The sequence below is a fragment of the Mycobacterium sp. BMJ-28 genome, from assembly GCF_054404835.1.
This window is the reverse complement of record NZ_CM136783.1, coordinates 5,603,808-5,660,292: the sequence shown is the minus strand read 5'-3', so window position 1 is coordinate 5,660,292 and position 56,485 is coordinate 5,603,808. Positions and strand designations below refer to the sequence as shown.

Genomic DNA, 56,485 nt, shown 5'->3' with positions numbered 1-56,485 from the left:
GCGGCCCAGCACGAGACCGCGGCCGCGGCCTACGGCACCGCCCTGGTCACCATGCCGACGCTGGCCGAACTGGCGGCCAACCATGTCACCCACGGGGTGCTGCTGGCCACCAACTTCTTCGGTATCAACACCATTCCGATCGCGGTGACCGAGGCCGACTACGTCCGGATGTGGATCCAGGCCGCCACGGTGATGAGCACCTACCAGGCGGTGGCGGCGGCGACGGTGGCCGCCACGCCGGTGCTGCCCCCTGCGCCGCCGCTGCTGATGCCCGGGGTCGGCGAGGCGGGCAATGCCACCGCGACGTCCACGCAATTGACGGCGCAGGCCCAAGCGCTGGATTCCGGTACGGCGCTGGACAGTTCGAACTCCATCCTGAGTTACCTCGAGGGGTACATCAAATCACTGCCCGGTGGTGACCTGATCTGGGATTTCCTGCAGAACCCGATCGGGATGACCCGGCAGATCCTCATCGATTTCCTCACCAACCCCGCCGGGGCGCTGGTGCAGTGGGGCCCGCTGCTGTCGGCGTTGCTCTATCAGGCGATCTTGCAGCCGGTGGGCTGGGGAACCTGGATCGGAGTGGCGATCGCACCCTTCCTGCTGCCGGTGCTGGCGGGCGTCGGGCTGGCCATGCTGGGGCTGCTCACCCTGCTTCCGCAACCCGACCTGCCCGCCGACGCCGTGCCCGAAGCACCGGTGGCACAACGGCCGGACCAGCCCAGCGTGTGGCCGGTGGCCAGCGTCGCCCCGACCGTCACCGCCCCCGCAGGTGCGCCGGCCGGGGCGCCCGCCGGAACGGCACCCGCGAGCGCGCCAGCGGCCGCCCCGGTCGCGGCCACCAGCGTCGCCTACGCGATCCCCGGCGGTGACCCCGACGAGGGTTTCACGCCCGTCCTCCGGGACCACTCCGCGGCCAAGGCGCCGGCCTCGGGATCGGCAGCGTCGGTGGCCTCGGCGGCCGCGCTGACCGCGGCGGAGAGGCGCAAGAGGCGCCGGAAGAAGGCGGCCGAGATCCAGGATTTCGCATACGCCGATGAATACATGGACTACGACGAGGACGACGACCGCCCGCCGGTCCCGCACCAGGCCGACCCCGCCGTGACGGCGTCCACGAGTGGCGCCGGGCCGATGGGCTTCACCGGTGCGGTATCCGGTGACTCGCGGGCCGCCGGTCTGACCGAGATGACCGGCGACCAGTTCGGCGGAGGACCGGTCAACCCGATGTTGCCGGGTACCTGGTCATCCGATGCGCCGACCGATCCACAAGGGGGACAGCGCAACTGAATGCACCCGTGGAACCTGACCGCTTCTGACCAACACATCCGGAAGGAAATGCCATGAGCATGCTCGACGCCCACATCCCACAGATCGTCGCCTCGGAGTCGGCCTTCGGCGCAAAAGCAGCATTGATGCGCAGCACCATCGCGCAGGCCGAACAGGCCGCCCAGGCTTCGCAGGCCTTCCACATGGGCGAGTCCTCGGCCGCGTTCCAGGCCGCCCACGCCCGCTTCATCGAGGTGGCCGCCCGCGTCAACGCGTTGCTGGACATCGCGCAGGCCAACCTGGGCGACGCCGCAGGCACGTACGTCGCTCAGGACGCGTCCGCCGCCACCACCTACACCTCCATCTGACCCACCAGCCGACCAGGAGAACAACATGTCGCAGATCATGTACAACTACCCGGCCATGCTGGGACTCGCCGGCGAGATGGCCGGATACGCGGGCGCTCTGAACGCGGTGGGCGCCGACATCGCCGCCGAGCAGGCCGCGCTCGGTGGCGCGTGGCAAGGCGACACCGGGATGACCTACCAGGCCTGGCAGGCGCAGTGGAACACCAGCATGACCGAGCTGGTCCGGGCCTACCAGGCGATGGCCAGCACGCACGAGACCAACACCGTCGCGATGAACGCGCGCGACCAGGCCGAAGGCGCCAAATGGGGATAGATGGCTGTTAATGCGGTCGAGCTGACCGTCGAACAGGCCTGGTACATCGCCGAACTGACCGGCTCCGGCTCGTTCCCGTGGGTGCTGGCGATCACGCCGCCCTATAGCGAGCCGTCCGCGGCGGGCGCCTTCGCCGCCGATCGCACCGCTGAACTCACCGCCCTCGGCGTGCTGTCGGGACTGACCGTGAACCCCGCGGTTGAGCGATGGATCACCGTGACGTGCCGGGCCCGGCAGTGGCTGGAGATGCGGGTGGTCGGCGCCGACGGCAACATGTTGCGCGGCGTTGTGGGCCGCGGCGGGGACGGCACGGTAGTCGCGCTGCGCAGCGGAGGCCTGGTGACGTTCACCGAGATGGACATCGCGCATCCGCACGACCTGGTGCCGGTGCTCACGGCAGGTCTGCCGGCGCGCCGGCCCGCGGACTTCGACGATTTCACCGTACCGATGCGGGCGGGTGCGCGCGCCGACGAGAAGCTGCGCGCCGGTGCCGAGCTGACCGAAATCGTGGAATACCTGGGTATTCCGGCATCGGCCCGGCCGGTGGTGGAGGCCGTCTTCACCGGCAGGCGTAGCTATGTCGAGATCGTCGCCGGTGAACACCGCGACGGTTACCGGGTGGGCACCGAGGTGGGGGTGAGCGTGGTCGATTGCACCGCGGGCCGCGTCCTGGTGTACCCGTCGAGAGCTTTCGACGGTGAATGGGTGTCCACCTTCACGCCGGGACACACCTCGGCCGTCGCCGCGGCCGTGCAGCGCCTGACCGCAACCCTGCCGGACGGATCGTGGTTCCCCGCACAGCTCAACATTGATTTCGACCAGAGAACGGAAAACCGATGCCCGACAACACTGTGATGCCGATCGTGCGAGTGGCCGTGCTGGCCGCCGCCGAGTCCGGTGGCACCGCCGGACGGCTCACCGAGCTGGCGCTGCCGGCCGAACTGCCACTGCGCGAGATCATCCCGGCCGTGCAGCGCACCGTGCTGCCGGCCACCGACGATCTCGACGGCACCCCGTCCCGGCTCAGCCTGGCCCCGATCGGCGGGGCGGCCTTCAGCCTGGACGCGACGTTGGACACCGTGGGTGTGGTCGACGGGGATCTGCTTGCCCTGCAAGAAGTCCCGGCCGGCCCGGCCGCCCCGCGCATCATCGAGGACATCGCCGACGCCGCGGTCATCTTCTCCGCCGCGCGGGACCGGGCCTGGGGTGCCACCCAGATTCAGCGTGCCGCCGCAGCCGCGGTGATCGCCTTCCTGCTGCTGGCCACCGCGCTGGCCGCGACCGTCCGGGTCAGCACCGGCCATGCCGCCGGTCTGTTCACCCTTGCCGGCGTCGCGCTCGTCACGGTCGTGGCCGCCCTGGTGGCCCGGGCGCGGTTCCCGCACCTGGGCACGGCGCTGGCGGTGACGGCCCAGGCCCCGGTGGCCGCGGCCTTCGCGCTGGCCGTCCCCGGCGAGTTCGGCGCGGCGCAGCTGCTTCTCGCCGCCGCGGGTGTGACCGCGTGGTCGATCATCAGCATCGTGGTCTTCGAGCGGGCTATCGCGACGTTCACCGCCTCGGCGGTCATCGGCTTCGGTGTGCTGCTGTTCGCGGCGCTGGCCAGTGTGTGGGATCTGAACGACACCCGGATCGGTTGCGGTCTCATCGTTTTCGCGCTTCTGGTGACCGTGCAGGCCGCCGCGCTGTCGGCGCTGTGGGCCCGGCTGCCCGTTCCCGCCCTGCCTGCTCCCGGCGACCCGACACCGTCGGCGCAACCGCTGCGGGTGCTGCAGGATCTGCCTCGCCGGATCCAGATCACCAACGCACATCAGACCGGATTCCTGGCCGGCGGGGTGCTGTTGGCGGTGGCCGGATCGGTGATCCTGGTCGGTGGCCCGGCCGTCTCCCCGTGGGCATGGGTACTGGTGGTGGCCGCTGCCGCGGGAGCGGCGATGCGCGCCCGGGTGTGGGATTCGGCCGCCTGCAAGGCCTGGCTGCTGAGCCACTCGTTCCTGGTGACCGCGGCGCTGCTGGTCGTCCTGCTGGTGACCGACCGCTACACCGGGGCCTGGTGGGCGTTGGGCGTGCTGGCCGTCCTGACCGCCGGGTGGGCGCTGGTCGCGCTGAACCCGCGGATCGGCGCACCCCAGACGTATTCGTTGCCCGCCCGGCGGCTGTTCGGCTTCGTCGCGTCCGCGGTGGATGCCTCGGTGATCCCGCTGGCCGCCCTGCTGCTCGGCCTGTTCGAATGGGTCCTGAATAGGTGACCGGATTGCGAAACCGATCGGCGGTGCTCGGTGCCGTCGGCGCCGTGGCGGTGCTGATCTGTCCCTCGGCGGGCGCGATCACCCCGCCGCAGGTCGATGGTCAGGTCGCCCCGCCGGCGGGCGCGGCAGGTCCGGTTCAGACGATGGCCCTGCGCACCCCGTGCGCGACCACCGGTGTGCTGTCCGGCAGTGATCCGGCCGCGGTGAATCCGAACCAGGTGACACTCAACCTGTCCGGGGCCTGGCGGTACGGCCGCGGAGAGGGACAGACGGTGGCCGTCATCGACACCGGCGTGCACCCCGGACCGCGGCTGCCCAACGTCGAGGCCGGCGGTGACTTCGTCGAATCGACCGACGGGCTGACCGACTGCGACGGGCACGGCACCCTGATCGCCGGCCTGATCGCAGGACAGCCCGGAGCCGACGGCTTCTCCGGTGTCGCCCCCGGCGCCCGGCTGCTCTCGATCCGCCAGACCTCGGCGCACTACTCGCCTGCACAGCAGGGCGAGGATCCGGCGCGCACCCGGGCCACCATCGACGTCGCCACGCTGGCCCGCGCGGTGGTGCGCGCCGCCGACCTGGGCGCCCGGGTCATCAACATCTCCGCGGTGACCTGCCTACCCGCCGACAGCACCGTCGACCAGTCCGCGCTGGGGGCCGCGTTGCGGTACGCGGCGGTGGACAAAGACGCCGTCATCATCGCGGCAGCCGGCAACAGCAGCTCGACCAACGGTGCCGGAACAGCATGTGCGACAAACCCATTGGCCGACCCGGCCCGTCCCGACGACCCGCGCAACTGGGGCGGTGTGCAGTCGGTGTCCATCCCGTCCTGGTGGCAGCCCTACGTGTTGTCGGTCGGCGCGCTCACCCGCCAGGGTGAGGCGGCGCCGTTCACCATGGCCGGGCCGTGGGTGGGCATCGCCGCGCCGGGGACGGACATCACCTCGGTGAGCAACGGCCCCGACGGCGGACTGGCCAACGGGCTGCCCAATACCAAGGGCGAACTGGCGCCGGCCAGCGGGACGAGTTACGCCGCGGCGTACGTGTCCGGGGTGGCCGCGCTGGTGCGGGCCCGGTTTCCCGAGCTGACCGCCGAGCAGGTGGTGCGCAGGCTGACCGTCACCGCGCACGGCGCCGACCGCTCACCGTCGAACCTGGTGGGGGCCGGCAGTGTCGATCCGGTCGCGGCGCTCACCTGGGATGTCCCCGGCCCGGGGACGCCGGCCGATACGGCGAAGACGGTTGCCGCGCCGCCGGCCGCCACCCCGAAAGACCTCACCCCGCGGACCGTCGCCTTCATCGGGACCGGCGCGCTCGCGCTGATCGTGCTGGCCGTTGCCGCGATCACCGCACATCGACGGAAGGACAAAGCCGCATGACGGCCCGACTCACCCTGGCCTTGCTGTTCATCGTCCCGGCCGGGCTGGCCTACCCGTGGCATACGGTCACCTCGCGCTGGATCCTGGGCGTGGCGATCGCCGTCGTCCTCCTCGTGTTCGTCTGGTGGCGAGGCGAATTCGTCACGACCCTGGTGGCTAGGCGGGTGGCGATCTGGACCCGCAACGCCCGCAGGCGCCAACCCGCGGTGGTTGCAGACCGGGCATCGGTGCTGCTGCGGATCGAACCGGCGGCAACCGATGAACTGCCCGTGCCGCTGATCGCCGGGTATGTCGACCGCTATGGTCTGCGCTGCGAGAAGGTGCGGATCACCAGCCGTGATCTCGCCGGGCAACGCGACACCTGGGTAGGGCTGACCCTGGCCGCGCGGGACAACCTCAGCGCCCTGCAGGCCCGGTCTGCGCGGATTCCGCTGCACGACACCGCCGATATCGTGGGCCGCCGATTGGCCGACCACCTCAGGGAGAACGGCTGGACGGTCACGACCGTCGAAGACGGCGAGCCGGACCCGGCGCCAGGTGACGCCAAGGAACGCTGGCGCGCGCTGACCGACGGTGCGGAGTTCTTCGCCGCCTACCGGATTCTGGTGCCGGCCCTGTCCGAGACGCTGTCAGCGGTGTGGGCGCACCCCGCCCGGGAAACCTGGACCGCCGTCGAATTCGGCCCGGGCACCGCCGCGGCGGTCTGCGCGCTACGCACCGCCGACGCACCCGGTACATCGGTTCCGGTACCCGGTCTGCTCCGCCTCGGCGGGCAGCAGCGGCCGGTGTTCGATGCGCTGAAACTGCGTGCCGCGCAACGCCTGGACGGCCACGCGCCTGCCGGCCACGAGCTCGCGACGCAACTCGGGTGGCGTGCGGGTGCGCCGGACCTGGCGGTCAGAACATGAACGGATGCAGGAACCGGGTCATCCGGCGCAGGTAATCGGGCTGGCTGACGTGCAGGATGTGGTTGCCCGGGAACCAGTGGAATGCGCAGTGATCCCAATGCCGCCACAGCAGTTCGGCTTGTTGCGGCGGTGCCATCCGGTCGCCGAGACCGGCGATGATCAGCCGCCGGTCTTTCGGCACCAGCGGCCGGTAGTTCAGCGGTGAATGGAATTGGGTGGCCGCATCGGACTTCGCCTTGTCGATGTGGGCGACCCGATTACCCAGCGAGACCAGCTTGTTGGCCGGGAACCAATCTTCGAAGGCGGATTCCGGGGTCACCACCGGGACGTTCGGGATGACGGCATCGATGCGGTCGTCGACGCTGGCGGCCAACGCGGCGGTGTAGCCGCCCAGCGACATCCCGGTCAGCGCAATACGATCGACCCCGGTGTACGCCAGATGGTCCAGCACGGACCGGAAATCGTGCACGGCCTGGGCCATCGCCTCGGCGAAACCGGGCATGCCGTCGGCGAAGTAGCCGTATCCGCTGTAGGGCGAGTTCTTCTCGGCCCGCGGGCCGTGAAACGGCAGGGTGTAGAGCAGCACGTCATACCCGGATCGGTAAAACCACGGCAACGCGAAGAACAGCCCGTTGAGCAGGTACGGCGATCCCATGAAACCGTGAATCACGCACAGCGTGGGGCGAGGACCGTCCTTGTGTACCCAGTGCTGGGCGTGCACGACGTTGTTGCGGGCGTAGGACAATCGCTGCTCACGCAGCGCCGGGTTGACCGCCTGGAAACTGCTCTGGAACCGGATGTTGCGGACCTCGCCGTGCGCCATCCAGGTGGCGACGGGGTTGGCCGGACGCGAGGACACCCGCGGCGCCGCGGTCGGTGCGGGGAAGGACAACTCCGGGTCGTGTTTGGCGGCGAGGTCGACGTAGAAATCCAGCGCCGCATCCTGGGCGGCCACCCGGGCCGGGTGCAGCGCCGCGTCGACCAACTTGGGCACCATGGCCGCGCCGACGATCGAGGCGACGGCGGTGCGCAACCCGAGATCGGCGATCGCCGAGGCGTCGACCAGCAACTTCTGCTGCCAGGTCAGGTCGATGCGGCGGGGCAGACCACGAGCGCCGGCGTCGGCGCCCGGCACATCAGGGACAGGAATGGGCGGGACCGGGGGAGCCTGCGATGGTTCGGTCACCAGCCGATGCTATCGGGAACCGGATCGGTCGAGGCCGAAGATCCGGGCGCCGTTGTCGTGGAACACCGCGCGCAACCAGGCGTCGTCGACACCCGGCAGCCGGGTCAGCGACGTCATCGCGTCGGCGTAACCGTACGGGATGTTCGGGAAGTCGCTGCCCCACAGGATCCGGTCGCCGAGCCGCAGCAGGCGCGGATAGTCGGCGGTGGGGAAGGGCATGGTCTCCTCGCTGAAACCGGTGAATGCCATGGTGGTGTCCAGGTGCACGCCGAAACGCTCGGAGAGGTCCAGGAATTCGCTGTACTCCGGCATGCCCATATGCGCCACGATGAGCCGCAGCCCGGGGTGGCGCTCCAGTACCGCCCGCACCGGGCCGGGACCGGTGTGCACGCCGGGTTGCGGGCCGGACCCGCAGTGGATGACGATCGGGATGCCAGCCTCGGCCAGCACACCCCACACGTCGTCGAGCAGCGGATCCGTCGGATCGTAGCCGCCCACCTGTACATGTGCTTTGAACAACCGGGCCCCGCCGGAGATGGCCGCCGCGACGTAGCGGTCCGCACCCGGCTCCGGGTAGAACGTGGCCGTCGACAGGCAGTCCGGCGTGTCGGCGGCGAACTGCGCCGCCCATTGGTTCAGCCAGGCCGCCATATCGGGTTTGTGCGGATAGACCAGCGACGGGAAGGCCAGGACGCCGAAGGAGCGCAGGGTCTGCAGGCGGGCGCGCTCATCGGTGCGGTAGGTGATCGGCCAGGCCCGCCCGACCAACGGCCCGGCCGCGTCGAAGTACTGCCAGACCTTGTCCATCACGTTCTTGGGCATGAAGTGCGTGTGTACGTCGACGATGCCGGGCAGCCCGAGGGATTCCCAGATCCGACGCACCGAAGTCGGCTCGTCCATCGCCACTGATGATGGCACCCGCACAGGGAAGGGGAGCAAGATGGGTCCGGTGTGGAATCCGGATGTGTACCTGGCCTTCGCCGATCACCGCGGCCGCCCGTTCTTCGAACTGCTGTCCAGGGTGACGGCGCAGCGTCCGCGCCGGGTGGTCGACCTGGGCTGTGGGCCCGGAAATTTGACCGAGACGCTGAGCCAGCGCTGGCCCGGCGCACAGATCGAGGCGTGGGATTCGTCGCCGGAGATGGTGCAGAAGGCACGCGAGCGCGGTCTGGACGCCGAGGTCGGCGGTATCGAGGAGTGGAGCCCACAACCCGACACCGATGTGGTGGTGTCCAACGCCGCGCTGCAGTGGGTGCCCGGGCACCGGGACATCGTGTTGCGCTGGACGCGTCAGCTGGCGCCCGGGTCGTGGATCGCCTTCCAGGTGCCCGGCAACTTCGACGCCCCCTCGCACGAGGCGGTACGTGCGGTGGCGCGCCGCGAGCCGTTCGCCGAGGCGCTGAGCGAGATGCCCTGGCGGGAGGCCGATGTGGTGGGTACTCCGGTCGAGTACGCCGGACTGCTCAGCGATGCCGGGTGTGCGGTGGATGTCTGGGAGACCACCTATATCCACGAATTACGCGGTGCGACACCGGTGTTGGACTGGATCACCGGCACGGCGCTGACCCAGGTCAGGGCCCGGCTGTCCGATGAGTTGTGGGAGCAGTACCGGCAGGCCATCATCCCGGTGCTCACGCAGGCCTACCCGGTGCGCGCCGACGGCAGCACGTTCTTCCCGTTCCGGCGGCTGTTCGTCGTCGCCCAAATCACTCGAGGTCGAGGAGCGCGATGACCCGCTCGACCAGTTCGTCGATATCGGCGTCGGTGGTGTCGACCACCAGGTCCGCCGATTCGGGCGCCTCATAGGGGGCGTCAACTCCGGTGAGGCCCTTGAGCTCTCCGGCGGTGGCTCGTGCGTACAGACCTTTGGGGTCGCGGCGCGCGCATTCCTCCACCGGGGTGGCGACATGGATTTCGATGAACCGGAGCTTGGCGGCGTCGTTGAGCGATCGGGCGATCTCCCGGTCGGAGCGCAGCGGTGACACCAGTGCGGCGAGCGCGACGACACCGGCATCGGCCAGCAACCGGGTCAGATGCCCGACGCGGCGGATGTTCTCGGTCCGATCACCCGCGGAGAAGCCGAGATCATCGGACAGCCCGTGCCGCAGGTTGTCCCCGTCCAGCAGGTAGGCCACCCGGCCGGATTCGACCAGCGCCCGTTCGACGGCCACGGCCAGCGTCGACTTGCCCGAGGCCGGCAGCCCGGTGAACCAGATGGTGGCGCCGCGCTGACCGGTCTTGCCCCACCGGTAGTCCCGATCCAGCGAGGACGGATGCCATTTGATGTCGGATCGGTTGTGGCCACTGGGCTTGACCTCGCGGGCCGCCAGAATGATGCCGGCGCCTACGGTGTCGTTGGACACCTCGTCGATCAGGATGAAGGCACCGCTGTCCCGGTTCTCGGCGTACGGGTCGGCCACCACGATGGAACTGGTGCGCAGGGTCACCGAGCCGATGTCGTTGAGCGCCAACTCGACCGGGCCGTCCACCTCGTCCAGCGTCTCGGGGTCGAGCTTGGTGTGCAGGTCCTGCACGGTGGCCCGGACGGTGCGGGTGCCCTGCTTGAGTGCCAGCCGGTCGCCGGCCCGCAGCGGGCTGTCCAGGAACCAGCACACCGTGGCGTCGATCTCGCGGGCCAGCACCGGCAGTGACGCGTCGTCGGCGGCGCTGACGAACACATCACCGCGGCCGACGTCGATATCGTCGGCCAGTTCGATCGACACCGACAGCGGTGCCACCGCGGTGGCCCGGTCGTCGTCGAGGGTGTCGACCACGGTGACGGTGGACCGGGTGCCCGACGGCAGGCTGACCACGGTGTCACCGACACTCAAGGTGCCCGCGGACAGCCGGCCGGTGTAGCGGCGGCGCTGCTCCGAGGTGGGCCGTGACACCCACTGCACCGGAAGCCGCAACTTCGACGATTCCGGCTGCGGGGCAGCCAGTTCCACCGTCTCCAGGTACTCCAGCAGAGTCGGGCCCTGGTACCACGGTGTCCGATCCGAGCGGTGCACGACGTTGTCGCCGAGCTTGGCGGCGATCGGGATGACGGCCAGGTCGGCGCCACCGAGCCGGTCGGCGACCAGCTGCAGCTCGGCGGCGACCTCGTGGTAGCGGACCTCGTCGAAGTCCACCAGATCGATCTTGTTGACTGCCGCGACGAAGTGCTTGATGCCAAGCAGTTTCGCGATCCGGGCGTGCCTGCGGGTCTGGCGCAGCACGCCGGCGCGGGCATCCACCAGCAGGATTGCCACGTGTGCGTTCGAGGCGCCGGTGAACATGTTGCGGGTGTACCGCTCGTGGCCGGGGGTGTCGGCCAGGATGTAACTGCGGGTCTGCGTGGAGAAGAACCGGTATGCGACATCGATGGTGATGCCCTGTTCCCGCTCGGCGCGCAGACCGTCGGACAACGCGGCCAGGTCGGCCACACCCTCCTCGTCGGTGACGGCCTCCAGGTGATCCAGCGGCAAGCTGTCGGTGTCGTGCATCAGCCGGCCGATCAAGGTGCTCTTGCCGTCGTCGACCGACCCGGCGGTGGTGATGCGAAGCAGCTGACGAGTGGTCCTCTCGCCGTCGCTCTGCTTCGCTGCGCTCGTCTCAATGGACATCAGAAGTAACCCTCTCGCTTGCGGTCTTCCATCGCGGCCACCGATGTGCGGTCATCGGCGCGGGTCTCGCCGCGCTCGGACACCGTGGCGGCGGAGATCTCGGTGATCACCTGATCGATCCGGGTGGCCCTGGACCGCACCGCGCCGGTGATGGTGAGGTCGCCGACGGTGCGGTAGCGCACCCACTCCAGGGCGGCCTTCTCGCCGCCGGTGGGCCGGGCGTACTCGGACACCGCGAGCAGAATGCCGTCGCGTTCGAAGACCTCGCGTTCGTGCGCGAAGTAGATCGACGGCAGCTCAAGGTTTTCCAGCTCGATGTAGCGCCAGATGTCCAACTCTGTCCAGTTCGACAGCGGGAAGACGCGGACCTGCTCGCCCTTACGGATCCGGCCGTTGTACAGCGACCACGGCTCGGGACGCTGGGCGCGGGGATCCCATTGGCCGAACTCGTCACGGAAGCTCAGGATGCGTTCCTTGGCGCGCGCCCGCTCCTCGTCACGACGCGCACCACCGAACGCGGCATCGAAACCGCCGGCCTCCAGTGCGTCGAGCAGCGTGCGGGTCTGCTGCCGGTTGCGTGAGGCGCCCGGCCCCGGGTCGGCGACCCGGCCGCTGTCGATGGTCTCCTGCACCGAACCGACGAGCAGTTTGTGCCCGACGCCGGTGGTACGCCGGTCGCGGAACTCGATGACCTCACCGAAGTTGTGCCCGGTGTCCACGTGCAACACCGGGAAAGGCAGCGGCCCGGGCCGGAAAGCCTTCTCCGCCAACCGCAGCAGGACGATCGAGTCCTTGCCCGCCGAGAACAGCAGTACCGGCCGCTGCAGCTCGGCCACCACCTCCCGGATGATGTGCACGGCTTCGGCTTCCAGCAGCCTCAGTTCGTCGACGTGGATGGTGTCGGTGGCGGTCATGTCGGCAGTCCCTCCCGGTGCGCGTCGGCGCGGTAGCGGTCAACCCAGTCGTCGGATCGTTGGTCGGCCTGGCGTTCCAGCACCGGCTCGGGCGCCAGCCCCGGGTCCAGGCCCAGCTGCTCCAGCACCGTGGCCACCACCGTGGTGAGGTTGCGCCACAGGTACGGGTAGGAGACGTCGATCGGCTCGACGCCCTCTTCGGCGAACCAGTTGCGCCAGCCCTCTTCCTGCTCGCGCAACAGCTTCACCACGTGTGCGATGGCACCGGCGTGATACTCGGCGCGCGCGTCACGTCCCGGGTCGGGCCGGCCGCGCCAGACCCGGGTCTGAACCGCGCGCCAGAACGACACCGCCTGCGACACCACATCCGGCCGGTAGACGTGCACCAGTACCGGATCGCTGCCGACCACATCGCGGATGGCCGCCAGCAGTCCGTCACCGGAGCGGTTCGGCAGGCCGTTCGCGCGGTCCAGCAGCAACGGCGTCTGGTTCCACATCAGCTTGCCGCCCCACACCCCGTTGGGGGTGCGCCCGACGGTCTGGATGTAGTCGCGCCAGATCTCGGCAGGCGCGATGTCGGGTTTGCCGTCGACGATCGGGTCGAGCAGGCGCAGGATCGACGGGTCCTCGACGTCGGCGAACCACTCCCGCGGCTGCGGCGACATGCTGGTGGTGGGCAGGTATTGGAAGAACTCCTGCGGCTCCCCGGCGACGCCGGTCGCACGCAGGGATTCCACCAGCAGAGTGCTGCCGCTGCGTTGCGAGGCGAGGACCAAGTACGCCGTGGGTGTCGTCGGTGAAGACATGCGCGAGAGCCTAACGGGTGCCGGTATGCACTGCTCAGAGGGACTTTTCGCTCAGCATGAGCATTAATCTTGCGCACTGCGTTCGCCGTCGATGCCGCGGTCGGCGGCGATAGCGGAACGGCTGGTGACCGGGCGTCCGTGAATGCTCAGGTAGGTCTGGGTGTACCGCTCTGAGATGCGGCTACCGGCGAAATCCGACGGGATGACGTCATTGGTCTTGTGCCGCCACTCATCGAGGCGCAGCGCCAGTTCACCGGCGATCGTCTCGGATTTGTCGCTAGGGCTCTCGGTGAGCAGATTGCGGCTCTCCGCCGGATCGGCGGTCAGGTCGTAGAGCTCGCGTTCCGGGCGTGGCGCGGTGACCAGCGGGCCGACGGCCTGGCCCGGCGCGCTGTCGGCGATGTCCCATGGGAGGTCCAGCAGCGGGCGCGCCGAGTAGTTCTCGATGTAGCTGTATTCCTTGGTCCGGATGGCGCGGATCGGGTCGAAGGAGTCGTGGAAGGTCTTGGTGGTGTACACCTCGGTGCGGACCTCGTCACCGCCCGGGTTGCGCAGCGCATCTGCGTGCGAAAGACCTTGTACCTCAGCGGGGATCGGCGCGCCGAGCAGATCCAGCAGGGTCGGGGTGAGATCGACGCCGCTGAACAGGTCGTCGTATACCCGCGCAGTGATGTGCGCGTCCCGGGGCGGCCGCACGATCAGTGCGATACCGGTGCCCGCGTCGTACAGCGTGGACTTGGCCCGTGGCAGTGCCGGCCCGTGATCGGTCAGGAACACCACCCAGGTGCTGCGGTCCAGCCCGGTTTCGGCCAGGGTGTCCAGGAGCTCGCCGACGGCGGCGTCGGCCACCGTGATGGATCCATAGAAGTCGGCGAGGTCCTGGCGGATGTCGGGGGTGTCGGGCAGATAGCCGGGCACGTCGACCTCGGCGGGGTCGGCCGGGTCGTAACGTTCGGCGGGGTAGGGCCGGTGTGTCTCGAAGAAACCGGTGGTGAGCAGGAACGGCTTCGGGTGGTCAGGACTTTCCCCCGTCGCTTCGCTCGCCCGGTCTCGCAACCAGGCGGTGGCCCGCTCGACCACGTACTCGCAGTACGAGTTCGACACGTCGTACTCGTCGAAGCCCAGCCGCGCCGGGTAGGACGTCTCGTGCTGCATGCCGAACAAGGCGGTGTGCCAACCGGATTGGGACAGCAGCGCGGGCAGTGTCTGCACGTCCGCGCGGTACTCCCAGCCGTGGTGGGCCAGGCCGAGCAAGCCGTTGCTCTGCGGGTAGCGGCCGGTGAACAGGGATCCGCGCGACGGGGAGCACAGCGGGGCGGTGGCATGTGCCCTGGTGAACAGGATGCCTTCGGCCGCCAGCTGGTCCAGGCGCGGACTGCTGACATCGGCATGGTGGTAGGCGCCGAGGTAGCGGCCGAGGTCATGCCAGTGCACGAACAGCACGTTGTCGGGGTGGGGGCCGGTCACAGGAAGTCCTTCATCGCAGATAAACGGAACATGGTGACGCGGGGTTGGGCAACCCTTTGGCGCACCGATTTCTCACTTCCAGGCGAACACCGGCTGCTCGAGTTCGTCCACGCGGTCCGAGTTGCCCTGCAGACATAGCCAGCGCACCTGCAACAACACCGCACCGGTAGGGGCGTGGATCAGGTCGTTGCCGAGCGGGATCTGCACCACCGGCCTGGGGCTTTCCGGGATGCTGATGAACCGCGGCGAATCCTCGCGGAGCAACTGGTGCAGACCGACCCGGTAGGCCGCCACCACCTCGTCGGGCGCCGGGCGCGGGTCCAGCCGGCCGCCGCCCCACAGCACCACGGGCGTGATGACATATCCCGAGCGGGTCGGGTAATCATCGAGCAGACCCATAACCGAGGAGCCGGGCAGGTCGACGCCGATCTCCTCGTGCGTTTCGCGCAGTGCCGCATCCACCGCCGTCTCGCCGGGGTCCAGGCGTCCACCGGGTAGCGCCCACTGCGCCGCATGCGAATTGAGCCGCGACGCACGGCGGCACAGCAGGAACGCCGCCCCGCCGGACACGTCGACCATCCGGCCGTCCAGGCCGGCCTCGGGCATCGGCCGGCCGGCGATCCAGTCGTCCACCGGCGCCGGGTCGACCCGATCTTCGCCGAGCTCGGAATCCACCAGCACGACGGCCACGGCGGCGTGCCGCTTGGCCGGATCGGTGACGCTGTGCCGGTGGTGACCGGCCAGGTTGCGCTGGATGCGCTGGCGCAGTACGTCGTCGTAGGGGATGGTCATGGGTGGTAGGGCACCCCGACGGCCCGGAACACCCACTCCGGTGGCACGTCGTAGGCCAAGTCGCGCCGGGGCAGCCGAGCCAGCACATCCGCCGGCAGTGGCTCCTTGTAGTGCAGCGACAGTTGACCGCTGCATCGCGGATCGACGCGGGCCACGTCGACGTTGAGATGCAGCCCGGTCTCGGAGAGAACTGCGGTCACGGCACCGGATTGTGTTGCGTCCCAACGCTGATCGATGGTCCGGCCGGCCAATTTGGGAACCGAGGACAGGGTGGCGAGCACTCGCTGGGAGGTGAGCACCAGTGATCCGGAGTAGCTGCTGACGCTGCCCGCGGAACGCTTGCCCGGCACCCGGCCCGAGAAATGCCGGGTGACAGCCACATACTCGGCCAGATGGATGATGCCCTCGGATTCCACGGCCGCGCGCAGATCGTCGGGCAACTTGCCGATGCCGAACAGCTTTCGGAGAAAGACCGCCATGGCCACACAGTACGACGACTTGTGCACGTTTCGTAACGCCGAGCGTCACGAAACGTGCACAAGTCGTACGCGGTACTACGCGGGCAGGACGTGCTCCCCGGTCTTGTCGGTGCTCAGGCACAGCGAGCAGATGAAACCGTTGCCGGTGGCCGACTTCAGCATGTCCGGCCGTTCGTAATCGTGATGGCAGACATGGCATTTGAGGTGGTCATCGGCGGGGTTGCCGTATTCGTCGAACATCGGCAGGTCGATGCCGTCGTCGGTGCGGCGCAGGTAGTACTTGCCCTTCGTCGCGATCGCGATGATCGGGGGCAGCACCAGGGCCAGGCCGATGGCGACCAGCGGCGAGTACGGCCGGATGGCCTCACCGAGACCGCCGAAGAACGCGATGACCGACAGGCCCGCTGCGATCAGCATGGAACCGAAGCCCACCGGGTTGAACCCGTAGAGCATGCCGCGGCGGAACTCGGGCACCATCGGTGACAACTTGAGCAGGTACTTGTTGAAGACGATGTCGCTGGCCACCACCACGACCCAGGCCATACCGCAGTTGGCGTAGAAGCCCAGGATGGTGTTGAGGAAGTCGAACATGTTGGCTTCCATCAGGATCAGCGCGATCAGCAGGTTCACGCCCAGGAAGACCAGCCGGCCCGGATAGGTCTTGGTGACCCGGGTGAACGAGTTGGTCCAGGCCAGCGAGCCGGAGTAGGCGTTGGTGACGTTGATCTTCACCTGGCTGATGACCACCAGCACGACGGCCAGCGTCATGGCCAGCCACGGCGGCAGGAAGTTCTGGTAGATCTCCAGGAACTGATGCACCGGCTGGTTGGCGATACCCGTGCTGTCGGCGACGTTGGCGATCAGATACACCGCCAGGAACAGGCCGACGATCTGCTTGATGGCGCCGAAGATGACCCAGCCGGGGCCGGCCAGGAACATCCAGGTCCACCAGCTGCGCTGGTTTTCCGGCGTCTTGGGGGGCATGAAGCGCAGGTAGTCGTTCTGCTCGGCGATCTGGGCGATCAGCGACAGGCAGACGCCGGCGGCCAGCAACGTGGAGCCCAGGTCGAAGCCCTGCACACCGTTCTCACCCTGGTAGGCGAAGAACTGACCGACCGATTCGGGGTGGCTGATCACCAGATAGACGAACGGCGCCACCATCAGGATGAGCCACAGCGGAGTGGTCCACACCTGAAGTGTGGACAGCACTTTCATGCCGTAGATGACCAGCGGGAAGATCACCAGCGTGGAGGCGGCGTACCCGAGCCACAACGGTATCCCGAGCCCGAGTTTGAGGCCCTGGGCCATGATCGAGCCCTCGAGGGCGAAGAAGATGAAGGTGAACGTCGCGAAGATGACGTTGGTGACCACCGAACCGTAGTAGCCGAAGCCGCTGCCGCGGGTGACCAGGTCGAGGTCGATGTTGTACCGCGCGGAGTAGTAGGCGACAGGGAATCCGGTCAGCATCACCACGACGGCGAAGATGAGGATGCCCCACAGTGCGTTCGTCGTCCCGTAGGAGATGCCGATGTTCGCGCCGATCGCGAAGTCGGCAAGGTAGGCGATACCGCCGAGCGCCGAGATGCCCACCACCCGGGTGGACCACTTCCGGTAGCTGCGCGGTGCGAAGCGCAGCGTGTAATCCTCGAGCGTTTCCTTGGTGGCGGTCAGCCGATCGCCGGGGTCGACGACGGCATCGGCCGGCTCGTCTGTGAGCTCTTGTGTCATGGTCAGCAAAATATGGGCAACTTGTTTCCATCACGTCACCGCGATGTTGCTCTCACGCTGCGTCCGGTTGCAGTGGTAGGACTGGTCCGGTGACACGCAACGCACGGTGGCTTGCGCCCCTGGCGGCCGCGGTTGTTCTCGGCACCCTGATTGCGGTGCTGAGCCAGGCCCGCTGGCTGACATCGGCCGATACCGCGGTGCTGGCACCGTTGTACCGGTTCGGCTTGGACCATCCCGTTTGGGTGCGCTGCTGGGATGTGTTCTGCACGGTGTTTCATCCGGTGGTGTTCCGGCTGGCCGCCTGGATCTGGATCGTCATCGCCCTCACCCGCAGGCAACTCCGGGTGGCGTTGTTCCTCACGCTCTCGGTCGAGGTGTCGGGTCTGCTCCTGGTCGCGCTGAAGGCGATGGTGGACCGGCCGCGTCCGGCGACCGCGCTGGTGTTCGAGTCCTCGACGTCGTACCCGTCCGGCCACGCGCTCGGCGTGATGGCGGGTGTGCTGGGCCTGCTGACCGTCGGATTGCCGTTACTTTCCAGGCTGCGCACCCCGGTGCTGGTCGCCGGCGCGGTCGTGGTGGTGGCCATCGGGGTCGGGCGGGTGGTGCTCAACGTGCACAACCCCTCCGACGTGTTGGCCGGCTGGGCGCTGGGTTACCTGTGGGTGCTGGCGTGCCTGCCGGTGCTCAACCGGTCCGTCATCCCCGACCCGCCCGTCGACCCAGGGGCCGGAACACCGGCAGTGCCCGGTACAGCACCTTGAAAGTCGCCTCTTCGCAGGTGTTCTCGACCTCCCCGTCATGAGCGATGGGTGTCGGCCCATCCACCGCCACGAAGCTGAACTCCGGCACCCGCATCTCGTGATAGAGCGGGCTGCGCACCAGTCGGCCCAGCACCAGCGCGCTCAGGATGCGGGCCCGGCTCAACCTGCGCCCGGTTTCCAGGATCCGGACGTCGATCAGCCCGTCGTCCATCCTGCTGCGTCGTGACGGCGCGAAACCCGACGGCGCGTACACCGCGTTGCCGAGAAAGAACAGCGAGGTCTGCACGGTCTTGTTGTCGTAGGTGATGCGCACACCCTTGTCCCGGCGCAGGGTGTGCCACAGCGCGTACGCCCCGGCCAGCGGTTTGCCGATCTTGTGTTCGAGTTTGTCCCGGACCCGGACGAACGCCGGGTAGGCGCCGATGCTGGCGGTGTTGATGACGGTGTCGGCCTCGTTGAACCGGATCACGTCCACGTAGGACCCCTGACCCTCGCGAATCGCGGTGACGGTGTCGGCCACCGTGACGCAGCCGATGTCCTTGGCGAAGTGGTTGAACGTCCCGCCCGGGAACACCGCCAGCGGCACCCCTGTCTCCACGGCGATGCCGGCCGCGCAGGAGACGGTGCCGTCCCCGCCGCCGACGGCCAGCACCTCGGCTCGACCCGCGGCCGCACGTAACGCCTCGGCGATGTCTTCGCCCTCGCCGACCTCGAGGATCTCGGCGCGGGGCAGCCCCTGCTTCACCTCGTCGACGACGCGGGCGCCGGTTCCGCTGCCCGAGGCCGGGTTGATGACCAGCACCACGCCCTCGCCCTCCGGCCGCCTCGGGGTGTCCAGCCGAAGCAGTTCCGATGTCGGCGGTGGCGCCTCGACGATCGGCGGCACCACGCGCGCCCCGAGCACCGCCACCGCCGCCCCGATGCCGAATCCGGCGAACACATCACCCGGATAGTGCGCACCGGTGGCCACCCGGGACAGCCCGACCAGGCCGGCGAGCAGGGCCAGCCCCAGCCCGAGCGGAGGGCTCTCCAGTCCGACGCCCACCGCGAAGGCGGCAGCACTGGCCGAATGCCCGGACGGCAGCGAATTGGAAGTGGGTACCCGCCGGGACCGCCGGATCAGCGGCACGGGGGTGCGGTCCGGACGCGACCGCAGCCACAACCGCTTGGCGCCCTGATTGGTGACCAGGCTGGTGACGGCCAGGGTCAGCAGGCCGCGGGCCGCCCCCCGCCGCATCGAGGAGGTGCCCGCCACGGCGAGCGCCCCGCCGATCGCTATCCACAACTTGGAGTGGTCTGCCGCCGAGGTCAGCCGGGGCATGGCGGAGTCGAGCAGCGGGCTGGGCGATTCGGCGACGGCCTCGAATATCTCGCGGTCCAGGGTGCCCAGACCCTGACCGATCTGTTGGAGCCCGCGGGGCCTTCTACCGATCATCTCTCCAACCTACGCAGCGCACGGGTTTCTTTTCCGTGCCATCGTGTCCAAACCTTGACTTGACCCGCGCATGCCCCGCTGCCGACGATGGAATGATGCGCCGACTGCTGATGCTGCTGTGCGCGGTGATGCTCGGCAGCGGTGCCGGGTTCATGTCACCGGTGGCGCGGGCGGCGGACGCGCCGTGGTTCGCCAATTCCGTCGGCGCCGCCACTCAGGTCATTTCGGTTGTCGGCGTGGGTGGTTCGTCGGCGAAGATGGATGTCTGGGAGCGCACGTCGGCGGGCTGGCAACCGATCGGAGTCGCCATCCCGGCCCACATCGGGGCCAACGGAATGGCGCCGGAAACCCATGACGGCGAAATGAAAACGCCGATGGGCATATTCACTCTCGATTTCGCGTTCGGCACCAAACCCAATCCCGGCGGGGGACTGCAGTACGTGCAGGTCGGCCCGGATCACTGGTGGGACGGCGATATGAAAAGCCCGACCTACAACACCATGCAGGTGTGCAAGAAGGCCCAGTGCCCGTTCGACACCAACCCCAGCAGCGGCACCGAGAACCTGCAGATCCCGCAGTACGCGCACGCAGTCGTGATGGGGGTGAACAAGGCCAGGATCCCGGGCAACGGTGGTGCGTTTTTTCTGCACACCACCGATGGCGGCGCGACCGCGGGTTGCGTCGCCATCGACGACGCCACCCTGGTGAAGATCATGCAGTGGCTGCGGCCAGGCGCCCTGATCGCGGTCGCGAAGTGATCAGATGTTAAGCGCGCGACCTGGTTTCAGGTGGAAGCCGAGATTCTCCAATGACATGGTGGCGTCGTAGGTGCGGTCATAGGACGTCGCGCTGATCTTCCAGCCATCTGGGGTTCGACGGTAGCGGTCGTGGTAGAACGCGGCGCCGATGAGCATGAAATTGAATTCGGCCGCGATGACCCGGTCCTGCAGATACCAGGTGGCCGACGCCTCGTCGGGACCTTCGAGGGTGATCTCCGGATGATCCACCCGGTGTTCGGTGATGACGCCCGGACCGAGCGACGTACGCATGAATTCCACCAGCGCGTCGCGGTCGGTGAAATGCAGTTCGTTACCCAGCGACGGCCCGTAGTCGCCCTTGACATCTTCGACCAGGGTGGCCGCGAAGTCGTCCCAGTGTTTGGTGTCCAGTGCACGCAGGTAGCGGTACTTGACGCCTTTGATTGCCTCGATATCACTTGCGTTGTCACTCACATTCGACATTGCAGCACAGATGTTTGCCGACCGGACCCGAACTCTGTTGACGTGTTGGTCAAATTCATCCGGCGTACCCGTCGCCACGCCGGCCAAAGGTGATTCACAACTGATCCAAAAGTTCAGTGCCGGAACGGAGTTCGTCGGACCCCGGTGTGTCCCGTCGTCGGGCCGAGATGTCGGCGGCTAAGGTGGGTTCGATATGAGCGACCCGTTGGGGTTGTCGATAGGGACGACCAACCTGGTCGCGACGAGTGTCGGCGGCCGGCCTGTGACGCGGCGTACTGTGCTGACCCTGCCCCCGCACGGCGCGCCGGAAATCGGCCTGCCCGCGGCACCGGACGCCGCGCAGGGTCTGGTGCTCAGCGGTTTCGTGGACCGGGTGGGCGATCCGGTGCCGCTGGTCGCGACGGATGGGTCGTCGTACTCCGCCGACGACCTGCTGGTCGAGGCGCTCGAGGCGATGGTCGGCGCCGCCGGGGCAGCACCTGCACCACAGACCGCCATCGCGGTGCCCGCGCACTGGACGGCGGCGACGGTGCGCACCTTGCGCGCAGCCATCCGCGCCAATCCGGTGCTCGCGCCCAGCGGCACCCCACCACGTTTGGTGTCCGACGCGGTGGCCGCGCTGACCTCGTTGCGCACCAGCCCGGGACTCCATGGCGGCGGACCGGTGGCGTTGCTCGATTTCGGCGGTGGTGGCACCAGCATCACCCTGGTCGATGCCGGCGCCGCATTCGAGTCGCTGGATGAAACCCTGCGGGTCGCCGAGTTCTCCGGCGACCTGATCGACCAGGCGGCGCTGACCAAGGTGCTCGGCGGCATCGGTGACGCGGATCCGGCCGCCACCGCCGCGGTCGGCCTGCTCGGGCAACTGCGTGAGGAATGCCGTCAGGCCAAGGAGCGGCTGTCCTCGATCACCGCCACCGAGATACCTGTGGCGCTGGGGGGCCGCCAATCGGTGGTTCGACTGACCCGCGCCGAGCTGGACGAGCTGCTCGCCGAGCCATTCGCGGAAGTCCTGACCGCTCTGGATAACCTGTTGCAGCGCAACAGGATCACCTTCGCCGATCTCTCCGCGGTGGCCACCGTCGGCGGCGGTGCGAGCATCCCGATGATCACCCAACGGCTTTCCGAGCACACCCGCATACCCGTCGTGACCACCGCGCAGCCCGCGCTCGACGCTGCCGTCGGCGCTGCACTTTTCGCCGCATACGGTGGTGAATCGGATCTCCGCACCGGGATGGCACCGATCGCCCCGGACGCGCCTACCGGGCTGGCGCCGGCCGCCGCCGACCTGCCGACGGGACTGGCCCCCGCGGCCGCCGCCGACACGCCGACTCAGCTGGGGCCCGCCGGCCAGGGTGCGGTCGGTGCGCTGGCCTGGTCGCAGGACGACGCCGCCGCCGGCGATCCGGTCCCGTACGCCGGCGGGGAGATTCCTTACCGCACCGAGAACCCGTATGCCGTCGATGCGACCACACATGTTGTAGCCCAACATGTTCCGCGTTCTTACGACGATCCGCCGCGGGCGTGGCAGCGGCTGCCGATCCTGGTGTTCGCCGCCGCGGGCGTGCTGACGCTCATCGCGCTCGGCGGGGTGGCGATCGCGCTGACCGGTAACTCGGGCAGCCCGAGCCCCGCTACCGCACCGTCGAACGTGCCCGTCTCACGCCCGATCGTGCCGCCGACCGAGGCGCCACCGGCGGCGGTCGCACCGCCCACGACGCAGCCGCCGCCTCCCGTCGTGACCGTGACCACCGAGCCGCCCGCCCCGCCACCCCCGCCGACGCACACCCCGGAACCGGTGGTCACCCACACCGTCACCGTCACCACCACGCAACCCACGACGACGACGACTACGACTACGACTACGACGACCACCACACCGTCGACGACCACCACACCGCCCACCACGACCACCACGACCACCACACCGGCGATGACCACGACGTTCATCACCGTGCCGTTCCTGCCGGTGCCCATTCCGATCCAGGTGCCCAACCGCGGTGAGCCCAGCTACTCGACTCAGGCCCCGTACCCGGGCGAGTATCCGACCCAGCAGACCTACCCGGGCGTACCCGGCTTCCGGTAACCGCGCCTTAACGATTGCGGCAGCAACATCACAGCCGGGGTCCAGCCGGTTTGCGGTTGCCGCAAGCACGATCAGCGGCATGAACACACACTCGTCATGGCGCTCCCGGCGCGCACTGCTGGGCGTGGTCGGCGCCGGAGCGATGATCACCCTCGGCGCGTTGAGCGCCGCGCACAGCGGCGGCGGCGCGGCCAGCATGCTGGCCGGATCGGGTGACGCGCCCGCCAACACCACCTTCTCCTCGCCGGTCGTGGTGCCCGCCAATATGGGCGCGACGGCCACCTGGACGACGCCGGCCACCGTGGAACCCACCACCATGGCCGTACCGAAGAAGGGCTGACGATGAAACGGATCGCCCTGGGAGTCGGGCTCGCCGCGGTCAGCGCGGGTGTCGTCGCCGTGATCAGCAGCGGAAGTGCCGCCGCGGCGGGCACCGACGTCAACGGACAGAAATACAGTGACGCGTCGGCGGCGCTCAGCGGCGCGGGCTACACCGTCATCGTGGGCACCACGTTCGGAGACGTGCAGAACCGTGACGACTGCGTGGTCGTCAACGCTCAGCAACGCACCGCCCAGCCGCCGCCGAACAGCAGCGGGTCGGCCACCAAAGAGATGGTCGTCTCGCTGAACTGCGAGTCCGGTGCGGCGTCGAACAAGTCGGCGGGTTACTCGGCCGGCAGCCCGGAGGGCCGCGCCGCCAAGGCCGCGGCGGCATCGGCAGCGGCCCAGGCATCACCCGACGGCAGCTGAGCGCCCGGGTCACCCGAATCTGCGTTTGACGGCGTCGGGGGCGGGCTACACCGCTGCAATGACATCTCCACCCGAGCCGTTGCGCGCCCTCGCGTTGGTATGCAGCCTCAAGACCAGCCCAGCGCCGTCGAGCAGTGAACTGATCGCCACCCACCTGTTCGACACGCTCAAGACGGACGGCGTCGACTGCGAAGCGGTGCGCTGCGTGGACTATCACATCGCGCCCGGCGTCGAGGCCGACATGGGTGACACCGATCAGTGGCCGCAGATCCGGTCCAAGGTCCTGGACGCCGACATCTTGATCATCAGCACGCCGGTGTGGCTGGGGCATCCGTCATCGGTGGCACAGCGGGTCTTGGAGCGCCTCGACGCCGAGTTGTCGAACAAGGACGAGCAGGGCCGGCCGGTGCTGCTCGGCAAAGTCGCCATCGTCAGCGTCGTCGGGAACGAGGACGGCGCGCACAAGACCGTCGCCGACCTGTTCCAGGGCCTCAACGATGTCGGCTACAGCATTCCCGGCCAGGGTTGCACCTACTGGAACGGCCCGGCGATGGGATCCACCGACTACAACGACCTCGACGAGGTGCCCGAGGCGGTGGCATCGGCGACCGCGGCCGCCGCGCGCAACGCCGCGCAGCTGGCCAGGGCGCTCAAAAAAGCGCAGTACCCGCCCTATCCGGGCTGACCGCTGGTTCTAGACGGCTTGGCCGTCGGTGCTGGTTATAGACGGCTTCGCCGTCGGTGCTCGATTAGACGGCTTCGCCGTCGGTGCTGGACCCGGGTGGCGCCGTGAGCTGTTCGACGAGTTGGACGGCCAGCGTGCGCAGCGGAACGTTGGTGTTCTGACTCTGCCGGCGAAGCCGTGCGAACGCCTCGTCGTCGTCGATGCCGTGGATGGCCATCAACATGCCCTTGGCCTGCTCGATGGGTGCCCGCGTCTCCAGGGCACGTTGCAGCCCGGTGGCCACCTCCCGGGCCGACCGGAAGCGGCCGAAGTCGCCGACCGCACGGGAAACCGCCGTGGTCAAAAGGTCGAGGACCTCGGCGTCGAAACTGTCGAAGGCCGACGGCGACCGGCCATAGATATTGAGCGACCCGAGCGACTGATCGGCGGTCATCAGTGGGGCGGCGAGGAAGCTGTGGATGCCCTCCTCGCGCGCGGCGGCGGCGAACTTCGGCCAGGTGGCGGCAGCCTCGGCGAAATCCACCAGCACGATGGCACGGGTGCGGGCGGCCTGCAGGCACGGGCCTTCCCCGGCGTCGTATTGCTCGGTGTCCACCCGAAGCGTGCGGCGGTCGGTGTGCACGGCGGTGTAGGTACGGCCGCCGAGGTCGATGGTCACCCCGGTGCTGTCGGCGCCGGCGATCGCGTGCCGGGCGATCTGCGCCAGGTGCTGGAGCAGGGCCAGCAGGTCGTCCTCGTCATCGACACTGCGGCTCACCGAGAGCAGTATCCGGCCCAGCTCGGTGGGGCCGATCTGACCCCCGGCAGCGGCCGCGATGGTGAGTCCGGCCACGACGGTCGTCTCCTGGCCAGCCTTTGCCGGCAGCGAGGCGGCCGTGCGGGGATCCGACGAAACCATCCAGCCAGTGTGGCATAGCTGAGCGGGGCGCAACGAGTGGTCGGGATATCAGGCCGTGCCGCTGGTCACCCCACTGTCTCGGCGTCGACTCCGTGCGGCGACGATCTCCTGGCGAGGTGCTGTGACCGGCGCACCTGCAGATGTTGGTGTGACGGCGGGAGTCAGCCGGCAGGCAGATACGGCAGGTTTGTACTCGTCTGCGGGTCCACCTTGACCGGTCGGCCCACGTAGGGAAACGCTCGCTGTGGACAGGTCGGCCGGTCGCAGATCCGGCATCCGGCACCGATTGGCACGGTGGCCTCGGGGTCGGCGAGATCGATCCCGACGGAGTACACGAGTTTGTCCGCATGCGCGAGGTCACACCCGAGGCCGATCGCGAAGCTCTTGGGTGTGCTCAGGTATCCGCTCGGCGTGGAGGCCGAGGTTTTGGCCAGCCAGAAGTAGTTTCGGCCGTCCGGCATCTGCGCCACCTGGGTGAGGAAGTCACCGGGTTGGGCGAAGGCATGGTGCACCACCCACAGTGGGCAGTTCCCACCGACCCGGGAGAAGTGAAAAGCCGTGGCGGACTGGCGCTTGGAGATGTTCCCGGCGCTGTCGGTGCGGACGAAGATGAATGGAACGCCCCGGGCGTCGGGACGCTGCAAGGTGGACAACCGGTGACAGATGGTTTCGAACCCGACCTCGAACCGTCGGGCCAGCTGGTCGATGTCGTAGCGTAGTTCTTCAGCGGCACTGAGGAATTCCCGGTACGGAAGAAGCAACGCACCGGCGAAATAGTTGGCCAGACCAATACGGGCCACGTCCCGCGCCTCGGCGCTGAGTTGATCGTCGGTCGCCACGGTCGCCGCAAGCAGGTCTGAGTGCAGTAGCAGGGCCAGTTGGGTGGCGAGCTGGAAGGCGCGTTGCCCGGGTAGTAGCCACCGTGCGATGTGTAGCACTTCGGTTTCCGGCTGGTATCGCCGTTTGACATTGGGGCCCAAGGCATTGCCGTCATCGACACGGACGGTGATGCCGAATTTGTCGGTTAGCAGGTCTGCCAGCTGACCGTCGAGACCACCCACCCGCAGCCGGCTCCGGAGAAAAAGGTCCTCGGCCGCACGGTCCAGAGCGTCAATGTAGTTGCGCCGGTCGTAGAAGAAGTCGCGCACCTCTTCGAACGGCATCGGCTGTTGCACTCCGGACTGGATGTCCAGATTGGCCCGGCCGTGCACCGATTCGAGTTCGGCCGTGGCATCGTGCAGTCGGCGATGCAGATTGACCATCGTTTGCCCGACCTCGGGCATCCGTGCCACCAGCTCCTCGATCTGCGCCGGCGTCGCGGGCCCGTCGGACAGGATCTCGCGTAGGTCGGCCGCGAGGCGGGCATCGGCGTCCGGGGCGAAGTAATGGGTGGGGAGATCGAACCGGTCGGACAAGGCCAGCAGGACTGGGACGGTGATCGGCCGCTGGTCGTTCTCCAGCTGATTGACGTAGCTGGTGGAGAGTCCCAGTGCGCGCGCCAGCGCGACCTGTGTCAGGCCTCTCTCGTCGCGTAGCCGTCTCAACCGCGCGCCCGCGAATGTCTTCGCCACCGGGCATCACCCTACCGCCGACGATGTTCGCAAGATCCGCAAAACTGGGCGGAAAAGGACACAAAATTACGCATTTACAGGTACTTTCCCGCGCGATAGCGGCCTGCGTAGCGTGCGAATCATGCGTGAACATGAGGTCAAGACCCGGCGTAGTGCCGATGATTTCCCCCGTACCGAACACCTTGCCTGGAAGATCGCCCATGTCGCCGCCGACCCGGTGCCGGTGCTCCCGGAGATCGAGGCGATGGTCGTCAACCGGATCATCGACAACGCGGCGGTCTCGGCGGCCTCGGTCATCCGCCGGCCGGTGACCGTGGCACGGGCCCAGGCCTTGGCCCATCCGGTCCGCCAGGGTGCGGGCGTGTTCGGTGTCGGAGGCAGCGTTTCGGCGGAGTGGGCGGCGTGGGCCAACGGTGTGGCGGTACGTGAGCTGGACTTCCATGACACCTTCCTGGCCGCTGAATACTCCCATCCCGGCGACAACATCCCAGCGTTGGTAGCCGTCGCGCAGCAGCTGGGCATCCGTGGCTCCGACCTGATCCGCGGTATCACCACCGCGTACGAGATCCAGGTGGACCTGGCCAAGGGAATCTGCCTGCACGAGCGCAAGATCGACCACGTCGCGCACCTCGGCCCCTCGGTCGCGGCCGGCCTCGGCACCATGCTCCGTCTGGATCCGGAGACCATCTACGCCGCTGTCGGGCAGGCGCTGCACCTGACCACCGCGACCCGGCAATCGCGCAAGGGCCTGATCTCCAGCTGGAAGGCGTTCGCTCCGGCGTGGGCCGGCAAGGTCGCGATCGAGGCCGTGGACAGGGCCATGCGCGGGGAGGGGTCCCCAGCCCCGATCTGGGAGGGTGAGGACGGTGTGATCGCCTGGCTACTGGGCGGGCCGGAGCGCACGTACGAGGTGCCGCTGCCGGAACCGGGCGAGCCCAAACGTGCCATCTTGGATACCTACACCAAGGAACACTCCGCCGAATACCAAAGCCAGGCACCCATCGATCTGGCCCGGCGCTTGCGCGACCGTATCGGCGATCTGGAGCAGATCGCGTCGATCGTCTTGCACACCAGCCACCACACCCATGTGGTGATCGGTACCGGCTCGGGCGACCCACAGAAATTCGATCCCAGTGCCTCGCGGGAGACGCTCGATCACTCGGTGATGTACATCTTCGCGGTCGCTCTGCAGGACGGCAGCTGGCACCACGAACGGTCGTACGCGCCGGAGCGCGCGCACCGTCCCGACACCGTCGAGCTGTGGAGCAAGATCTCCACCGTCGAAGACCCGGAGTGGACCCGTCGGTACCACTCGAATGATCCCGCCGAGAAGGCCTTCGGTGCCAAGGCTGTGGTCACTTTGAAGAACGGCGAGACGATCGTCGACGAGCTGGCCGTCGCGGATGCTCATCCACTGGGCGCGCGGCCATTCGAGCGTGCGCACTACATTGCCAAATTCACCGAGCTCGCCGACGGAGTACTGGAACCCGGAGAACAACAACGCTTCCTGAGCATGACCGACACCGTGGCCACAATCAAGCCGGGCGGATTGGGTGTGCTGAACGTGCGGGTCGATTCGCGGGTGCTGGACAAGGCGCCGACGATTTCGTCAGGAATCTTCCGATGAGCCTGATCGGTGCTGCCGGCTCGGCTGCGGACAAGCGCCGGAGCTTCCGCAGCGCATTGAAGTCGGGCCGCCTGCAACGCTTCCCGGGCGCATTCTCCCCGCTGGTCGCCAAGCTGGTCGCCGAGATCGGGTTCGACGGCGTCTACGTGTCCGGCGCAGTGCTGTCCGCGGATCTAGGGCTACCCGATATCGGGCTCACCACGTTGACCGAGGTGTGTTCGCGCGGTGCGCAAATAGCCGCTGCGACCGATCTGCCCACCCTGATCGACGCGGACACCGGATTCGGAGAACCGATGAGCGCGGCGCGCACCGTCACGCTTCTCGAAGATGCCGGCCTGGCCGGCCTCCATCTCGAAGACCAGGTGAACCCGAAGCGCTGCGGCCACCTCGACGGTAAGGCCGTCGTGGAGACGTCGGAGATGGTCAAGCGGCTGCGGGCGGCGGTTGCGGCGCGCCGGGATCCCGACTTCGTCATCTGTGCCCGCACCGACGCCGCGGAAATCGAGGGGATTCCCGCGGCGATCGACCGGGCCAAGGCCTACGCAGACGCCGGGGCGGACCTGATCTTCACCGAGGCCCTGCACGGACCTGCCGACTTCGAACAGTTCCGGGACGCCATCGACACCCCGCTACTGGCAAATATGACCGAGTTCGGAAAGTCCGATTTGCTGAACGCCCGACAGCTGTCCGAGATCGGCTACAACGTCGTGATTTACCCGGTGACGACGCTGCGGTTGGCGATGTACGCCGTCGAAGTCGGTCTGCACGAAATCAGCGGTGCCGGAACGCAGTCCGGTCTGCTGGGGCGCATGCAGCATCGCAGCCGGCTCTATGAGCTGCTCCGGTATGCCGAATACAACGAATTCGATTCCGACATCTACAATTTCAGCCTTCAGGGAGCGCAACGATGAGCCTGGTCGAGGGCAAGCCGAAGATCCACAAAGGTCTGGCCGGTGTCGTGGTGGACACCACGGCCATCTCCAAGGTGGTTCCGGATACCAACTCGCTGACCTATCGTGGATACCCGGTCCAGGATCTGGCCGTGTACTGCAGTTTCGAGCAGGTCGCCTATCTGCTCTGGCATGGTGAACTGCCCACTGATGGCGAGCTGGCGCAGTTCACCCAGCGTGAGCGCGCATCGCGGCGCATCGACCGCTCACTGCAGTCATTGCTGGCCAAGCTGCCCGACACCTGCCATCCGATGGACGTGGTGCGTACCGCGATCAGCTACCTAGGTGCCGAAGATCCAGATGAGGACGACGCCTCGGAGTCGGCCAACTACGCCAAGTCGCTTCGGATGTTCGCGGTGCTGCCCACCATCGTCGCGGCCGATATGCGCAGGCGGCGCGGACTGGACCCCATCCAGCCGCACAGTCATCTCAGTTACTCGGAGAATTTCCTCCGGATGGCACTCGGTGAGGTGCCCGACAAGGTGATCGTGGCAGCGTTCGAGCAGTCGATGGTGCTTTATGCCGAGCACAGCTTCAACGCATCGACTTTCGCGGCACGCGTGGTCACCTCGACGCAGTCCGACATTTACAGCGCGGTGACGGCGGCCATCGGCGCGCTCAAGGGTTCGTTGCACGGTGGTGCCAACGAGGCGGTGATGCACGACATGCTGGAGATCGGCACCGCGGACAGGGCGTCGGGATGGTTACACGGCAAGCTGTCCCGCAAGGAGAAGGTGATGGGCTTCGGACATCGGGTATACCGCAGCGGAGACTCGCGGGTGCCCACCATGAAGGCGGCATTCGAATCCGTCGCGGCCGCGTGTGACGGCCGCCGCTGGTTGGACATCTACAACGAGCTGGAGCGGGACATGTTTGCGGCCACCGAGATCCGGCCGAACTTGGATTTCCCGACCGGGCCGGCCTACTACCTGATGGGCTTCGACATCCCCAGTTTCACACCGATCTTCGTGATGAGCCGGATCACGGGTTGGACCGCCCATATCGTCGAACAGGCGGCGTCCAACGCGCTGATCCGGCCCCTCAGTGAGTACAGCGGACGTCCGCAACGCGCGCTCACGTGACCACCCGAGTTCTGGTGGCCAACCCAGCAGGGCCGGCAGCGCAGAGGCGAATAGTGAAGCCCCAGTTGATCACTGGGCCAGATCCATGCGAAACCGGCGATTGGCGGCACCTGGCTCGGTGCCGTGACAGCGACCCCGACCTGTTCTTTCATCCTGACGAGGAGCCCGCGCAGTCCCGTCGCCGACGAGTGGCGAATGCCCAACAAATCTGTGCCGACTGTCCGGTCAGGTGGGAATGCGCGAGCTTCGCGCTCGATGGCGGCGAGGATTTCGGAATCTGGGGTGGCATGTCAGAAACTGACCGCGCCCGGCTTTTCCTGATCCAGGACGAACGTCGCGAGGCCTGATGTAGATCGTGCCCCGGATCCGCTCGGAATCCGGGGCACGATGTCTACCTCACAGCTGGGCGCGGACCAGCTGGGCTGCCTGCACCATGTGCTGCAGTGAGACCTTCACCTCGTCGTTCCTGCGGGTCTTGAGACCACAGTCCGGGTTGACCCAGATGCGTTCTGCGGGAACGGCTCGCACCGCGGCCCGCAGTGATTCGGCGATCTCTTCGGTCGCTGGCACCCGCGGCGAGTGGATGTCGTAGACACCCGGCCCCACGCTGTTGGCGAATCCGATCGCGTTAAGGTCGTCCAGCACCTCCATACGGGACCGCGCCGCCTCGATCGAGGTGACATCGGCGTCCAGGTCGGCGATGGCACCGATGACCTCACCGAACTCGGAATAGCACAGGTGAGTGTGGATCTGGGTGCTGTCATCGACGCCCGACGTTGCCAACTTGAAGGCGCCGACTGCCCAGGCCAGATATGGGGCCTTGTCCTTGTCGCGTAGCGGCAGCAACTCCCGCAACGCCGGTTCGTCGACCTGGATGACGGCGATCCCCGCCGATTCCAGATCTACCGTCTCATCGCGGATCGCCAGAGCGATCTGATTGGCCGTGTCGGCGAGCGACTGATCGTCACGCACGAACGACCACGCCAGGATGGTGACCGGACCGGTCAGCATGCCCTTGACTGGCTTGGTGGTCAGTGACTGTGCGTAGGTTATCCAGTCCACCGTCATCGGCTGCGGGCGGACGACGTCGCCGTAGAGGATCGGCGGGCGCACACACCGGGTGCCATAGGATTGCACCCAGCCGTTGCGGGTGGCGAAGAAACCGTCGAGCAACTCGGCGAAGTACTGCACCATGTCGTTGCGTTCCGGCTCGCCGTGCACTAGCACGTCCAGCCCGATCTCTTCCTGTAGCTCGATGACAGCGGCGACTTCGGCCTTCATTCGGCGCTCATACTCGGCCTGATCGATCTCGCCGGAATTCTTTGCGGCGCGGGCCTTTCGGATCTCGACCGTCTGCGGGTACGACCCGATGGTCGTGGTGGCCAGCACCGGAAGCCGGAGTCGGGCGTCCTGGCTGGCGTGCCGCTGCGCCGCGGGCCCGCGCGCGACACCGGAGGCGAGCACCGTCGCCAGCCGGGCCCGCACCGCGTCGATGTGCAAACGAGGATCGGACTTGCGCGACACCACCGCCTTTGCGGATGCCGCGATGGCGTCGGCAACCGAGTCCGGGCCGCCGCGCAGCGCTTTCGCCAGCGTCACCACCTCGGCGACCTTCTCCGTACCGAAAGCCAGCCAGCTGCGCAGCGCGGCATCCAGTTCGGTCTCGGGTGCCAGGGAATACGGCACGTGCAGGGTCGAGCACGATGTGGAGACAGCAACCGCGCCCGCAGATCCCACCAGGGTGGCCAACCGGTTCAGCGCGTCCTCGAGATCGGTCGCCCAGATGTTGCGGCCGTCGACAATCCCGGCCACCAGCAGCTTGCCGGACAGCTCCGGCACGGCGGTAACCGCCTGGTCGCCGCCGGCCACCAGGTCCACCCCGATCGCCTCGACCGGGGTCCGGGCCAGCGCCGGCAGCGCACCGTCCAGTGACCCGAAGTACGTGGCGACGAAAAGTGCTGGGCGATCCGGTGTTTCACCCAGACTCTGGTAGACGCGCTCGGCCAGCCCGGGTGCGTCATCGAGGATGTCGGTGACCAGCACGGGCTCATCGATCTGTACCCACTGCGCACCCGCCGCGGCGAGCTGCTGGAGCAGATCCCGGTAGAGCGGCAGCAGCTCATCGATGCGCCCGATGGGTGTCTTGGCACCATCCACCGCCTTGGACAGAGCCAGGAAGGTGATGGGGCCGACGACGACCGGCCGGGCGGCCACCCCCTCGGCCAAGGCTTCGCGCAGCTCATCGAGCACCTTGGCCGGATTGAGGGCAAAGGACGTGCCGGGGCCGATCTCGGGGACGATGTAGTGGTAGTTCGTGTCGAACCATTTGGTCATTTCCAGCGGCGGGATGTCGGTGGTGCCGCGTGCGGCGGCGAAGTAGCGGTCCAACTCGTCCTCGACACCGGTGACCCGAGCCGGCAATGCGCCGAGCAGAACGGCGGTGTCCAGGATCTGGTCGTAATAGGAGAAGGTGTTGACCGGGACCGAGTCCAGGCCGGCCGTCGTGAGTGCGGTGCGGATGGCTGAACGCAGGCCGAAGGCGACGGACTCGAGCTGAGCCCGATCGATGCGGCCGGCCCAGTACCCTTCGATGGCTCGCTTGAGCTCACGATTGGGGCCGATTCGTGGGGCGCCGAGGATGGTGGCGGTGAATGTGTTCGTCACAGGATGTCCTTCAAACGGGGGGAAGCCCACCGCCCAAGGCCGTGCGACCGAACCGAACAACGCACCGAAGCGCGGTGTCCATTCCGGTCATACGCCCAGTCCGCGAGGCGATGCGCCGCCGGACGCGGCGCGCCCGGCACAGCTGGCAGGTCTTCGGACTCACAGGCGTATACCCAAATCGAGTATTCCTACTGGCCGTCGCTTCCCAGTGCAGTTGTGTGCACCAGTGCGTGTGACGGCGTTCGTTCCTGCATACCGCTGCGGGACAGTCCCGGATTCCCACCGGGTTCCCTCTCGCGACGTCACCGCTGCCGGTGACGTCGCTCGATACCGCTGACACATACGCGCCTGCGGCAAACCAGTTGCGAGGTGTACTTTACCCGGCCAGTTGAGCGCAGGTCTGCGGGCGGTCTGCTCAGGTGAACGAGCGCGTCACCTCGGTGGCTTGTATTCGCCACCGGTGGCAGCCCACTCTTTCTGCGCCTGAAGCAGATTCAGCACCGGCACGCGCATCGTCGCGGTAGGACGCGCGATGCCGACCGGAATTGGCGCCTAGTGTCTTCGGCGGTGACGAGCCGTGGCCTCCGTGATCGCGGCGCGAGCATCACGCGCTTGACCTCCGAACTGACAAACCTTCACGATTGTCAGTGCCATGCTGGGCTTTTCGATTCGGCGGGATTTCCGAATCTGAATTCTCGAGTTGCCGATGGCCAGATTTCCACAAAGATGGTCCAGAGCTCGTCGCGGTGGCGTACAGCTTATGAACGTCGAGTGGATGGCCGGGCGAGAACGAGGGGGACTGGATGAGCAGGGTGCGCAGGGCGTCGATCACAGTGTGTGCGATTGCGCTGACGGCATTCGGGGTGGCGGCGTGCGGCGGAGAGTCGTCGGACGCCTCCGGTGGTGGCGGAGACATCAACATCACGCTGACGTCATTCCCCGACTACGTCGATCCGCAGCTGTCCTACACCGTCGAGGGGTGGGAGGTGCTGTACAACGTCTACACGCCTCTGCTGACCTACAAGCACGCCAAGGGCACGGACGGCACCACGGTGGTTCCGGGCCTGGCCAAAGCCATGCCGGAGGTCTCGCCGGACGGCAAGACCTACAAATTGACGTTGCGGCCCAATATGAAGTATTCCGACGGCACACCCATCAAGGCGTCGGACTTCGCCTACGCCATCCAACGTCTGTTCAAGGCGGATTCCGGCGGATCGGTGTTCTACAAGCCGATCGTCGGCACCAGTGAGTACGCGGACGGCAAGGCCGACAAGATCAGCGGCATCACCACCGACGATGCCAGCGGTGACATCACCATCGTGCTGACCGAGCCGAACGGCACTTTCGACAACGTCCTGGCGTTGCCGTTCGCCGCCCCCGTGCCGCCCAGCACACCGCTGGACAAGGACGCGACCAACAACCCGCCCGCGTCCAGCGGGCCGTTCAAAATCACCAAAGTCGAAGCGCCGCAGACCATGACGATGGAGCGAAACCCGAACTTCAAGACGGTGAAGGATGCCGGGGCCGACGAGGTGGCCGATGCGCACGTCGACAAGATCACCGTGACGCAGAACAAGAGCAACTCGGCCCAGGTCACCGGCGTCGAGCAGAACACCATCGACTTCATGGTCGATCCGCCTGATGCCGACCGTCTGGGGGAGGTGAAGGCGAAATTCGGCAACCGGTTCCGGTTGGAGGACTCGATCAACACCTACTACTTCTGGATGAACAACAAGACGGCCCCGTTCAACGACATCCGCGTCCGTCAGGCCATCAACTACGCGATCGATCCGGAGGCGCTCAACCGGGTGTTCGGCGGGCGAATGCATCCGACCCAGCAGATCCTGCCCCCGGGCATGCCGGGCTACGAGGAGTACAAGCTCTATCCCGGACCTGACCTGAACAAAGCGAAACAGCTGATCGCCGAGGCTAATCCGGCGGACAAGGACATCACGGTGTGGACCGACGACGAACCGGATCGTAAGCGGATCGGGGAGTACTACCACGACGTGCTGACCCAACTGGGCTTCAATGCCACGCTCAAGGTGATCGCCGGCGATGTTTACTTCACCACCATCGGTAACCAGTCGACACCCGATCTGGACACCGGATTCGGGGACTGGTTCCAGGACTTCCCGCACCCGGACGACTTCTTCCGTCCGCTGCTCAACGGTGCCAGCATCCTGCCGACCAACGGCAACAACTTCTCCCGGGTCAGCATCCCCGAACTCGACGCCAAGATGGACGAGCTCCGTAAGGAGCAGATGTCGGATGAGGTGAAGAAGCAGTACGCCGACCTCGACCGCAAGTACATGGAGCAGGCGGTGTGGGCGCCCTACGGCAACGAGGAGTTCGCCACCTTCGTCTCCGAGCGCATCGACTTCGAGAAAACCGTTCCGCATCTCCTGTTTCAACAGGACTGGGCCGCACTGGCGCTGAAATAGATGGGCGCCCCGATCGGGGGCATCGACGCACCTGGTGAGCCTGTACTGCCTGTCGGTGTCCCCATCGAGCAGATCAGGGGCCGTAGCCCGTGGCATCTGGCGTGGATGCGATTGCGCCGCAACCGCACCGCCCTGGCGTTCGGCGTGCTTTTCCTGTTGATCGTGCTGGCGTGCCTGGCGGCGCCGCTATGGGCCGAACACGTCGCACACACCGGTCCCAACGAAAACCACATCACCGACAAGGTGCTCATTGACGGCCGGCTGACGGACGTGGTGTCGGCCGACGGCACCCCGATCGGGCCGGGGCTGCACGGCCGCTATCTGTTGGGCGCCGACCAGAACGGCCGCGATGTCATGGTGCGCCTGCTCGACGGCGGCCGGACATCGATCTTCATCGGGATCACCGCGGCTGCCGTGACGACGGTGCTGGCGGTGGTGGTCGGACTGCTGTGCGGCTACTACCGGGGCTGGATCGACGCGGTGCTGTCCCGGCTGATGGACGTGGTGTGGGCATTCCCGGTGCTGCTGCTCGGGATCGCATTGGGTACCGCACTGGCGTTGGGCGGCTTGAAGATCGGCCCATTGGCGATCGCCGGTGACTCGCTGTGGATCCCGATCCTGATCATCGGTCTGGTGTATGTGCCCTACATGGCCCGGCCGATCCGAGGTGAGGTGCTGGCGCTGCGGGAGAAGGAGTTCGTGGAGGCCGCGGTGGCGCAGGGGATGGGCTCGGCGCGGATCATGTTCACCGAACTGGTGCCGAACGTGGTCTCCACGATCATCGTCTTCTTCACCCTCAACATCGCCAACAACATGCTGCTGGAGTCGGCGTTGTCCTTTCTGGGTGCCGGCGTCCGCCCGCCCAACGCCTCCTGGGGAACCATGATCGCCGACGGATACCAGACCATCTACACGGCGCCGCACCTGACCATCGTGCCCGGCGCCATGATCGTGCTGACGGTGCTGTCGCTCAACGTGTTCGGCGACGGCCTGCGGGACGTGCTCGATCCGCGGGCGAAGATCAGGGTGGAGCACTGACCATGCTTCGATTCGTCGTCCGCCGGGTACTCGGAATGGTCGCGGTGCTGTTCGCGATCACCATCCTGATCTTCATCATCTTCAACGTCATCCCCAACTCGAATCCCGCGGTGCGTATCGCGGGCAAGAACGCCGACCCGGCGCTGATCGCCAGGGTCACCGCGGATCTGGGCCTGGATCAACCGCTGCCGGTGCAGTACCTGACCATGATGCGCAAGATCTTCACCGGAGAGCTGACCTCATATGCCAGCTCGCAGAACGTCGTCGAACAGATCTGGAAAGGCGTGCCGGCCACCTTCTCGCTCTGCATCGGTGCGGCGGTGCTGTGGATGACGCTGGCGATCGTGTTCGGCTATTTGTCGGCGGTGCACTCGGGTAAGTTCGCCGACCGGCTGCTGTCGATCCTGGCCCTGACCGGTATCTCCATGCCGGTGTTCTGGCTTGCCGCAATCCTGTTGTACTACTTGAGTTTCAAGGCCCAGCTGTTCCCGACCAGCAGCTACGTCCCGCTGAGCAGAAACCCGGCACAGTGGGCGTATCACCTGGTCCTGCCGTGGATCACGCTGGCGGTACTCTATGTCGGCTTCTACAGTCGGGTGTTGCGCTCCAACATGCTCGATGTGATGAGTGAGGACTACGTCCGCACCGCCCGGGCCAAGGGCATCAGCGAGCGGCAGGTGCGGATCCGGCACGTGCTGCGCAATTCGATGATTCCCGTCGTGACCATGTTCGGGCTCGACTTCGGCGTGGTGGTCGGCGGTGGGGCGATCCTCACCGAGACGGTGTTCAACCTCAATGGTGTGGGACTGTATGCCGGGCAGGCGATCGGCGCCCTGGACCTCCCGCCGTTGATGGGGGTCACCATGTTCGGCGCGTTCTTCATCGTGCTGTTCAACACCGTCGTCGACGTTCTGTACGCGTTCCTGGACCCGCGTATCCGGCTCGGAGAGGCGGCACCGGCATGATGCTCGAAGTCGACGGGCTGACCGTCAGTTTCGCCACCGACGGTGGTGTGGTGCGTGCGGTCGACGGGGTGAGCTTCGGACTGGATCGCGGTGAAATCCTGGCCATCGTCGGTGAATCGGGCTCGGGGAAGAGTGTCACCGCGCAGACCCTGCTCGGGCTGACCCGGTCGCCGAACGCCACGATCGGCGGGTCCGTGCATTTCGACGGCACCGACCTCAACGCCCTGGATGACGACGGCTGGCGCGCGGTGCGCGGTGAGCGGATCGCGATGATCTTCCAGGATCCGATGACGTCACTGAACCCGGTGTACCGGGTCGGAGATCAGCTCATCGAGATGATCCGGGCGCACCGTGACCTACCCAAGAGCGCGGCGCGCGAGCGCGCCGTCGAACTGCTGCGCTCGGTGGGTATCCCGAATCCGGAACGGCGCGTGCGTGATTACCCGCACGAGTTCTCCGGCGGCATGCGCCAGCGGGTGATGATCGCGATGGCGCTGTCCCTGGACCCCGACGTGCTGATCGCCGACGAGCCGACGACCGCGCTCGATGTCACGGTGCAAGCCCAGATCCTGCGCCTGCTGGCCAGGCTCAACGAGGAACTCGGCCTGGCCGTGGTGCTGATCACCCACGACCTGGGGGTGGTCGCCGAAGTCGCCGACCGGGTGGCCGTCATGTATGCCGGCCAGATCGTCGAGGAGGCCACGCTGGACGAGCTGTTCTACGACCCGCAGCACCCCTACACCTGGGGTCTGCTGGGATCGCTGGCGCGTCTCGATCAACCGAACCCGGAACGGCTGGCCCAGATCGTCGGGACACCGCCGTCGCTGGCCGACCTTCCGGTCGGCTGCCGGTTCGCGCCGCGTTGCCCGCACGTTTTCGACAAATGCGTGGAACCGCCACCGCTGCACCGGGATCGATGCTGGCTGAGCCCTGAGCAGAAGAGCACCCTGCGCGTGGTGGACGGCCGAATCGGGCTGCGTAAGCCGGTGGTGACATGAGTCCTCTCCTGGAGGTCACCGACCTGGTCAAGCATTTCCCGATCAAATCGGGTGTGATCGTGGACCGCGAGGTCGGCCGGGTGCGCGCCGTGGACGGTGTCAGCCTGACCCTCGACGAGGGCGAAACCCTGGGCCTGGTCGGCGAATCGGGCTGCGGGAAGTCCACGCTGTGCCGGTTGATCATGCAATTGACCACGCCCACCTCGGGTTCGGTGCGGTTCGACGGGGTGGAACTGGTCGGCAAGAGCCAGCGCGAACTGCGCCCCATGCGCCGCCAGATCCAGATGATCTTCCAGGACCCGTACGCCTCGCTGAATCCGCGCAAACGGGTGGGGCAGATCATCGGCGCGCCGATGGAACTGCATGGGCTGGCCTCCGGGCGGGAGACCAGGACCCGGGTCCAGGAGCTGTTGGACCGGGTCGGCCTGCGGCCCGAACACGCCGACCGCTTCCCACACGAGTTCTCCGGCGGTCAGCGCCAGCGCATCGGGATCGCCAGGGCGCTGGCACTGCGGCCCAAGCTGATCATCGCGGACGAACCGGTGTCGGCCCTGGACGTGTCCGTGCAGGCGCAGATCGTCAACCTGCTCAAGGATCTGCAGGACGAATTCGGGTTGTCCTACCTCTTCGTCGCGCACGACCTGGGGGTGGTCCGGCACGTGTCCAACCGGGTGGCGGTGATGTACCTGGGCAAAGTGGTCGAAAGTGCCCGGGCGGCCAACCTCTACCAGCACCCGCTGCACCCCTATTCCAACGCCTTGCTTTCGGCGGTCCCGGTGCCGGATCCGCGGCGCAACGCCACCCGGGAACGCCTGGTGCTCGACGGTGATCCGCCCAGCCCGATCGACCCACCCCCGGGTTGTCGGTTCCATACCCGGTGCCCCTGGTCGACCGAGATCTGCGAGACCGACGAGCCCGCGCTGGTCGAGCACACGGGAGCGTCGGAGCCGTCACACGTGGCGGCGTGCCATCACCCGCGCCACCTGGACTGACGGCCCCTGCCTGCGGAAACAGCTCGGGGTTTCGATTTGAGCACCAGCGACACGCCCGGTTATGATCACGAACTTGTAACAACAAGCACACGGTCAGATCTCGGAAGTTGCTGCAAATGCCTCGTATGGGTCGTAATGTGCTGCCGGTGAGCCGACACGCATTAGCCAGCGGACGGCGGTCCCGGCCGCTTCGGCTGCCCCGGCCGTCGGTCGCCTTGGCCGGGCTCGTCGTGCCGGTGGCCGTCCTGGCCGCGGCCGCGGGCGATGTGCAGCCTCTCGCCGCCACCCGGGTCGCCGACCCGGTCGCCCAGAACATCGTCACGGTCGCCGACAGCACGCCCTACGGGTTGGAGATCGTCGCCGCGCCGGCGGCTTTCTCGTCGTCCCCCACCGTGGTGGCACCGCAGGTCAACTTCGCGGCCGCACAGACCGGCACCGCGTCCCGCTGGCGGGTGGACACCCGCCCGCTGCTGCTGCCCGTCGGCCTCGCGCCCGAACGAGGCCTGCAGGTCCGCACCATCCTGGCCTCCCGCGCCATCAGCGTTACGTTTCCCGAGATCCACAGCATCGGCGGGGTGCGTCCGGACGCGCTGCGCTGGCATCCGGACGGCCTGGCCCTCGATGTGATGATCCCGAACCCCGGTTCGGCGTCGGGTATCGCCCTGGGCAATGAGATCGTCGCGTATGTACTGAAGAACGCGGTCCGGTTCGGCATCCAGGACGCCATCTGGCGCGGCGTCTACTACACCCCCGGCGGCGCGCAGCGGGGCGGCTACGGCCATTTCGACCACGTGCACGTGACCACCACCGGTGGCGGCTACCCGTCCGGTGACGAGGTCTACGCCCGCTGAGTGTGGGTTGACCCCCGCGAAAAGCACGGATCCCGCATGCTGATCCCGTGCAAACCACCTCGTCACCGCGTCTGATCTGGCGCAGCCTCGGCATGCTGCGTGCGGTACGCGGCCTGATCGGGTTCTCGCTGCTGCTGGGTGTCATCGCCTCGGCGCTGCCGTACGTGTCGGCCGCCGCATTCGGGCCGATGATGCAGGTGGTCGCCGACGCGGGCAACGGTGCAAACCTCAGCGGGGTGTGGGATCTGCGCGGGCCGCTGGTGGCGCGCGAGGACGGCCTGCTGCATTCGGTGGCCGGGTCGGTGCCGTTCGCGGTGCTGTTGGCGACTTGGGCCGTGTCACTCGTGCTGACCCAGTTGATGTACTTCGTCAACGGCTGGGTGGGTGCCAAGGTCGAGCAGATTCTGGTGGTCGACATCCGTCAGCGGGTGCACGACCACCTGCAGACACTGTCGCTGGATTTCTTCGTCGGCTCGCGGACCGGGGAGCTGATCCAGCGGGTGACCGCGGAATCATCCGGTGTGCAACGGCTGCTCACCGGATGCCTGATCCCGCCGCTCATCGACACCGTCGTGCTGGCCGCCGCGATCGGCTATCTGATGATCATCTGCTGGCAGATGACGCTGGCCGCGCTCGTCCTGACGCCGCTGGCGCTGATCACGCTGCGCTACGCGGGCGCACACGTCCAAGCCGCCGTACGCAAGGAGATGACCGCGGACCGGGCCATGTCCACCGAGCTGGAGCAGACGGTCAACGGAATCTCGGAGATTCAGATGCTGAATGCAGAACCCTTGCGCAGCAGACGCTTTCGTGACGTCTCAGAGCGTGCCGCGAAAGCCGGCGCCGCATCGGTGGCCTGGATGCAGGCCACCGCCAACGGCTCCCAGATCTTCGTCGCGATCAGCACCGTCGTGGTGCTGCTGGTCGGGATCAGCTTCAGCGACGATTTCGGATTGACCTTCGCGGGGTTGCTGGTGTTCGCCGGCATGGTGCCGACGATGTTCGGTGCGGCCCAACGCGTCATGGGTGCCTACACGACGTACAAATCGGTGGCACCCAACGCCGCGTCGACCTACGAACTGCTCGACACCCGCCCGTCGGTGGTCGAGCTCCCCGGCGCGACCACACTCGGCGCGGTACACGGAAACTTGGTGTTCGACGGCGTCACCTTCGGCTACACCCCCGAACATGCGGTGCTGGACGGCCTCTCGTTCACCGTCGCCGAAGGGGAGACGGTCGCCCTGGTCGGTGGTATCGGTTCGGGCAAATCGACGGTGTTCAACCTCATGCTGCGGTTCCTGGATCCACAGCGTGGCCGCATCACGCTCGACGGCCACGACATCTCCGGTGTCACCGTCGCTTCGCTGCGCGAGCAGGTGTCCAAACTCGCCCAGTTCCCGTTCTTCACCAAGGACACCATCCGGGCCAATCTTCGGCTGGCCCGCCAGGACGCCACCGACGCCCAGATCCAAGAGGCCTGTGTCCAGGCGCATATCGACTCCGTCATCACCGACCCGGTGAAGATGCCGCGCGGCTACGACACGGTGATCGACGTCCAGGTGCCCTCCGGTGGACAGAAGCGGTTGATCGCGCTGGCCAGGTGCCTGTTGCGCCGGCCGGAAGTGCTGTTGCTGGACGAGCCGACCGAGAATCTCGACGCCGACCAACGGGCCCGGCTGACCGGCGTGATCCGCGGCTACGCCAGCGACCGCACCTGCCTGGTGATCAGCCACGACATGGACTTCGTCGCCGCCGTCGCCGACCGGATCCTGGTGCTCGAGGACGGCCGAATCGCCCAGTCCGGTGACCACCGCTCACTCCTGGCCGCGGGCGGCCTCTACAAGCGGCTGTACGAAGCGCAGAACGCGCAGACGGCCTGACCGTTTTGCCGTGTGTTAACAGGACGCCAACGTAGGCTGAACGACCGCCGTCACTTGGATCGTCTAAGGTTCTGCTGTGCCTGAGATGGATCGCCGCAAGGTCATGATGATGATCGGCCTCGGTGCGGCCGCCGCCGTGCTGCCCACCCAGACCGCCCACGCCGAGCCGTTGCCCGGCGATCTGGGGCCCGCGCCCGGTCCGGCGCCCGCGCCCGGTGCGCCCGCGCCGCCCGCCGCGGCCACGCCGGCGTTCCTGTTCCAGGACGAGTTCAACGGTCCGGCCGGCTCGCCGCCGAATCCGGCGGAGTGGTTCATCGTGCCTGCCCGCGAGACGATCAAGAATCCCGTCGAATGGGATCAGCCCTTCAACATGGGCCGCTACGTCACCGACCAGGAGCACGTGTTCCAGGACGGCAAGGGCAATCTGGTCATCCGCGCCACCCGCGGCCCCGGCAAGAACATCCAGGAGAAGTACGCCGGCGCCAAGATCATCGGTAACTGGCGCGGCGGTATCGGCACCACCTGGGAGGCCCGGGTCAAACTCAACTGTCTGACCGACGGTGCCTGGCCGGCGTTCTGGCTGCTGAACGATGACCCGGTGCGTGGCGGTGAGGTGGACCTGGTCGAGTGGTACGGCAACCGGGACTGGCCGTCGGGCACCACCGTGCACGCCCGGCTGGACGGCACGTCGTTCGCCACCGACCCGCATCCGATCGACAGCGGCTGGCACACCTGGCGGATGACGTGGCAGCCGACCGGCATGTACTTCTGGAAGGACTACGCGCCGGGCATGGAGCCCTACTTCAGCGTGCCGGCCAACTCACTGGATGACTGGCCGTTCAACGATCCCGGCTACACCCTGGCGCCGGTGTTCAACATCGCCGTCGGCGGCTCCGGTGGGCGCGAGCCCGCCGGCGGCAACTACCCGGCCGAGATGCTGATCGACTGGATCCGCGTCTTCTGATCTTCAGCGGCTCGTGCACGTTTCGTCGCCCTCGGCGTTACGGAGCGTGCACAAATCGTGCGTTGGCGACGATCGCGTCGTGCAGGGCCTGCTCGGGCTCGGACAGCGTGCTACGCCGGCACACCAGCACGAACTCCAGCGCACCCAGATCCGGTAAGCGCTCGTCGTCGACCGGGTGAAGGCCTTGCGGCAGTAGGGTTTCGGCGTGCGGGACGATGCCGAGCCCGGCCAGCGCGGCCGCCTGCAGGCCCAATTGGCTATCGCTGACGCACGCCACGCGCCAGGTGCGACGTTCGCGTTCCAGCGCGCGCAACGCCATGTGCCGGGTCAGGCTCGGCGGGGGATAGGTGACAATCGGCACCGGGTCGCCGACGTCGGTCGCCCCGGCCCGGCCGGCCCACACCAGCCGGTCCTGCCACAGCAGCTCGCCGTGCTGCTCGCCGGGCAGCCGTTTGGCCACCATCATGTCCAGTTCGCCGGCCGCCATCCGGATCTTCAGATTTTCGCTGAGCCCGACGACGAGTTCCAGGTCGACGGCCGGATAGGAACGCTGGAACTCCACCAGGACGTCCGGCAGGTCCCGGCCGACCAGATCGTCGGAGGCGCCGAGCCGGATGAAGCCGGTGAGCCGCGATTCGGAGAAGTACCGATCCGCCTGGGCCTGGGCGTCGAGGATGCTGCGGGCGAAACCGATCATGGCCGCCCCGTCGGCGGTCAGCGCCAGGTTGCGGGTGTCCCGGCGGAACAGTTCCCGGCCGACGGCCCGCTCGAGGCGGGCGATGTGCCCGCTCACCGTCGACTGACGCAACCCGAGGACCCGGCCGGCCGCGGTGAAACCGCCCGCGCGTTCGACCGCCAGGAACGTGCGTAGCTGCTCTGGATCGAACATATTCATCACGGTACTCGTTTGCAGATATTGCGCTCATCGCCTTTCGCTATGAGTGTGCCGGCTTCTACGGTGAACTGGTGACGCTGCTGGCCAAACTCCGGATCGACGGATTCCTGCTCGGGCTGTTCGCCGCCATGGCGATCGGACTGCTGCTGCCCGCGGGCGGGGCGGCCGCCGGCGTACTGGACTGGGCCACCAAGATCGCGATCGCGGTGCTGTTCCTGCTGTACGGGACGCGGCTGGAACCGCGGGAGGCGCTGCAGGGCTTACGGCATTGGCGGCTGCACACCACGGTGCTGGCCGCGACCTATGTGCTGTTCCCGGTGCTCGGCCTGGCGCTCAAGCTGCTGGTGCCCTCGGTGCTGACCAACGACCTCTACACCGGGGTGCTGTACCTGTGCCTGCTGCCGTCCACCGTCCAGTCCTCCATCGCGTTCACCTCGATCGCCCGCGGCAACGTCGCGGCCGCGGTGGTCAGTGCGTCGGCGTCCAACATGCTGGGCATCTTCGTGACACCGCTGCTGGTGACGCTGCTGATGCACACCACCGGCGCTGCCACCGTGTCGGCGCGCTCCATCCTGGAGATCGTGGTGCAACTGCTGTTGCCGTTCATCGCCGGACAACTGTTGCGCCCCAAGCTGCATCGGGTGCTGTCGCACACCACGCTGACCAAGATCGTCGACCGCGGATCGGTGTACCTGGTGGTCTACGCGGCCTTCAGCGCGGGCATGACCGAGCACATCTGGGCCGGCATGACGGTGACGCATCTGCTGGCCGTCGTCGGGGTCTGTGTGGTGCTGCTGTCGGTGGTGCTGGGCGTGACGGCCGGGGTGGCCCGGCTGATGCGGTTCGACCGGGCCGACCGCATCGTGGTGATCTTCTGCGGGTCCAAGAAGAGCTTGGCCACCGGGCTACCCATGGCGACGGTTCTGTTCGCCGGGCATCCGGTGGGCCTGATCGTGTTGCCGCTGATGATCTTTCATCAGATCCAGCTGATCACCTGCGCGACGCTGGCCGGACGCTGGGGCCGGGCGGCCGACGCCGCGCAACCGCGCGACACGGTTGCTCAGAGTTGCGCGTAGACGGTCTTGGTCTTGAGGAAACTCTCGATTCCGTCGCGTCCCCATTCATAGCCCCAACCGGACTGCTTGTATCCGCCGAAGGGCATCGAGTGGTCGAACACCATCTGGCAGTTCAGCGTGACGGTGCCGGCCTCGAGGCGCTTGGCCAGTCGGTGGGCGCGACCGATGTCCTTGGTCCAGGCCGTGGCGGCCAGCCCGTACTCCGAGTCGTTGGCCAGGGCCAGCACGTCGTCGTCCTCGTCGAACGGCAGGATGGCGACCACCGGCCCGAAGATCTCCTGTTGGTACAGCCGCGCGGTCGGCGCGACATCGGTGAGAACCGTTGGGTGCACGAAGAATCCGCTGCGGTCCAGCCGCGCTCCGCCGGCCACCACCTCGACTCCGTCGCGGCGGCCCTCGTCGATGAAGCCCACCACCCGGTTGAGCTGCTTGGCGCTGATGATGGGACCGATCAGCACGTCGTCTTCGGTCGGAGCGCCGAGTTTCACCGAGTTCGCCATGTTGGCCACACCCTCGACCACCTTCTCGTACACGCCGCGCTGGGCGAAGATCCGGGATCCGCTGATGCAGCCCTGGCCGGAGTGGATGAAGATGCCCATCGCGGCCATCGTGATGGCGGTGTCGATGTCGGCGTCGTCGTAGATCAGCACCGGTGACTTGCCGCCCAGTTCGAGTGCGACGCGCTTGAGGTTGCCTGCCGAGGCGGCCACGATCTGCTTGCCCACCTCGGTTGAGCCGGTGAACGCGACCTTGTCGATGCCGGGATGGGAGGTGATGGCCGCGCCTGCGGTGTGTCCGTAGCCGGTGACGAGGTTGACCACGCCGTCCGGGACGCCGGCCTCGGCGAGGATTCGTGCCAGTAGCAGGGCCGAAAGTGGCGTCTCCTCAGCGGGTTTGACGACGCAACTGCATCCGGCCGCGAGAGCGGGTGCGAGTTTGGTGCAGGCGTTGAACACCGGCCCGTTCCACGGGAAGATGAGCCCGACCACGCCGTAGGGCTCTTTGAGGGTGTAGGCGTGCATATTGGTGAAAGCGCCGGTGATTCCACCGGTCTGCTGCACGTCGTGGGCGATGCCGTTGAGTTTGGTGCACCAGCCCGCGTAGTAGCGGAACGACTCGGCGCACGTCGACATGATCATGAACGCCTGGAAGTACGGCATTCCGGTGTTCAGCGAATCGATCTGGGCCAGTTCGTCGGCGCGCTGGTCGATCAGATCGGCCGCCCGCCACAACACCTTGGCCCGCTCGTTGCCGGGCAGGCCGCTCCACACGCCGGAGTCGAAGCTCTCCCGGGCGCGGGCCACCGCCGCGTCGACCGCTTCGGCGCCGCCGTCGCGAAATTCGGCGATCACCTCCTCGGTGGCGGGGTTGATGATCGGGATGACATCGCCGGTGCCGGGCCGCGCGCCGATGTCGTCGAGGACGGATTGCACGCTCACTGGCTGTCTGCCTCGGTGAACTCGATGTGCAGTTCGGTCAGGCCGCGCAGCAGGAACGTCGGCTCGTAGCTGTAGTTGCGGCTGCCCGCGGCGCCGTGCTTGGCCTCGCTGATCCGGATGTCGCGCAGCCGGTCGAGCAGCCGGTTGATGGTGACCCGGCCCTCGACCCGGGCCAGTGGGGCTCCGGCACAGGTGTGGATGCCACGGCCGAAGGTGATGTGCTCGCGGACATTCTTGCGGTCGACGCGGAACTCGTCGGGGTTCTCGAACTTGCGGGGATCCCGGTTGGCGGCACCCAGGCAGAGCATCAGCACGGTGCCGGCCTTGATCGGCACCCCGCCGAGGGTGGTGGACTTGCGGCACAGCCGGAAATCGATCTTGGTGGGGCTCTCCAACCGCAGGGCCTCCTCGATGAAGGGGCCGATCAGGTCGCGGTCGGCCCGCAGCCGGTCCTGCAGTTCGGGCTGATCGCCGAGCACCTGCACCGCGGAGCTGAGCAGCTTGGTCACCGTCTCCTGGCCTGCGGCGAACAGGAACGTCGCCGGGCGCACCACTTCCAGCAGCGGTGGGACGGAGCCGTCGGGATAGGTGGCGGTGGCCAAACCGGTCAGCACATCCTCACGCGGGTTCTGGCGACGGTCGGCGATATACCCGCTGAACAGATCGTCGAGGTACTGCAGCGGATTGGACCCGACCGGCTCGTGGTCCAGCGCGCCCACCCGGGAACCGGGGGCATTGCCTGCGCCGAGGTTGCGCCGGATCTCGGGGCGGTCCTCGTCGGGGACGCCGAGCAGATCCGCGATGGCCAGGGTGGCGAACGGCTTGCCGTACTCGCCGAGGAACTCGCAGCGGCCGTTACCGATGAACTCGTCGAACTGCCGGTCTGCCAGAGTCCAGATGTACTCCTCGTTCTCCTGCAGCCGGCGCGGGGTCAGCAGCCGGCCGAGCAGCGAGCGCGCCTTCTCATGGTCGGGTGGGTCCATCACGACCATGTGCTCGAAGATCGGGAATTCATGCCGGTGGGCCTCGATCAGCTCGCTGATGTCATCACCTTCGGGGGTGAACGGCAGTGGCGGGAACGGACCGCCGATGGCGTTGACCGCGGAGAACGAGTCGACATCCTTGAAGGCCGCCTGGACTTCCTGATAGCCGGTCACGGCCACCACGCCGTAGTGCGGTTCGCGCACCACCGGGCCCTGTTGACGTAGATGATCCCAGTACGCGTATGGATCCTGGGCGATCTCGGCATTGGTGAAGTAGTCGACGTCGGCGAGGTCGGTCATGTTGTGGGCTGCTTTCTTGAACTTTTAACTGCTGACGATCCAGCTGATGGCCTGGCGGGGACATGCCGAGATGGCGGCTTCGGCGCTGTCCCAGTGCGATTGGTCGATCTCGGGGGTGCAGGTGGCGATATCGTCGCCGAGTTCGAAGACCTCCGGGGCCAGTTCGATGCACAAGGCGTGCGCTTCGCACAACTTCGGATCGACCCGCAGCCGTCGGCTCGCGGGCTTCGTGGACACGGGCTGCACGGCCGCACCTCCTCGCTGCCGCCTCCCGTGGAGACGACAGAAACTGATCGACTGACCAAAATGTTAGACTGCCGTATGCCTACCACGGACCAAGACGGCCGGTCAAGCATCCCGAGACCGGTTCGTTGATGGCGCCTGGGCGCAAGACCAAGGCCGATGACGGCGGTGCCAGGCAGCGCCTGATCGAGGCGGCGGTGCAGATCATGCACGACGAGGGATATGCCGCGGCCACCTCACGGCGGGTCGCCGCCAAGGCGGGCGTGAAGCAGGCCCTGGTCTACTACTACTTCCCGACCATGGACGACCTGTTCATCGAGATGCTGCGCTCCGGTGGGGAAGTGGCGCTGGAGAAACTGCGCGGCGTACTGCTGGACGACGACCCGCTGCGCGCCCTCTGGCGGATCAACAGCGACCCGCGGCAAACCGTGCTCAGCACCGAATTCATGGCATTGGCCAATCATCGCAAGGCAATTGGAGCCGAGCTCAAGGCATACTCCGAGCGGGTGCGCGACATCGAGACATCTGCAGTCACCATGGTCCTGCGCGCCAACGGGGTCGACCTGAATGACTATCCACCGGTGGTGGTCTCGATGATCGTCGCGCAGATCGCGCGCAGTGTCGGAAACGAAGCCGTCGTGGGCGTGACCCGCGGACACGAGGAGCTGCGTATGTTCATCGAGCGCCAGATCGAACTGCTGTCCAAGCCCTCCGAGGTCGTTCGCGACTGATCGACCCGCCCGGCGCGCGGCGCCGGAATTCTGTCGGGTTCGTGCCATCTCTTCGGTATCCCACTGTTGACAGTGCGTGGGGTCCGTGCGATCGTTCCTGATCGATCGACAAAATCTTGAGTCGACGGTTGGACCGCCTCTGGTGCGGCGGCCGCAGGAAACAGACAGTGAGGTGAACCCATGGCGGGACGGGTAGACGGCAAGGTCGCATTCATCACCGGCGCGGCGCGCGGGCAGGGGCGTAGTCACGCGGTGCGGCTCGCCGAAGAAGGCGCCGACATCATCGCGGTGGATATCTGCGGTCCGGTGAGCGGCAACACCCAGATCGAGCCGGCCACCCGGGACGATCTCGCCGAGACGGCCGACCTGGTCAAGCAGCTGAACCGGCGCATCGTCACCGCCGAGGTGGACGTGCGTGACTACGACGCGCTGAAGGCCGCGGTGGACAGCGGTGTCGAGCAGCTGGGTCGCCTGGACATCATTTGTGCCAACGCCGGTATCGGCAACGGCGGCCAGACCCTGGACCACACCAGTGAAGCCGACTGGAACGACATGATCGACGTCAACCTGTCCGGCGTCTGGAAGACCGTGAAAGCCGCCGTGCCACACCTCATCTCGCAAGGCCAGGGCGGTTCGATCATCCTGACCAGCTCGGTGGGCGGACTCAAGGCCTACCCGCACACGGGGCACTACATCGCCGCCAAGCACGGCGTGGTGGGACTGATGCGGACGTTCGCCGTCGAACTGGGGCAGCACTCCATCCGGGTCAACTCGGTGCACCCGACCAACGTGAACACGCCGCTGTTCATGAACGAGGGCACCATGAAGCTGTTCCGCCCCGACCTGGAGAACCCGGGCCCCGACGACCTGAAGGTCGCTGCCCAATTCATGCACGTGCTGCCGGTCGGTTGGGTCGAGCCGGTCGACATCAGCAACGCGGTGCTGTTCCTTGCCTCCGACGAATCCCGTTACGTGACAGGACTTCCCGTGACCGTCGACGCCGGAAGCATGCTCAAGTAACTGCGTCGTGAACTGTGGTGCAACTGAATAGCACTTCAACTGAATAGGAATCACCCCAACGGCAACGGAGCCAAAGCCCATGGCGAGTACCAGTTCTCGTGTCAATCCTCTCTTCGCAGCAGCCGCCTCGGACGTGCCTGTGACCAACCCCTGTCAGCGTGCCGCGAAGATCGGCGGTTATGGCGGCTTTGCCGTGGCGGCATGGCTCGTCACGGCGGTCGCGACCGGCCACGGCGTGGCGGTCGCGGATACCAACGCAGGAACATCCGGGTCGACCTCGTCGAGCGGGTCGACTTCGTCGAGTGCGCCCTCCGGCGGGTCGACGACCGGGTCCACGGATACGACAGGGGCGACCGGGACCACAGGGACGACCGGGACGACTGGAACGACGGGAGCCACCGGCACGACGGGGACCAGCGGTGCCTCGACATCGGGGTCCACCTCGTCGAGCACCGAAATCGGCTCGGGTGTCGTCGTCAGCAGCAGCGGCGGAGCGCACACCGGCGGCTCATCGAGCACTCCGAAGGATGACGACACCGCCGCGACCGCCGGCGGCGGCACATCCGAGCCCGTCAAGTCGACCACGACGTCGAGTCCGGCCAAGTCCTCGTCGAAGTCAGCGCATACCGAGACCACCGTGGCCACCACCAAAGCGTCGACGACGGTCAGCACGGCCGCCACCACCGCGACCGTCACCAAGAAGACGGCCGCCGTCACCACGGCGGCCGCCACCGTGACGGCACCGACGCCCACGGTGCAGGTTGCCGCGGCCACCGGTACGCCGGCCGCTGCTACGGTGCCGGCCGCCGTGACGGCTCAGGTGGTCTCTCCGGCAACAGGTTTGGTGGGATTTCTCAACCATGTGGTCACCAACCTGCTGAACCCGTTCCTCAATCCCGCACCCAACAGTCCGGAACCGTTCACCCCGGCCCTGTGGGCTGTGCTCGGCTGGGTCCGGCGAAACGTGTTCAACCAGGCTCCGACCATCGCCTACAACCCCACCACCACGGTGCAGACCGGTCAGACTCTCACGGGCAACATCGGCGCCACCGACGCCGAGAACGACACCCTGAAGTACAAGGTGACCCAGGGCCCCAAGTACGGCACCCTGAGCGTGGACCAGGCCACCGGCAATTTCACCTACACCCCGGCCGACATTGATTACGGTGCGGTGCAGACCGATTCGTTCACCGTGGCGGTCACCGACGGCAAGTTCAACCTGCTGAACGTGTTCAGTCCGCATCGTGCCAGCGTCGGTATCGATGTCTCGGTGCTGAGCCCGACCATCCAGCGGGTGATCCTGAACCTGCCCGCCGGAATCGGCAGCCCGGCCAATCCGCGTTACTCGGCCGACGGAAAGTCCATCTTCTTCGCCGGCCAGCCGACCGCGGGCGGCCGTTCGGAGATCTATCAGATCGGCATCGACGGCACCGGCGCCGACTGCGTGACCTGCGGGGTGGCCACCAACGAAACCGGCAATCTGATGAAGCCGGTTCCGGTGGAGGACGGATCCGGCCGGGTGCTGGTTCTGGTCCAGGATCCGGGCAAGGGCCCGCGCTACTCCCTGCTCGAAGACGGTGTCAACGGCAGGCAGCTGGTCCCCGTCACCACCCCACCGGGTGGCGGATTCGCCATCGACCAGCAACGTGAGATGCGGGTGTCCCCGGACGGCAAGCATGTGTTGTTCACCCGGATTGTGCTGGGCCCGAACAACCTGGTGCAGGCGCTTCCCATCGTCGGCACCCTGGTTCGCACCGCGGATGGGTACGAAGTCGACGACGCGCGGGTGGTCTATCCCACCGGCGAGGGTAAGCAATGGACCCCTGACGGTAAGGGCGTGGTGATTCTCGGTGGCGCGTTCGAAGCCGGCAATGTCGACGACATCGAGGTCGACCTCGCCACCGGCAACGTGACGCGGGTGACCGCGAACCTCGACTACGACGAGGACATGGACTTCTCACCCAACGAGAAGTGGATCGCGATCGGCAGCACCCGTGGGCTCAACGCACTGACCCCGATGACGCGGATCATCCGGCCCAACTTCCTGCCTGCGTATGTCAGCGCGCCTGTCTACGACGAGTATGCGTTGCCGATCAACGTCTCCAACCAGGAGTGGCTGGTCTCGCTGGACGACGAACTCAAGCGCGAGAACGGTATCCCGCTGTTCGTCGAGGGCGACGGGTACACCGCCAGGAGCATGCCCAGCTGGAACCCCAACGGCGATGCCATCACCTTCTGGGAGTCCAGCATCACCGACCCAACGGTGTCGCGCCTGGTCATCGCCAATCTCAAGTACACCACCAGCGTCGGGCCGGTGGCCGCGGACCGAACCACCCCGACGTCGGATTCGTGGGCCCCGCAACTGGGTAACTACGTCGCCACCACCACACCGCTGCCCGCGGTGGGCGCCCATGCCGGTGTCGGCGGCGGCACCGCGTTGGTCACCGAGGTCCCGGACCCCAACGACGCGACGCGCACCATCCGCACCGTCGTCTACACCGACTACGTCAACGAGTTGGGCGAAGTGCTCAACGGCACCGAGTCGGCCGACTACAACGCCGGCCAAACCGCCGTGCATTACCTCGCCGACATCAATGTCACCGGGGCGCACACCGGTTACCTGAAGGCCGACGCCACGGTCAACGCGTTCGCGCAGTCGCTGACCGGCTTCATCACCTCCAGCGTCGACGGTGATGTGCAGAGCCTGCCGAATCCCGCTGCCGCCGAAGAGGCCCAGCAGAACGCATAAACGACAGCGGGTGATCTGCCGACGGTTTGAGGCCGTCGGCAGATCACCGTGTCCGTGACTGAGAGGACATATGCGCACTTTCCTTGTCGCACTGTCATTGGCAGTGCTGAGTGCCGGCGGCGCGGTGCCACAGGCACACGCGGACTTCGGGTTCGAGCTGAACGGGTCCTACCGGGTGGTGTCCAACGGGGACTGGGCCAAGACCAATGAGGCCTACATGGACGAGAAGGTGGTGATATCGACCTGGACCTTCAGCTCGACTTGCACCGACCCGCAAACCTGCACGGGCACCGTCAGCAGCGACCAGGGCTGGACGGCGCCGTTGGTGTACCGGGCCAGCCGCTGGCTGGTGGACCGCACCATCGATAACTGGGAGCCCTGCCCGGATGGCACCTTCTCGCTTGGACGCCAACGCTTTCAGTTCTTCGGTACCGACGCCAACGGACAGCAGGACCGCACGAACGTGGCGACCCTGCAAGGGTACGAACGCACCGTCGGAATCAGCGGTGCCTGTGGCAAGAACACCCCGCTGGTGATCCAGATGCCGGTGACATTCCGCAAGCTGTGAATCAGCGACGCGCTCCGCGCGGCTCGTCATAGGCCACCACGACCACCACGGTGGGATCGTCACCGGCCTGACGCAGTTTGTGCGGCAGGGAGGCGTCGATATAGGCGCAGTCGCCGTCGGCAAGAGCGATGATCTCACCGTTGTAGCTGAGCTCGGCGCACCCGGCATGCACGAACAGGAATTCCTGTCCCGGGTGGCTGGGATGCGGGTGACCCGCGAACTGGCGGCCCGGGCGCACCACGAACGGTGACATGGCCTTGCCCAGCATCCCCGCAGCGACGGGGTGATGGCGCTCGGTGGTGCCGGCCGCCGCGCGTTCGACGGTGATGGACGTGGCGGAGGCATCGTCGGAGAACAGCTGCGCCACATCGACATCGAGTGCGCGTGCAATTTTCAGGGCTGCCGCGATCGAGGGTGTGCTCTGGCCGCGCTCGACCTTGGACAGATAACTCTTGGTCAGGCCGGTCTCGGCCGCCAGGTCGTCCAAGGTCATGCCGTGTTGGGTGCGCACCGCGCGCAGCAGGGCCGCCATGCGTGCAAGAATACGCTATTGACGATATGACACAAAGTGTCCTATCGTTCCTCTCGTGTCATTCACGGGATGAGAGGAGAGGGTCGATTGGCTTCCACGCTGCACGACTCGAAAGACGATCTGATGCGCCGGGCTCACGAGGAGCTCACCCGCGATGTCGCGGACTCAACGCTGACCGCACGGGAGAAGCTGGCGCTGACCTGCCGGGCGTTGTTCGATGCGGGGCATGATTCCGGTCTGGCCGGCCAGATCACCGCGCGTGCCGATGAGCCGGGCACGTACTACACCCAACGTCTCGGTCTCGGCTTCGACGAGATCACCGCTGGCAACCTGCTCCTGGTCGACGAAGACCTCAACGTCCTGCAGGGAACCGGAATCGCCAATCCCGCCAACAGGTTCCACACCTGGATCTACCGGGCCCGTCCGGACGTGAACTGCATCGTGCACACCCACCCCTTCCACGTCGCGGCGTTGTCAATGCTGGAGACCCCGCTGGTGGTGTCCCAGATGGACATCGCTCCGCTCTACGACGACTGCGCCTTCCTGCCGGATTGGCCGGGCGTGCCGGTAGGAAACGAAGAGGGCGAGATCATCTCGGCCGCACTGGGGGACAAGAAGGCGATCCTGCTCGCCCATCACGGACACGTCGTGGCCGGCGCCAGTATCGAGGAGGCGTGCTCGCTCGGGATGCTGATCGAGCGGGGCGCCAAACTACAACTCGCGGCGATGGCGGCCGGCACCATCGCCGCGCTACCGGAACGGCTGGCTCGGGAAGCCCATGACTGGACGCTCACCCCGAAACGCAGCCAAGCCAACTTCGCGTACTACGCCCGGCGTGCGCTGGCGCACCACCCGGACGCCCTGACTTCCTAAGCCTCAGAAAGGACCACCATGACCACGCCATCCCTGCACGGCATCATCGCCTACCCCGTCACGCCGTTCACCGCCGACGGCGCGCGAATCGACGAGGACAAGCTCGCCGACCTCGTCGATCGACTCGTCGGATCGGGCGTGCACGCCATCGCTCCGCTGGGCAGTACCGGCGAGTCGGCCTATTTGACTGAACCGGAGTTCGACGCCGTCGTCGACACCACCGTGAGCGCCGTCGCCGGCCGGGTGCCCGTCGTGGTCGGCGCCTCGGATCTGACCACCGCAAACACCGTGCGCCGGGCGAAGCATGCCCAGCGGGCGGGCGCGGATGCGCTGATGGTCTTGCCGGTCTCGTACTGGAAGCTGACCAGCCGCGAGATCATCGCGCATTACGCCGCCGTCGCGGCGGCGGTCGACCTGCCGATCATGGCGTACAACAATCCGGCGACCAGCGGCATCGACATGCCACCGGAACTGCTGGTGCAGATGTTCACCGAGATCGACAACCTCGCCATGGTCAAGGAATCCACCGGTGACCTGAGCCGCATGTTGCGTCTCGCCGAATTGACCGGCGGCGCTCTGCCCTTCTACAACGGCAGCAATCCGCTTGTGCTGCAGGCGTTGACGGCCGGCGCGGCCGGGTGGTGCACCGCGGCGCCAAACCTGCGGCCCCAGCCGTGTCTGGACCTGTATGAGGCGGTCACCGCCGGTGATACGCCTCGTGCCGAGGCGATCTACCAGGACCTGGTGCCGCTGCTGCGCTTCATCGTCGACGGCGGACTGCCGACGACCGTGAAGGCAGGACTGGACCTGCTGGGCCGCGGGGTCGGTGATCCCCGACCGCCACTGCTACCGCTGGACGCGGAACGCCGGGCGGATCTGCAGGGCCTGCTGGTCGGCGCCTAGCGATCAGAACGGCAGGTCCACTTCGCCGTTGGAGGTGATGCCCTCGTCGTGGTTGCGGTTGACGAAGCCGGTGGTGACCGGGGCCTGCGGGTCGGTACCGAAGGGGATCAGTGGATCGGTCCCGGCCTTGGCGTCGCCGGCCGGCGCGCCGGTGTCGGCGGAGACGGGGGCGTTCTGCTGCCAGGCGGTGGTCGAGGTCGGGCCGTCGGCGACGGAGATGGTGGCGCCCACCGGCGCCAGGGCGACGAAACCGGAGGCCAGGCCGACGGCCAGGACGGGTGCGGCGAATGCGATCAAGTTCTTCATGATGATCTCCTGTTCGTGGGTCGGACAGTTCGATCCTGCGCCCGATTCCTGCCGGAATCAGCACTGCTAGCTGCCAAGACGCCGTTGCAGCTAGCCGGTAGTGGTTGCCTGACGATGACTGGGCCGGCGGGCCGCGCCGGATCTAGTCGCCCGACAGCGATCGTGACGGCCGCCAGGCCGCGAATCCGGCGACGAGCCCGAGGAACGGGATCGCGGCCAGCACCGTGCTGAGCGTCGCGCTGCCACCGGTGACCAGGGTGAAGTTCGACAGCACCAGCCACAGACTGCCGAGCAGACCGAGCACCGCCACGGCCGGCGCGATCCGCGTCGTCCACAACCGGCCCGGTGCCAGATCCCGGTGACGCAGGAAGAACACCAGCACGGCCACCGAGGTGGTCAGCATCAGCAGGACCATACCGACCGTCGCGACGCCAGCCATCGAGCCGAACACCCCGACCAGCGGATCGATGCCCAGGATCGCCAGCACGGCGACAATGATTGCGGCGGTGCCGGTTTGCACCAGCGACG

The 56,485-nt window shown here is 67.2% G+C and carries 55 protein-coding genes and 1 riboswitch (2 of these 56 only partly in view); of the genes, 33 read left to right on the top strand and 22 right to left on the bottom strand.

The features are described 5' to 3' along the window. The 7 genes in view from ACXPWS_RS28085 to eccE are tightly spaced (at most 53 nt apart) and all read left to right on the top strand, a layout consistent with a single transcriptional unit that may run on beyond the window. A protein-coding gene (locus ACXPWS_RS28085; protein WP_458709794.1) for a PPE domain-containing protein crosses the window boundary here: on the top strand, window positions 1-1,287 show its 3' portion. The gene continues 267 nt to the left of window position 1, outside the view; only the last 1,287 of its 1,554 coding nucleotides appear in the window; its start codon lies beyond the left edge, outside the window; it ends in the stop codon at window positions 1,285-1,287. A gap of 53 nt (window positions 1,288-1,340) precedes the next feature. Continuing rightward, window positions 1,341-1,634: a type VII secretion protein EsxS gene (locus ACXPWS_RS28080; RefSeq protein WP_458709793.1), complete on the top strand. Its 294-nt coding sequence runs from the start codon at window positions 1,341-1,343 to the stop codon at window positions 1,632-1,634. 25 nt (window positions 1,635-1,659) lie between these two features. Then, a complete protein-coding gene (locus ACXPWS_RS28075) occupies window positions 1,660-1,947 on the top strand; it encodes a WXG100 family type VII secretion target (RefSeq protein ID WP_458709792.1) in 288 nt (95 codons plus the stop codon). Beyond that, window positions 1,948-2,802: an ESX secretion-associated protein EspG gene (locus tag ACXPWS_RS28070; protein ID WP_458709791.1), complete on the top strand. Its 855-nt coding sequence runs from the start codon at window positions 1,948-1,950 to the stop codon at window positions 2,800-2,802. Further along, the gene (gene eccD, locus ACXPWS_RS28065; RefSeq protein ID WP_458709790.1) at window positions 2,784-4,193 is read left to right on the top strand and encodes a type VII secretion integral membrane protein EccD; all 1,410 of its coding nucleotides are present in this window, start codon (window positions 2,784-2,786) and stop codon (window positions 4,191-4,193) included. The genes ACXPWS_RS28070 and eccD overlap by 19 nt, the downstream gene beginning before the upstream one ends. 5 nt (window positions 4,194-4,198) lie before the next feature. Next, complete coding sequence (mycP, locus tag ACXPWS_RS28060) at window positions 4,199-5,572, top strand: type VII secretion-associated serine protease mycosin (protein WP_458709789.1); 1,374 nt, start codon at window positions 4,199-4,201, stop codon at window positions 5,570-5,572. Beyond that, window positions 5,569-6,480 carry a type VII secretion protein EccE gene (eccE, locus tag ACXPWS_RS28055; RefSeq protein WP_458709788.1) on the top strand — a complete coding sequence of 304 codons (912 nt, stop codon included), beginning with the start codon at window positions 5,569-5,571 and terminating at the stop codon, window positions 6,478-6,480. Before mycP ends, eccE begins: the two co-directional genes overlap by 4 nt. Here the strand turns inward: eccE and ACXPWS_RS28050 are convergent. Together ACXPWS_RS28050 and ACXPWS_RS28045 are read right to left on the bottom strand one after the other, a co-directional pair. After that, a complete protein-coding gene (locus ACXPWS_RS28050) occupies window positions 6,470-7,666 on the bottom strand; it encodes an alpha/beta hydrolase family protein (protein ID WP_458709787.1) in 1,197 nt (398 codons plus the stop codon). The two genes, eccE and ACXPWS_RS28050, sit on opposite strands and share 11 nt — an antisense overlap. Before the next feature lie 9 nt (window positions 7,667-7,675). Further along, a complete protein-coding gene (locus ACXPWS_RS28045) occupies window positions 7,676-8,566 on the bottom strand; it encodes an amidohydrolase family protein (RefSeq protein ID WP_458709786.1) in 891 nt (296 codons plus the stop codon). Between the two features lie 49 nt (window positions 8,567-8,615). Here ACXPWS_RS28045 and ACXPWS_RS28040 point away from each other — a divergent pair, with 49 nt between their 5' ends. Then, window positions 8,616-9,398 carry a trans-aconitate 2-methyltransferase gene (locus ACXPWS_RS28040; protein ID WP_458713721.1) on the top strand — a complete coding sequence of 261 codons (783 nt, stop codon included), beginning with the start codon at window positions 8,616-8,618 and terminating at the stop codon, window positions 9,396-9,398. Here the strand turns inward: ACXPWS_RS28040 and cysC are convergent. The 7 genes from cysC to ACXPWS_RS28005 form a co-directional block, all read right to left on the bottom strand. Continuing rightward, window positions 9,373-11,271, bottom strand: coding sequence for an adenylyl-sulfate kinase (gene cysC / locus ACXPWS_RS28035; protein ID WP_458709785.1), 1,899 nt, complete (start codon window positions 11,269-11,271; stop codon window positions 9,373-9,375). The two genes, ACXPWS_RS28040 and cysC, sit on opposite strands and share 26 nt — an antisense overlap. Beyond that, window positions 11,271-12,185, bottom strand: coding sequence for a sulfate adenylyltransferase subunit CysD (cysD, locus tag ACXPWS_RS28030; RefSeq protein ID WP_458709784.1), 915 nt, complete (start codon window positions 12,183-12,185; stop codon window positions 11,271-11,273). Before cysD ends, cysC begins: the two co-directional genes overlap by 1 nt. Beyond that, window positions 12,182-12,991, bottom strand: coding sequence for a trehalose 2-sulfotransferase (stf0, locus tag ACXPWS_RS28025; RefSeq protein WP_458709783.1), 810 nt, complete (start codon window positions 12,989-12,991; stop codon window positions 12,182-12,184). The genes cysD and stf0 overlap by 4 nt, the downstream gene beginning before the upstream one ends. Window positions 12,992-13,054: 63 nt before the next feature. Beyond that, window positions 13,055-14,458 carry a sulfatase family protein gene (locus ACXPWS_RS28020; protein WP_458709782.1) on the bottom strand — a complete coding sequence of 468 codons (1,404 nt, stop codon included), beginning with the start codon at window positions 14,456-14,458 and terminating at the stop codon, window positions 13,055-13,057. A 72-nt stretch (window positions 14,459-14,530) separates the two neighbouring features. Beyond that, a complete protein-coding gene (locus ACXPWS_RS28015) occupies window positions 14,531-15,250 on the bottom strand; it encodes an NUDIX hydrolase (protein ID WP_458709781.1) in 720 nt (239 codons plus the stop codon). Beyond that, entirely contained in the window at window positions 15,247-15,729 is a 483-nt protein-coding gene (locus ACXPWS_RS28010; protein ID WP_458709780.1) for a hypothetical protein, read from the bottom strand. The genes ACXPWS_RS28015 and ACXPWS_RS28010 overlap by 4 nt, the downstream gene beginning before the upstream one ends. Window positions 15,730-15,804: 75 nt before the next feature. Then, on the bottom strand, window positions 15,805-17,457 hold the full coding sequence (locus ACXPWS_RS28005) for a purine-cytosine permease family protein (protein ID WP_458709779.1): 1,653 nt from the start codon (window positions 17,455-17,457) through the stop codon (window positions 15,805-15,807). 89 nt (window positions 17,458-17,546) lie between these two features. On the opposite strand from ACXPWS_RS28005, the gene ACXPWS_RS28000 reads away from it, so the two are divergent. Then, on the top strand, window positions 17,547-18,218 hold the full coding sequence (locus tag ACXPWS_RS28000; protein WP_458709778.1) for a phosphatase PAP2 family protein: 672 nt from the start codon (window positions 17,547-17,549) through the stop codon (window positions 18,216-18,218). Here ACXPWS_RS28000 and ACXPWS_RS27995 read toward each other — a convergent pair. After that, window positions 18,154-19,653: a bifunctional phosphatase PAP2/diacylglycerol kinase family protein gene (locus ACXPWS_RS27995; protein ID WP_458709777.1), complete on the bottom strand. Its 1,500-nt coding sequence runs from the start codon at window positions 19,651-19,653 to the stop codon at window positions 18,154-18,156. The two genes, ACXPWS_RS28000 and ACXPWS_RS27995, sit on opposite strands and share 65 nt — an antisense overlap. 95 nt (window positions 19,654-19,748) lie before the next feature. On the opposite strand from ACXPWS_RS27995, the gene ACXPWS_RS27990 reads away from it, so the two are divergent. Then, window positions 19,749-20,411: a L,D-transpeptidase family protein gene (locus ACXPWS_RS27990; RefSeq protein ID WP_458709776.1), complete on the top strand. Its 663-nt coding sequence runs from the start codon at window positions 19,749-19,751 to the stop codon at window positions 20,409-20,411. Here ACXPWS_RS27990 and ACXPWS_RS27985 read toward each other — a convergent pair whose 3' ends face one another. Continuing rightward, window positions 20,412-20,885 carry a nuclear transport factor 2 family protein gene (locus ACXPWS_RS27985; RefSeq protein ID WP_458709775.1) on the bottom strand — a complete coding sequence of 158 codons (474 nt, stop codon included), beginning with the start codon at window positions 20,883-20,885 and terminating at the stop codon, window positions 20,412-20,414. A gap of 202 nt (window positions 20,886-21,087) precedes the next feature. Between ACXPWS_RS27985 and ACXPWS_RS27980 the strand changes: the two genes are divergently transcribed. The 4 genes from ACXPWS_RS27980 (at window position 21,088) to ACXPWS_RS27965 (ending at window position 24,415) form a co-directional block, all read left to right on the top strand. Further along, entirely contained in the window at window positions 21,088-22,980 is a 1,893-nt protein-coding gene (locus ACXPWS_RS27980; RefSeq protein WP_458709774.1) for an Hsp70 family protein, read from the top strand. A gap of 79 nt (window positions 22,981-23,059) precedes the next feature. Then, the gene (locus ACXPWS_RS27975; RefSeq protein ID WP_458709773.1) at window positions 23,060-23,320 is read left to right on the top strand and encodes a hypothetical protein; all 261 of its coding nucleotides are present in this window, start codon (window positions 23,060-23,062) and stop codon (window positions 23,318-23,320) included. 2 nt (window positions 23,321-23,322) lie between these two features. Then, complete coding sequence (locus ACXPWS_RS27970) at window positions 23,323-23,730, top strand: hypothetical protein (RefSeq protein WP_458709772.1); 408 nt, start codon at window positions 23,323-23,325, stop codon at window positions 23,728-23,730. 58 nt (window positions 23,731-23,788) lie between these two features. Beyond that, window positions 23,789-24,415 carry a flavodoxin family protein gene (locus tag ACXPWS_RS27965; RefSeq protein ID WP_458709771.1) on the top strand — a complete coding sequence of 209 codons (627 nt, stop codon included), beginning with the start codon at window positions 23,789-23,791 and terminating at the stop codon, window positions 24,413-24,415. A gap of 64 nt (window positions 24,416-24,479) precedes the next feature. On the opposite strand, the gene ACXPWS_RS27960 is transcribed toward ACXPWS_RS27965, so the two are convergent. Both ACXPWS_RS27960 and ACXPWS_RS27955 read right to left on the bottom strand, forming a co-directional pair. Further along, complete coding sequence (locus ACXPWS_RS27960; protein WP_458709770.1) at window positions 24,480-25,313, bottom strand: ANTAR domain-containing response regulator; 834 nt, start codon at window positions 25,311-25,313, stop codon at window positions 24,480-24,482. A 161-nt stretch (window positions 25,314-25,474) separates the two neighbouring features. Then, the gene (locus tag ACXPWS_RS27955; protein ID WP_458709769.1) at window positions 25,475-26,884 is read right to left on the bottom strand and encodes a short-chain fatty acyl-CoA regulator family protein; all 1,410 of its coding nucleotides are present in this window, start codon (window positions 26,882-26,884) and stop codon (window positions 25,475-25,477) included. A gap of 121 nt (window positions 26,885-27,005) precedes the next feature. Between ACXPWS_RS27955 and prpD the strand changes: the two genes are divergently transcribed. The 4 genes from prpD to ACXPWS_RS27935 are packed head-to-tail and all read left to right on the top strand — an operon-like array spanning window position 27,006 to window position 30,890. Beyond that, complete coding sequence (prpD, locus tag ACXPWS_RS27950; RefSeq protein WP_458709768.1) at window positions 27,006-28,511, top strand: 2-methylcitrate dehydratase PrpD; 1,506 nt, start codon at window positions 27,006-27,008, stop codon at window positions 28,509-28,511. Continuing rightward, the gene (prpB, locus tag ACXPWS_RS27945) at window positions 28,508-29,422 is read left to right on the top strand and encodes a methylisocitrate lyase (RefSeq protein WP_458709767.1); all 915 of its coding nucleotides are present in this window, start codon (window positions 28,508-28,510) and stop codon (window positions 29,420-29,422) included. The genes prpD and prpB overlap by 4 nt, the downstream gene beginning before the upstream one ends. Further along, entirely contained in the window at window positions 29,419-30,543 is a 1,125-nt protein-coding gene (locus ACXPWS_RS27940; RefSeq protein WP_458709766.1) for a bifunctional 2-methylcitrate synthase/citrate synthase, read from the top strand. The genes prpB and ACXPWS_RS27940 overlap by 4 nt, the downstream gene beginning before the upstream one ends. Beyond that, window positions 30,540-30,890, top strand: a complete 351-nt coding sequence (locus tag ACXPWS_RS27935) for a WhiB family transcriptional regulator (RefSeq protein WP_458709765.1) — start codon at window positions 30,540-30,542, stop codon at window positions 30,888-30,890. The genes ACXPWS_RS27940 and ACXPWS_RS27935 overlap by 4 nt, the downstream gene beginning before the upstream one ends. 49 nt (window positions 30,891-30,939) lie before the next feature. On the opposite strand, the gene metE is transcribed toward ACXPWS_RS27935, so the two are convergent. Then, on the bottom strand, window positions 30,940-33,207 hold the full coding sequence (gene metE, locus ACXPWS_RS27930; protein WP_458709764.1) for a 5-methyltetrahydropteroyltriglutamate--homocysteine S-methyltransferase: 2,268 nt from the start codon (window positions 33,205-33,207) through the stop codon (window positions 30,940-30,942). A gap of 127 nt (window positions 33,208-33,334) precedes the next feature. Then, window positions 33,335-33,550: riboswitch (cobalamin riboswitch) on the bottom strand. Window positions 33,551-34,010: 460 nt separating this feature from the next. Between metE and ACXPWS_RS27925 the strand changes: the two genes are divergently transcribed. The 8 genes from ACXPWS_RS27925 to ACXPWS_RS27890 all read left to right on the top strand — a co-directional run bounded on the left by ACXPWS_RS27925 (window position 34,011) and on the right by ACXPWS_RS27890 (window position 43,339). Next, on the top strand, window positions 34,011-35,651 hold the full coding sequence (locus ACXPWS_RS27925; RefSeq protein WP_458709763.1) for an ABC transporter substrate-binding protein: 1,641 nt from the start codon (window positions 34,011-34,013) through the stop codon (window positions 35,649-35,651). Then, window positions 35,652-36,689, top strand: a complete 1,038-nt coding sequence (locus tag ACXPWS_RS27920; protein ID WP_458709762.1) for an ABC transporter permease — start codon at window positions 35,652-35,654, stop codon at window positions 36,687-36,689. Window positions 36,690-36,691: 2 nt separating this feature from the next. Further along, window positions 36,692-37,654, top strand: a complete 963-nt coding sequence (locus ACXPWS_RS27915) for an ABC transporter permease (protein ID WP_458709761.1) — start codon at window positions 36,692-36,694, stop codon at window positions 37,652-37,654. Continuing rightward, window positions 37,651-38,652, top strand: coding sequence for an ABC transporter ATP-binding protein (locus tag ACXPWS_RS27910; RefSeq protein ID WP_458709760.1), 1,002 nt, complete (start codon window positions 37,651-37,653; stop codon window positions 38,650-38,652). Before ACXPWS_RS27915 ends, ACXPWS_RS27910 begins: the two co-directional genes overlap by 4 nt. Beyond that, window positions 38,649-39,644: an ABC transporter ATP-binding protein gene (locus tag ACXPWS_RS27905; RefSeq protein ID WP_458709759.1), complete on the top strand. Its 996-nt coding sequence runs from the start codon at window positions 38,649-38,651 to the stop codon at window positions 39,642-39,644. Before ACXPWS_RS27910 ends, ACXPWS_RS27905 begins: the two co-directional genes overlap by 4 nt. A 146-nt stretch (window positions 39,645-39,790) precedes the next feature. Next, complete coding sequence (locus tag ACXPWS_RS27900) at window positions 39,791-40,495, top strand: hypothetical protein (RefSeq protein WP_458709758.1); 705 nt, start codon at window positions 39,791-39,793, stop codon at window positions 40,493-40,495. A gap of 47 nt (window positions 40,496-40,542) precedes the next feature. Beyond that, entirely contained in the window at window positions 40,543-42,375 is a 1,833-nt protein-coding gene (locus tag ACXPWS_RS27895) for an ABC transporter ATP-binding protein (RefSeq protein ID WP_458709757.1), read from the top strand. A gap of 85 nt (window positions 42,376-42,460) precedes the next feature. Continuing rightward, on the top strand, window positions 42,461-43,339 hold the full coding sequence (locus ACXPWS_RS27890; RefSeq protein WP_458713720.1) for a glycoside hydrolase family 16 protein: 879 nt from the start codon (window positions 42,461-42,463) through the stop codon (window positions 43,337-43,339). 37 nt (window positions 43,340-43,376) lie between these two features. On the opposite strand, the gene ACXPWS_RS27885 is transcribed toward ACXPWS_RS27890, so the two are convergent. Then, window positions 43,377-44,234 (bottom strand): LysR substrate-binding domain-containing protein, encoded by an 858-nt coding sequence (locus ACXPWS_RS27885; protein WP_458709756.1) that lies wholly within the window; start codon window positions 44,232-44,234, stop codon window positions 43,377-43,379. Between the two features lie 71 nt (window positions 44,235-44,305). Between ACXPWS_RS27885 and ACXPWS_RS27880 the strand changes: the two genes are divergently transcribed. Beyond that, window positions 44,306-45,310 carry a bile acid:sodium symporter family protein gene (locus tag ACXPWS_RS27880; RefSeq protein WP_458709755.1) on the top strand — a complete coding sequence of 335 codons (1,005 nt, stop codon included), beginning with the start codon at window positions 44,306-44,308 and terminating at the stop codon, window positions 45,308-45,310. On the opposite strand, the gene ACXPWS_RS27875 is transcribed toward ACXPWS_RS27880, so the two are convergent. The 3 genes from ACXPWS_RS27875 to ACXPWS_RS27865 are packed head-to-tail and all read right to left on the bottom strand — an operon-like array spanning window position 45,295 to window position 48,269. After that, a complete protein-coding gene (locus tag ACXPWS_RS27875; protein ID WP_458709754.1) occupies window positions 45,295-46,749 on the bottom strand; it encodes an aldehyde dehydrogenase family protein in 1,455 nt (484 codons plus the stop codon). The genes ACXPWS_RS27880 and ACXPWS_RS27875 overlap by 16 nt on opposite strands. Then, complete coding sequence (locus ACXPWS_RS27870) at window positions 46,746-48,032, bottom strand: cytochrome P450 (protein WP_458709753.1); 1,287 nt, start codon at window positions 48,030-48,032, stop codon at window positions 46,746-46,748. Before ACXPWS_RS27870 ends, ACXPWS_RS27875 begins: the two co-directional genes overlap by 4 nt. Window positions 48,033-48,056: 24 nt before the next feature. Next, the gene (locus ACXPWS_RS27865; protein WP_458709752.1) at window positions 48,057-48,269 is read right to left on the bottom strand and encodes a ferredoxin; all 213 of its coding nucleotides are present in this window, start codon (window positions 48,267-48,269) and stop codon (window positions 48,057-48,059) included. 137 nt (window positions 48,270-48,406) lie between these two features. Between ACXPWS_RS27865 and ACXPWS_RS27860 the strand changes: the two genes are divergently transcribed. Both ACXPWS_RS27860 and ACXPWS_RS27855 read left to right on the top strand, forming a co-directional pair. After that, window positions 48,407-49,006 carry a TetR/AcrR family transcriptional regulator gene (locus ACXPWS_RS27860; protein ID WP_458709751.1) on the top strand — a complete coding sequence of 200 codons (600 nt, stop codon included), beginning with the start codon at window positions 48,407-48,409 and terminating at the stop codon, window positions 49,004-49,006. 180 nt (window positions 49,007-49,186) lie between these two features. After that, window positions 49,187-50,026: a mycofactocin-coupled SDR family oxidoreductase gene (locus ACXPWS_RS27855; protein ID WP_458709750.1), complete on the top strand. Its 840-nt coding sequence runs from the start codon at window positions 49,187-49,189 to the stop codon at window positions 50,024-50,026. Window positions 50,027-50,203: 177 nt separating this feature from the next. Here the strand turns inward: ACXPWS_RS27855 and ACXPWS_RS27850 are convergent, their stop codons facing one another. Beyond that, complete coding sequence (locus ACXPWS_RS27850) at window positions 50,204-50,707, bottom strand: hypothetical protein (RefSeq protein ID WP_458709749.1); 504 nt, start codon at window positions 50,705-50,707, stop codon at window positions 50,204-50,206. On the opposite strand from ACXPWS_RS27850, the gene ACXPWS_RS27845 reads away from it, so the two are divergent. After that, entirely contained in the window at window positions 50,664-52,775 is a 2,112-nt protein-coding gene (locus ACXPWS_RS27845) for a VCBS domain-containing protein (RefSeq protein ID WP_458709748.1), read from the top strand. The genes ACXPWS_RS27850 and ACXPWS_RS27845 overlap by 44 nt on opposite strands. Window positions 52,776-52,845: 70 nt before the next feature. Then, window positions 52,846-53,343, top strand: coding sequence for an Rv2253/PknI dimerization domain-containing protein (locus ACXPWS_RS27840; protein ID WP_458709747.1), 498 nt, complete (start codon window positions 52,846-52,848; stop codon window positions 53,341-53,343). 1 nt (window position 53,344) lies between these two features. Here the strand turns inward: ACXPWS_RS27840 and ACXPWS_RS27835 are convergent, their stop codons facing one another. After that, window positions 53,345-53,875 (bottom strand): helix-turn-helix domain-containing protein, encoded by a 531-nt coding sequence (locus tag ACXPWS_RS27835; protein WP_458709746.1) that lies wholly within the window; start codon window positions 53,873-53,875, stop codon window positions 53,345-53,347. A gap of 87 nt (window positions 53,876-53,962) precedes the next feature. On the opposite strand from ACXPWS_RS27835, the gene ACXPWS_RS27830 reads away from it, so the two are divergent. Further along, complete coding sequence (locus ACXPWS_RS27830; protein ID WP_458709745.1) at window positions 53,963-54,748, top strand: aldolase; 786 nt, start codon at window positions 53,963-53,965, stop codon at window positions 54,746-54,748. Between the two features lie 18 nt (window positions 54,749-54,766). Further along, window positions 54,767-55,651, top strand: coding sequence for a dihydrodipicolinate synthase family protein (locus ACXPWS_RS27825; RefSeq protein ID WP_458709744.1), 885 nt, complete (start codon window positions 54,767-54,769; stop codon window positions 55,649-55,651). 3 nt (window positions 55,652-55,654) lie between these two features. On the opposite strand, the gene ACXPWS_RS27820 is transcribed toward ACXPWS_RS27825, so the two are convergent. Then, the gene (locus tag ACXPWS_RS27820; RefSeq protein WP_458709743.1) at window positions 55,655-55,957 is read right to left on the bottom strand and encodes a hypothetical protein; all 303 of its coding nucleotides are present in this window, start codon (window positions 55,955-55,957) and stop codon (window positions 55,655-55,657) included. A gap of 142 nt (window positions 55,958-56,099) precedes the next feature. Further along, window positions 56,100-56,485, bottom strand: partial view of an APC family permease gene (locus tag ACXPWS_RS27815; RefSeq protein WP_458709742.1) — the final stretch only. Its footprint extends 1,036 nt past the window's final position; 386 of the gene's 1,422 nt are visible here — the last part of the coding sequence; its start codon lies beyond the right edge, outside the window; it ends in the stop codon at window positions 56,100-56,102.

What these genes read in the sequence shown, in the direction of transcription:
- ACXPWS_RS27825 (WP_458709744.1), top strand. Translation starts at nt 54,767, where the DNA reads ATGACCACGCCATCCCTGCACGGCATCATCGCCTACCCCGTCACGCCG.
- eccD (WP_458709790.1), top strand. Translation starts at nt 2,784, where the DNA reads ATGCCCGACAACACTGTGATGCCGATCGTGCGAGTGGCCGTGCTGGCC.
- ACXPWS_RS27860 (WP_458709751.1), top strand. Translation starts at nt 48,407, where the DNA reads ATGGCGCCTGGGCGCAAGACCAAGGCCGATGACGGCGGTGCCAGGCAG.
- ACXPWS_RS27855 (WP_458709750.1), top strand. Translation starts at nt 49,187, where the DNA reads ATGGCGGGACGGGTAGACGGCAAGGTCGCATTCATCACCGGCGCGGCG.
- ACXPWS_RS27820 (WP_458709743.1), bottom strand. Translation starts at nt 55,957, where the DNA reads ATGAAGAACTTGATCGCATTCGCCGCACCCGTCCTGGCCGTCGGCCTG.
- ACXPWS_RS27905 (WP_458709759.1), top strand. Translation starts at nt 38,649, where the DNA reads ATGAGTCCTCTCCTGGAGGTCACCGACCTGGTCAAGCATTTCCCGATC.
- ACXPWS_RS28045 (WP_458709786.1), bottom strand. Translation starts at nt 8,566, where the DNA reads ATGGACGAGCCGACTTCGGTGCGTCGGATCTGGGAATCCCTCGGGCTG.
- ACXPWS_RS27885 (WP_458709756.1), bottom strand. Translation starts at nt 44,234, where the DNA reads ATGAATATGTTCGATCCAGAGCAGCTACGCACGTTCCTGGCGGTCGAA.
- ACXPWS_RS27890 (WP_458713720.1), top strand. Translation starts at nt 42,461, where the DNA reads ATGGATCGCCGCAAGGTCATGATGATGATCGGCCTCGGTGCGGCCGCC.
- stf0 (WP_458709783.1), bottom strand. Translation starts at nt 12,991, where the DNA reads ATGTCTTCACCGACGACACCCACGGCGTACTTGGTCCTCGCCTCGCAA.
- ACXPWS_RS27960 (WP_458709770.1), bottom strand. Translation starts at nt 25,313, where the DNA reads ATGGTTTCGTCGGATCCCCGCACGGCCGCCTCGCTGCCGGCAAAGGCT.
- ACXPWS_RS28005 (WP_458709779.1), bottom strand. Translation starts at nt 17,457, where the DNA reads ATGACACAAGAGCTCACAGACGAGCCGGCCGATGCCGTCGTCGACCCC.
- ACXPWS_RS27910 (WP_458709760.1), top strand. Translation starts at nt 37,651, where the DNA reads ATGATGCTCGAAGTCGACGGGCTGACCGTCAGTTTCGCCACCGACGGT.
- ACXPWS_RS28075 (WP_458709792.1), top strand. Translation starts at nt 1,660, where the DNA reads ATGTCGCAGATCATGTACAACTACCCGGCCATGCTGGGACTCGCCGGC.
- ACXPWS_RS27870 (WP_458709753.1), bottom strand. Translation starts at nt 48,032, where the DNA reads ATGACCGACCTCGCCGACGTCGACTACTTCACCAATGCCGAGATCGCC.
- ACXPWS_RS28015 (WP_458709781.1), bottom strand. Translation starts at nt 15,250, where the DNA reads ATGACCATCCCCTACGACGACGTACTGCGCCAGCGCATCCAGCGCAAC.
- ACXPWS_RS27980 (WP_458709774.1), top strand. Translation starts at nt 21,088, where the DNA reads ATGAGCGACCCGTTGGGGTTGTCGATAGGGACGACCAACCTGGTCGCG.
- ACXPWS_RS27970 (WP_458709772.1), top strand. Translation starts at nt 23,323, where the DNA reads ATGAAACGGATCGCCCTGGGAGTCGGGCTCGCCGCGGTCAGCGCGGGT.
- ACXPWS_RS27835 (WP_458709746.1), bottom strand. Translation starts at nt 53,875, where the DNA reads ATGGCGGCCCTGCTGCGCGCGGTGCGCACCCAACACGGCATGACCTTG.
- ACXPWS_RS27975 (WP_458709773.1), top strand. Translation starts at nt 23,060, where the DNA reads ATGAACACACACTCGTCATGGCGCTCCCGGCGCGCACTGCTGGGCGTG.
- ACXPWS_RS28010 (WP_458709780.1), bottom strand. Translation starts at nt 15,729, where the DNA reads ATGGCGGTCTTTCTCCGAAAGCTGTTCGGCATCGGCAAGTTGCCCGAC.
- ACXPWS_RS27995 (WP_458709777.1), bottom strand. Translation starts at nt 19,653, where the DNA reads ATGATCGGTAGAAGGCCCCGCGGGCTCCAACAGATCGGTCAGGGTCTG.
- ACXPWS_RS28070 (WP_458709791.1), top strand. Translation starts at nt 1,948, where the DNA reads ATGGCTGTTAATGCGGTCGAGCTGACCGTCGAACAGGCCTGGTACATC.
- ACXPWS_RS27915 (WP_458709761.1), top strand. Translation starts at nt 36,692, where the DNA reads ATGCTTCGATTCGTCGTCCGCCGGGTACTCGGAATGGTCGCGGTGCTG.
- ACXPWS_RS27940 (WP_458709766.1), top strand. Translation starts at nt 29,419, where the DNA reads ATGAGCCTGGTCGAGGGCAAGCCGAAGATCCACAAAGGTCTGGCCGGT.
- prpB (WP_458709767.1), top strand. Translation starts at nt 28,508, where the DNA reads ATGAGCCTGATCGGTGCTGCCGGCTCGGCTGCGGACAAGCGCCGGAGC.
- ACXPWS_RS28080 (WP_458709793.1), top strand. Translation starts at nt 1,341, where the DNA reads ATGAGCATGCTCGACGCCCACATCCCACAGATCGTCGCCTCGGAGTCG.
- ACXPWS_RS27965 (WP_458709771.1), top strand. Translation starts at nt 23,789, where the DNA reads ATGACATCTCCACCCGAGCCGTTGCGCGCCCTCGCGTTGGTATGCAGC.
- ACXPWS_RS27990 (WP_458709776.1), top strand. Translation starts at nt 19,749, where the DNA reads ATGCGCCGACTGCTGATGCTGCTGTGCGCGGTGATGCTCGGCAGCGGT.
- eccE (WP_458709788.1), top strand. Translation starts at nt 5,569, where the DNA reads ATGACGGCCCGACTCACCCTGGCCTTGCTGTTCATCGTCCCGGCCGGG.
- ACXPWS_RS27920 (WP_458709762.1), top strand. Translation starts at nt 35,652, where the DNA reads ATGGGCGCCCCGATCGGGGGCATCGACGCACCTGGTGAGCCTGTACTG.
- prpD (WP_458709768.1), top strand. Translation starts at nt 27,006, where the DNA reads ATGCGTGAACATGAGGTCAAGACCCGGCGTAGTGCCGATGATTTCCCC.
- cysD (WP_458709784.1), bottom strand. Translation starts at nt 12,185, where the DNA reads ATGACCGCCACCGACACCATCCACGTCGACGAACTGAGGCTGCTGGAA.
- ACXPWS_RS27840 (WP_458709747.1), top strand. Translation starts at nt 52,846, where the DNA reads ATGCGCACTTTCCTTGTCGCACTGTCATTGGCAGTGCTGAGTGCCGGC.
- cysC (WP_458709785.1), bottom strand. Translation starts at nt 11,271, where the DNA reads ATGTCCATTGAGACGAGCGCAGCGAAGCAGAGCGACGGCGAGAGGACC.
- ACXPWS_RS27925 (WP_458709763.1), top strand. Translation starts at nt 34,011, where the DNA reads ATGAGCAGGGTGCGCAGGGCGTCGATCACAGTGTGTGCGATTGCGCTG.